Source organism: Paraburkholderia hiiakae (assembly GCF_904848665.1).
GTDB lineage: Bacteria > Pseudomonadota > Gammaproteobacteria > Burkholderiales > Burkholderiaceae > Paraburkholderia > Paraburkholderia hiiakae.
In genome coordinates, this window is sequence record NZ_CAJHCQ010000038.1 from 1 (window position 1) to 41363 (window position 41363).

Sequence of the window (41363 nt, forward strand, 5' to 3'; positions counted from 1 at the left end):
GAAGATCTGGGAGATCGTGCGCGAGATGCTCACGAGCTGGGACATGATGAAGCGGCGTCTGCGCGAAGGCGTGGAGTTCTTCCGCTTCCTGCGCGCGCACGAGGCATGATGGACCGCGCGCATGCGATGGGGCGAACGGGCGCCATCGTTGCGATGGCCGTGACGGTGCTTGCCGTTGCTTCTGCGGCAATTGAAGTCATGCGCGCTGAATTGCCCGGGTTCTCACATCTGCTCTTCGATTCGCTAGCGGTCCTAATCGGTCTTTGCGCCGTGCTCGGCATTATCTATACCTGCACGGCCAGCGCGCTGGTCGGCCGCTTCTTCGCGCGTGAGGTGGCGACGCCGCGGGACTTTCCGGCCATCACGATCGCCAAGCCGCTGCACGGCGACGAATGGCACCTCGAGGAGCACCTCGCCAGCTTTTTCGAGCAGGACTATCCTGGACAAGTCCAGTATCTCTTCGGCGTTCACGATGCGCGTGATGAATCGCTCAACGCCATCGAGCGGCTACGCGTGCGTTATCCCGATGCACACATCACGGTCGTCGCCGATTCGCGCCTGTACGGTCCCAACCGCAAGATCGGGAATCTCGTGAACATGCTTGAAAAGGCCGAGCACGACGTGCTGTGCTTTGCCGATAGCGACGTGCTCGTCGATGAAAACTATCTGCGCCAGGTGGTCGGCGCGCTGCAGCAACCAGGCGTTGGCCTCGTGACCGCGGTGTATCGCGGCCTGTGCGCGCCCGGATTCTGGCCTCGCGTTGCGTCGGCCCTGACCAACTATCATTTCCTGCCCGGCGTCGTGACGGGGCTCGCAATCGGGCGCGCGCGGCCGTGTTTCGGTCAGTCCATTGCAATGACGCGTGAAATGCTCGAGCGCATTGGCGGTCTTGCGCAATTCGCGCATCACCTCGCCGAAGATCATGCGATTGGTGAAGCCGTGCGCCGCGCCGGCGCGGTAGTTTCCATTCCGCCCATTCTCGTGCGGCACGCATGCGTGGAGAATACGTTCGCCCAGCTCTTTACGCACGAATTGCGCTGGAGCCGCACCGTGCGCGCGGCGGACCGCTCGGGGCATCTGGGCGCCGTGCTGATGCATCCGTTCGCGCTCGCCATGCTGGCCGTGGCACTGTCCGGCGGCGCAGCGCCGGCGTGGATACTGGCGGCCGTGGCGCTCTGCGTGCGCGCGTGGCTGATCTGGAGGACCGATCGCGCGACCGGCGACAAGTTCAGCGGACTGTTATGCTTACCCCTTTGGGAAATGGTCCAGTTCGCGATCTATGTCGCGAGCTTTTGTTCGTCTGGCGTCGTTTGGCGCGGCACGCGCTTTCGCGTCGACAGGAATGGCATGCTTTCGCCAGTCCACGAGACCTGAGCGTCACAGTTGATGGGGGCACAATGAGACGGGAGCAGGCACTAGAGAGCACCCGCAGATGAAGCACATGGGACGTATCGCCGCTCTGGTTGGTCTCGCGATAGCCGTGTGGCTCGTATGGCGCGAACATCCCGCGGCAGTGCTGCAACTGTTGCGCGGCGCGGGCATGGGCCTCGTGCTGGCGGCCGTCGTGCATATCCTGCCGATGTGCGCGAATGCCTGGGACTGGCGCAGCCTGATTCGTGCGGCGCAGCGTCCGTCGTTCGCGGCCATGCTCAAACTTGTATGGATTCGCGAGTCGATCAACGGCTTGCTGCCCGTTGCGCGCGTGGGCGGAGAACTCGTTTCGTTCCGCCTGCTTGGCCGTGCGGGCGTGCGGCCAGCCACGGCGGTCGCGAGCCTCATCGCCGACATGCAGCTCACGCTGATCAGCCAGGTTCTCTTTGCGCTAGTCGCTGCCGGCTATCTGCTCGAACATTCCTCCTCCGATACCGCGCGGTTCGTGGGGCGTCTCGCATGGGGTCTCGCGGGCTTCATACCGCTGCTCGTGCTCTTTGCGCTCGTGCAGCACGCGCGGCCGTTCGAGCGGGCGGCACGCACGCTCAACCGCGTCACGAGCGGCAAGGTCGTAGATCTCGTGGGCAAGTCTGCGCGCGTCGATTTATCGCTCAAGCTGATCTGGCGGCAGACCGGCGTGGTCGTGCGTTACGTGGTCATCTGGCAGACGCTTCAATGCCTCGGCTACGCGGTTGAAATCTGGATTGCGTTGCGTGTACTCGGCACGGATGCGACCTTCATGCAGGCGTTCGTGATCGAAGCCCTGATCCAGATGTTGAGCAGCATCGCGTTTCTTGTCCCCGCCGGCCTTGGCGTGCAAGAGGGCGGTTTCGTTGTGATAGGCGGACTGCTCGGGTTCGATGCGCCCACTTGCCTCGCACTCGCGGGCGCGAGGCGCGTACGCGATCTGCTGTTCTATTTGCCCGGGCTACTTGCCTGGCAGGCCGCCGAATATGGCTGGCCGTCAAAGCGCCGCACAGAGGGCGCGGCCACACGCCCCCGCACGGAATAATTAGAACGGCGAGACGTATCGTGCATGTGTCGAGAGAAGTGGCCTGTGCAATCTCGCGTGTCAAAAAGGGCCTTATACCCATTGGGATACAAACCAAACGAGCGTTCGTTCACCGTTGCGCAAACCGGAAGTTTCCAGATATTCCATGCCGGTCGACAAACTGCAAAACAAATGGAATAGTTTTCCGCACCGGGCTGTTGTGCAAAAGCGGGCCGAACTGGATCGACCGCGCGCCCTAAAGGAGCTTCTCCATGAATCACCTCTCACGCGGGAAGCAGATTGCAATTGGCGCAGGGCTGATTGGGATAATGAGCGGTGCGCCAGTAGAAGCGGACTCGCTCGATATGCCGGGTGCACAGCCGTTTCTGACCACGACCGCAGCAGGCGTGCAGACCTATGCCTGTGAGTACGGTGCGGATCACACGCTCGGCTGGGTCTTCCAGCAACCGCGCGCGACGCTCTACGACGCGCACGGCGCTGCGGTAATCGAGCATTCGGCCGGACCCTCGTGGCAAGCGCGCGACGGCAGCCGCATCGAGGGGAAAGTCGTCGCGCAAAAGCCCAGCGATACGCCGGGCAGCGTGCCGCAACTTCTGCTCGAGACGCACTCCACGGGAGCGCAGGGCGTGCTCGAATCCGTGCGCTACGTGCAGCGAGTCAGGACAGTTGGCGGCGTAAAGCCGGCTGCGCCGTGCACGGCCGAGCACGAGTCGGGTAGTTCGCCTTATATTGCGACTTACATCTTTTATAAGTAGGAAGGCGGGTCAGTGAATCGACTCACTGAAACGATGCATTCTCAATTAATATGAAGTGCGAAATAAAATATTCGGCCTGCCATGACCCGCGCAGCCGCCGATGAATTCAAAGGCTCTTTATTAATCTCGTGCGTTTCCGTCGTGCGGCGAGGCCGATAGGGTAATTCGCTTGCCGCTATTCAGTGCGTACTGAATGTTGAATGTATACCAATGTATGGGGTCGCCATCCAAAAGCGTCAATAAGTCTATGCGCGGGAAGAATACCTGGTTGCCGCACTTCTCCTTAAGCTTCAGTCATTCGAAATCAATGGGCGCAATACACAGGGACGTTCCGGCTTCGGGAGACGGGGCATGCGTGACAGTCACGCTCATCCAGAACATGGGAGTTAGCCGTGGTGAGATTGGATTCGTGGGGAGCGACATACGCGGGAACCGCACGCGAGGGTGGCGGCCCTGGCGAAAGCATGCGCCTCGCGCGGCCCCGTGGTGTCAATGACGCCAACGACGAAACACACGCGCCGCGCGATTGCGTGGACGCCGCAACGCCGGACTGCCCGCGCAATCCGTGGGCGCATGTGGTCTCGGGCCTGCTTGCCTCGCCGGCTTCGAGGACGAGCGTTTCGCGCCGCATGAGCGCGACGCGCACGCGAAGCGACCTCCGGCCCGCGGATGACAACACATACGCAAGCTGCACGGTCACGATAGAGGAGCGGCTGGCCAATTCTTCGTTCACGCTCTCGTGGAGCGACCCGACGCGCTGCAGCTACCGTGAACAGGTCTGGAAACGGGCAATCGCCAGAAAATCGGGCATCTGCGTGCTTTCTGGGACGCCCATCAAGCGAGGCGATGCCGTTTTTCGGCCATTGGCGCGGCGCTACAAGGTCCCTTTGAATTCGGGGGCGATGATACTGGCCGTGTCGCTGGAGGCGTGGGGCGCTCGCCTGGCCGCCCCCGAATAGCCTGGCATGGCGCCACAAAAACATTAAAATCTGGCGCGCAATATTCATTATTTGGGATTTCATCTTCCCTTCAGTTTCTCCCGCCAAACGATCGGGCTGCATCAACGCGGCCGGAGTCTCCAATACCAAAGTACTACAGCCTCGCCTGAACGCGCGATGTAAGCTTCGGGCTTGGCGTTGCAGGGATTGCGCTAGCTGGCGGCCGCCGGTCGTGCGGCTGGCGCTTCAACGGGCGACGCTTCAACGGGCGAGTCGGTCATTGGCGTCTCATGGGTATTGAGAGGCGTCTATGCGGGTTCAATTCGCATAACGTAACACTGCAGAACACCATCGTAGATGCTCAATACCGTGACCGACCGGCCGGCTGCCCCTTACGCCAACACCGCTGCCGGAGTCGTCTATATCGTGGACGACGACGATTCGGTGCGCGAGGCACTGGCGAGCCTGCTGCGCTCGATCGACCTGGAAGTCCATGCCTTTCATTCCGCCGAAGCGTTCCTGGCGGCGCCCAAGAGCCCGTGGCCATCGTGTCTCGTGCTTGACGTTCGCTTGCGCGGTCAAAGCGGATTGGCGCTGCAGAAGTCACTCCTGACGCAGGAACGCTCGCCCATGCCGGTCGTTTTCATGACAGGCTACGGCGATATTGCCATGACGGTCGAGGCGATGAAGGCGGGCGCGATCGACTTCCTCACCAAGCCCTTTCGCGATCAGGACATGATCGACGCCGTGGTCGCCGCGCTGCAGCGCGACGCGCAACGTCTCGAAGCGGACAACTCGCTCGTGGAAGCGCGCGAGCGCTGGGACGCGCTGACGCCGCGCGAGCGGGAGGTGCTGGTCAACGTCGCGGCGGGGCTGATGAACAAGCAGATCGCTTCGAGAATGTGCATTGCGGAGGTCACGGTCAAGATCCACCGGGGACAGGCCATGCGCAAAATGAATGTGCGCTCCGTGGCCGAGTTGGTACGCAAAACCGTTGCGCTCGGGGTCGAGCCGTCGGGGAAGTCAGTGAGTACCAGGGTTTAGCTTCCCGCAGTCTTTTGGATGCGTCCGCAACGACATTGCGCGACTTTTCAGAAACGATGTGCGATTCCGACCCCTGTTTTCGCATACAATAATCCCAAAATTCTCTGGTCAGACCGTACAACCCACGGAAAACATACTTGAACGCAGGCTTTCGCGTATGTTTGAAACTCTGACGCCTGCTCCGCTAATATCAGAAAAATGATGGGATTGGCCCTTGATCCCGGCCTCGTGCTGGATGCGCTGTCTGTTATTGCATGGACTGCGCTGCCCGACGGCCGGGTCGACTTCGTCAACCGAAAATGGTCCGAATACACGGGCCTTGGCCTTTCGGCGTCATCCGGCTTGCAGTGGCAGGACGCGGTAAGCCCCGACGACTTGCCGGATCTGCTCGAGCGGCGCTGCGCCATTCACGCTTGCGGGGAGCCTGGGGGCATCGCTGCGCGTCTGCGTCGCTTCGACGGCCAGCATCGCTGGTTCGATATTCAAATCAGTCCGATTCGCGACGCGGAAGGGCAGATCGTTCGCTGGTGCGGGACATGCAACGATATCGATGACTTGCGGCGCGCTCAGGAGGCGCTCGATCGGCAGGCGCTCGACCTGCAATTGATCGTCGAGTGCATTCCGGTGCCTGTCACGGTGACGTCGCCGACAGGCGAAGTCGAAGGTCAGAACCAACTCACGCTCGATTATTTCGGAAGGTCGCGCGAGGAGCTCAAAGCCTGGCGCAGTCACGAAATCGTTCATCCGGACGATCTCGACACGGCGATTGCGGCGCAGGAAGCCTCGCTTGCAAGCGGTAAAACGTACAACGTCGAAAGCCGTCATCGGCGCGCAGACGGCGTTTACCGGTGGGTCAACGTACGCGGATTTCCGCTGCGCGATCGCGCCGGCGCCATTCTGCGCTGGTTTCTCCTGTGCATCGATATCGAAGACAGGAAGCGAGCCGAGATGACGCTCGCGGAGAGCGAGCGTCATCTCAACGAGACGATCAACGCACTGCCCGCGCTCATCTGGTCAGCGCGCCCGGACGGGACGGGCGAATTTTATAACCAGTACTACCTCGATTATCTCGGGCGAACGCTCTCGCAGGTGAAGGACCACGAGTGGACCAAGGCGGTTCATTCCGATGACCTTCCGGGACTCATGGCCGCGTGGACCGCCATTATGGCGAGCCGCATGCCGGGCGCCGCGGAAGCGCGCATGCAGCGCTACGACGGCCAGTATCGATGGTTTCTGTTTCGCACGAGCCCATTGCGGGATCAGGATGGAAATGTCGTCAAATGGTATGGCATCAACATCGATATCGACGATCGCAAGCGCGCCGAGGAAGAACTGCGGCGCAGTGAGGCGTTCCTCGCCGAAGGTCAGGCGCTGGCCAGAATGGGCAACTTTTCGTGGGATGCCGATACGGATGAGATTGCCTGGTCGGAGCAGATTTACCACATCTTCGAGTTCGAACCGGGCACGCCCGTGACGCTCGCGCGTATTGCCGAGCGCGCTCACCCTGAGGATATGGGGTTCGTCGCGCAGTTCATCGAGCAGGGGCGGCGCGGCGAAAGCGATATCGAATGCCAGCACCGGCTATTGATGCCGGACCAGCGCATCAAGCATCTGCATCTGATCGCGCACCGTGTGACGGAGCGTCCGGGCCGCAAGGAATATGGCGGCACGACGCTCGATATCAGCCAGCGCCGCAGTTCGGAAGAGGCGCTCGACAGGGCACGCGCGGAACTTTCGCATGTCGCGAGGGTGATGAGCCTTGGCGCGTTGACGGCTTCGATCGCGCATGAAGTCAATCAGCCGCTCGCGGGTATCGTGACCAACGCCAGCACCTGCCTGCGCATGTTGGCGGCCGTGCCGCCCAATATCGAAGGCGCGCAGGAAACGGCGCGGCGCACGATCCGCGACGGCAACCGCGCCGCCGACGTCATCACGCGGCTACGCGCGCTCTTCACCAGGCGCAGCGTCACGATCGAACCGGTCGATCTCGGCCACACCGCGCGGGACATCATTGCCCTCATGCAGGGCGATCTCGACCGCGCGCGCGTCGTCATGCGCATGGAGTTCGCAGACGGCCTGCCTTTCGCGGGCTGCGACCGCGTGCAGGTGCAGCAGGTCATCATGAACTTGTTGCGCAACGCGGCGGATGCCATGCGCACGGTGGACGACCGGCCCCGGCGCGTGACGGTGAAGACCGAAGCCGAGTCGGGCGAGACGGTCCGCTTGACCGTGCGGGACTCGGGAATGGGCTTTGACCCGCAAGACGCGGAGCGGCTTTTCGATGCCTTTTATACGACGAGGCATGACGGTATGGGCATTGGTCTCGCAATTAGCCGATCGATCATCGAGAGCCAGAGCGGGCGTCTTTGGGCCGAGATCCCGACGGACGGTCCCGGCGCAATCTTTTCGTTCTCGCTTCCCATCTATGGCGCGTGAATGACGCTTGTGTGCCCTCCAGCGGCACATATACATACCTCCGTATGATGGACGTGTGCGATGGGATCGGGCATCGTGCGCTGTTGGCTCCAAGGGCATCTGGCGTCTTTACGTATATTGGCGGCGGATATTAGCGAGGTTGGTCATGCAAAGACCTGGCGAAACTCAACGGCAGATGTCCGCGAGCGTCTCGCAGGCGCTTCCTGTCGTGTTCGTGGTGGACGACGACGTGTCCGTGCGCGAATCGCTGGAATTGCTCATTCGCAGCGCGGGATGGCAACCGCAGGTGTTCGGCGCCGCGCAGCCATTTCTCGCTCACCCGCGCGTTTGCGGGCCAAGTTGCCTGCTGCTCGATGTTTCGCTTCCGGATCTGCACGGTCTGGATTTGCAGCGCCAAATCGTGGCCGACCGAGCGGACATGCCGATCATTTTCATGACCGGCTATCCCGATGTCCCCGTGACGGTGCGCGCCATGAAAGCAGGCGCCATTGAATTCTTCACCAAGCCGTTCAACGGTGAAGCGTTGCTGGACGCCATTCGGGACGGTATCGAGCGCAGCCGAGATGCGATCGATACGGAGAGCGAAAACCGCGTGCTCCATGCTCGCTATGCCGCGCTCACGCCGCGCGAACGGGAAGTGATGAAACTCGTGGTGTGCGGTTTGCTTAACAAGCAGGTGGCGGCGGAGCTTGGCATCAGCGAGATCACGGTAAAGGGGCATCGCGGCAGGCTGATGGAAAAAATGGAGGCGGGATCCTTGCCTGAACTCGTGATCATGGCGGCGAAGGTTTGCCCTCAGGCACAGGCGGCGTGGCAGCCCGGCGGTGCGCGTGCAAGAGGCCGCCGGTCGGCGTTAGTCGCTTCACAGCGGGTTTGACGCCGTGCGTGGCGGATTTTTCCGTCCTTGCGGACAGCGTTTTTTATTCGAGTGATACCAAGGTATCGTAGATTCCCTACCCGGCCTGGTGCATCCTCAGGGAGCGGGGTAGTGGTCTCAACGAGACTTGATTGCGGGCAATCATGCTGGTAACGTTGGTCGATGATGACGAAGCAGTGCGGGAATCGCTTCCAGATCTGGTGAGAGTGTTCGGATATGCCGTGAGCGTGTTCTCATCTGCCGAGGCTTTTCTCGCATCCGAAGTTGTCGATCAAACTCATTGTCTGGTCCTCGACATCAACATGCCAGGTATGGGCGGGCTGGGGCTTTTTCGTGAGTTGAAGCGTCTTGGCAAGAACGTGCCGGTCGTTTTCATTACCGCTCATAAAGACGCAGCCAATCGCGATCGCCTGATCGCGCAGGGCGCGTGCGATTGCCTGTTCAAGCCCTTTAGCGATACGGCACTTCTTGCGGCGCTCAAGGTTGCGCTGGGCGAGAACTGAGAGCGTTTCAGTGCTTCGGGGCGATAAAAAGGAATAACGTGCCTCAAGGTAACGCAGGTAGAACAGGTGGAGCAGGTCAGGGCGCCATGCCGTCGAGCGGCTCGCGAGTCGAGCCCATTGTATTTGTCATCGACGACGACATTTCCGTGCGCGAATCGCTGGAATTATTGCTGCGCAGTGCAGGTCTGCACGCGCAGATATTCGCTTGTGCCGAAGATTTTCTCGCTCACCCGCGCGCTTTCGCGCCCACCTGTGTGGTTCTGGACGTATCGCTTCCGCAAGTGACCGGTCTGGAACTGCAGCAGCGCATTGCCGTCGACCGGCCTGATATGCCGATCATCTTCATCACCGGTCACGGGGACGTGCCCATGACCGTGAAAGCGATGAAAGCCGGTGCAGTCGAATTCCTGACCAAGCCGTTCAACGACGAGACGTTGCTCCAGGCCATTCACGACGCCATCGAGCGAAGCCGTGAAGCCCTCGAAAGCCACATGGCGTTGCGCGCGCTTCACGACAGCTATGCGACGCTCACACCGCGCGAGCGGGAAGTCATGGCGCTCGTGGTTTCGGGATTGCTGAACAAGCAGATAGGGGGCGAGCTCGGCATCAGCGAAATTACCGTGAAGATGCACCGCGGCAAGGTCATGCAGAAGATGAGCGCCGATTCGCTTCCGGAGCTCGTCAATATGGCGGCGAAGCTCCGCTTGTCGCCGCCGCGCGATCGCAAGCGTTAGCCGTCAATCGCGCGGATATACCTGCGTATAGTGCGCTAATCCGATCGCCGTATGGTGCTGTCTGGCGCAGCGATGGTACGCTGTGTTGTCTATTGTCTCCGCACTTCATGCCACGCCACACCACGCTGCGTGAGTTCTCGTGTCAATTATTGTGGATAACGAAAGATTAGTAAATAAGTATTCGTAACGCACCGTTTCGATTGTCATGCTGCGCTCGATTTTAGCGGCCGCGAAGAGATCATCGAACTCGCGCGAACGAATCTCCGCTAAAACGTGGGTGAATTTTCACTTGAGTTCGATTATCAGGAGAAAAGGGATCATGTCGGACCAGATCAACGAACGCCGTCGGCGTATCCTCGGAACGGGTCTCGCAGGCGCTGCACTGGTGGGAGCGGGTTTGAGCGAACTGGCACGCGCGCAGTCGGCGGCGGGTGCGGCAACATTGGGCGAGATCAGGCAAGTTCAGGCAAACGGCTTGAGCATCGGCTACGTGGATGCCGGGCCGAAGGAAGGGCCGCCCGTCGTGCTGCTGCACGGCTGGCCCTACGATATCTACAGCTTTGCCGAGGTCACGCCGATACTCGTGGCGGCGGGGCATCGCGTGCTCGTGCCGTATTTGCGCGGCTATGGCTCGACGCGCTTTGTCTCCGCCGATACACCGCGCAACGGACAACAAGCCGTTGTTGCCGTCGATATCGTCGCATTCATGGACGCGCTGAAGGTCAAGCAGGCCGTGATCGGCGGGTTCGACTGGGGCGCGCGCACCGCTAACATCATCGCAGCGCTGTGGCCCGAACGCTGCAAGGCGCTCGTTTCCGTGAGCGGTTATCTGATCGGCAGCCAGGCGGCCAATGCGAAGCCGTTGCCGCCGCAGGCCGAACTGGCCTGGTGGTATCAGTTCTACTTCGCCACGGCGCGCGGCGTGGCCGGTTACGAGCAGAATCGCCACGATTTCAACAAGCTGATCTGGCGCCTCGCTTCGCCACAATGGCATTTCGACGATCCCACCTACGATCGCACGGCGGCCTCCTTCGAGAATCCCGATCATGTTGCGGTGGTGATTCACAACTATCGCTGGCGGCTGGGTCTCGCGCAAGGCGAGGCGAAGTATGACGACATCGAAAGGAAGCTGGCGCAGTCGCCGACGATTTCGGTACCCACGATCACGATGGAAGGGGATGCCAACGGCGCGCCGCATCCGCCGCCGGCGGCTTATGCCGGAAAGTTCACGGGCAAATACCAGCATCGTGACATCAGCGGCGGCATCGGCCACAATCTGCCGCAAGAAGCGCCCAAGGCGTTTGCGGATGCCCTGCTGCAAGTCCAGCATCTGTAGCGACGCTTGACGCGCTATAGGTCGCGATGCGCGCCCGACATCGCCCGACGTCAACTGACAAAATCGGCCCTGCCGCACGCATCTTTTCGTAGACGGGATAAGGATCGGCGAGGAAGGCGGGCGAGGCGAAGCCGGAAAATTGCATGGGTGTGTGAGAGGCGCTCAGGCGTGAGCGGCAGGTTTGCCTTACCGCACCTTGGAGCGTGCGGTTGGCAGGCGGTTTTGAATCAGCGTTGCATGGAGTCATTAGGCGCCCCGCACGTATCGCGCTTGTTTCTGGAATCGGGCGGTTTGTAGACCGTTGTTTCGTCGCGCACGTTCGATACATTGCGCTACAGAAATCGCTTGCGCCCAAGCCACGCCGAGAGGCCGCGGCCGCTAAAAACAAAGCGCTTCGCTTTCTACGCACGCACGACTACCGGGCGCGGCTTCGCGCGCGTCGTGGTGAACTGTCACTGGCGTGGAAAGAACGTAGCCCTCGTTACGCAGCGTCTTGATGTAGCGGGCCGCGCGCGCCGTGTCGTTCAATTTTTGCCTGAGCCGGCTCACCAGCAAATCGATCGAGCGGTCGAACGGTTCGGCGTTGCGCCGCTGTGTGAGGTTGAGCAACTGGTCGCGCGTCAAGACGCGTTGAGCGTGGTCGAGAAACACGCGCAACAAGCGATATTCGGCGCCGCTGAGTGTGACGACCGTGTCGTCGGATTCGAGCAGATGGCGCGCGGTGGTGTCGAGGCGCCAGTCCCCGAAGCCGAGAACCGGCGTGTCGTCCACGAGCTGCAGGTCGGGGGGCAACATGCGCGTGCGGCGCAGCACCGCCCGGATGCGGGCGAGCAGTTCGCGGGCTTGAAATGGCTTGGCCATATAGTCGTCCGCGCCCATTTCGAGCCCGACGATGCGGTCGGTGACATCGCAACGGGCCGTCAGCATGACGACGGGCAGCGCGCGATGGCGACTTTCGCGCAACCCGCGGTAGAGCGCGAGACCGTCTTCGCCGGGCAGAATCAGGTCGAGCAGGATGAGGTCGGGTGTATGCCTTCCCAGATACTCATGCATCTCCCTTCCGTTGCACGCGGTCGTGACCTGCATGCCATTTCGCTGGAGATAACCGGCAACCAGTTCGCGTATGCCGCGGTCGTCGTCGACAACCAGAATGTGATCGATTTTTTCCATGATCGTCATAAGCGGGACAGCGGCGCTGTTCTACCGCTGCCAGCAGCGTAACCGGATGCAGACGATCAGACCATTCCATTCTGGATTGAGTCGACAGATGAGTAAGGATAGGTAGTCGCATACTTTCGTATGTGGATATTCCGCCGTCATGAAGAATATAACCCGGGTGGGTGGGAAGATCACTCGAATAATTTCAACGCGGTCGACATCAGTTTGCCGGCAGCGATTACTGTGTTTCCGGGTGAGATTTATCAGGCGCCGCGCAGTTATCACACTCTCCTCTACTTCAACACGGTCGATAAGGGCGGCCATTTCGCGGCCCGGGAAGAGCCGCTGCTGTTCGCGCAGGAGGGTCGCGCCGGATTCAGGCCGATGCGCAAGCTCGCGTAAAGATGTCGCGTCCCGCACGCTGGACGCTTTTAGCGTGCGGGGCGCGAACCGCGCGATTTTACCCATCCGTAGGTTTGAACATATACGTTCATATGATGGCGCCGTGCGCGTGATGGGCCCTATTCTGGCGCTGCCGGGCAGGGCGTACCACGAAGCAGATGTTTCCGGGCAGGGCGCCGGCCGTCTGTCAAATGCGCGTTCCCCTGTGGTGCAAAGCGGCCCCGCCAGGTCAGGTCACGCCTGGCCAGTACACGAGAACGGATATGAACGCGCACGCTATCGACCCATCGAATACCCCTAACGCTTGCCTGAACGCAACCGCTGCGCGCGCTTCGGCGTCTCGCGGCGCGTGGCGGTCTTTCGAGGCGTGGTCGCGGCCCTTATGGGTGCTGCTTGCGGCGGCCTGCGCCTACGCCACATATGCAACGCATGCCGTGCCGTGGCAGGTGCTTGCGCGCATCGGCTTGCCCTTGGTGCTGCCCGCCATGCTCGTGGCGGCGCTCGTGGCGCTGAAGTTCGTCGAGTTGCACGTGTACGTTCAGCGCATGGAGGCCATGGTCGAGCGCAGCCTTGGCGAAGGTGAGGAGGCGGCCCTGCCCGAAGACGCGGGGCCCACCGCCGTTGCGCGTTTGGCTCGCGCGTTCAATGTGTGCGCGCGCCATCGCGCGCGCCGCCAGGCCGAGTTGCTTCACGTGCTCGCCGCCTATGCGCACGATTTGCGCACGCCGCTCACGCGCATGACCATGCGTTCGGAACTCGTGGAGGAAGCGTCGGTGAGAGACGCGCTCGCCCGCGATCTTGCAGAGATGACCGAACTGGTCGAAGGCAGTCTTTCCTGCGCGCGCATGCAATGCAGCGCCCACGAGCCCATGCGTTCCGTCGATGCGGACAGCTTGCTCGGCGCGCTGATTGCCGACTATCGGGACGCCGGGCGCACCGTCGAACTCGAGGGGCAGGTGGGGCGTCCCGTGGTGACGTGTCCCCATGCGCTGCGCCGCGTGCTGGTGAATCTTATCGATAATGCGCTGCGCTATGGCGTCGATGTCCGTCTCAGCGTGAGGGTCGAGGCGCAGCGTCTCGTGCTGGCCGTGCTCGATTCGGGACCGGGCATCGCTCCGGCCCGTCTGGAAACGGTTTTCGCCGCCTGGTACCGCGCGCCCGAAACGGCAGCCTCGGCGTCGGGCTCGGGTCTCGGGCTCGCGATTGCGCGACGCCTCACGCTCGCCATGCGCGGCGAGCTCGAACTCGAAAACCGGCGCACAGGTGGCCTGGAAGCGCGCCTCACGCTGCCGTTGGCGGCAGCGTGAGGCTGGCATGTCGAATCGTCGGAGCATCGGCGCTCTGGTCAGCATGACTAAAGAGACGCCAGCGTTACGGTGACGATGGTCGTTCCGCACAAGCGCTCGGCAAGAACGACATGAGCGGGACGCTCGCGCCACCACCGCGTGCGCCTTGCTCGCGTACGGTGGCCGATCACGATGAGCTCGGGATCGAACGTTTGCGCGTGACGCGCCACGACATCGGCGATTTGCCCGTATTTGACCTAGCCGTTCGCGGTACGACGCGATGTTCTCGCTGGAAAAACATCTTCCTGAATAATTCGGAATCAAGAATGAATTATGAGACCTGATATCAATCAACCCCTTCTAAAGAACACGGAATTCAGATGCGAAATCATCAAACGGATATCGAAAACAACATGAAACAGGCGCCTGCTCTGGTCCGGGCGCTAGGCGGTACGGAACATTTGTTCTGGCTGCTCGACCGCAACCGCGCGATTCATTTCTTGCTTGTCGCGGAAATCGACCGTGTATTCGAGCCCAGCGCGTGGCACGCGGCGTTGCTGGCGCTCCAGCAGCGGCATCCTTTGCTCTCTACGCGTATCGTCGCAAACCCTGAAGCGGCTCCTGCCTTCTTTCGCGATCCCAATGCGCGGATTCCTCTGCGTGTGGTGGAGAATGCGCGGGCTTCGTGGCAAGTCGAGGCGGCGAGGGAAATGAATACGCCTTTCGACTGGTCGACTGCACCGCTTGTGCGTGCCACTCTGCTGCAGGGCGAAGGCGGCTCGCCCCTCATTCTTGCCGCGCATCACGCGGTGCTCGACGGCATGGGCGGTGCCTATGTGATAGAGGACCTGCTGTGCGCGTTGGCAGGCGGCTCGCTCATGAGCCTGCCACTCGTGCAGCCGCTGGAAAGCCTGTTGAGAGCGCAAATGGCTACGGCCACCGTACCCGGCGCGATGGCGCCGGCGCCCGAGCCCAAGGTGTTCCGCGCGGCTTCGGGCGCGCGCGCCGAGGTCGCCGCGCTGGCGCTTAGCGCGCAGTTCACGCGGGCTGTTGTGGAGCGCCCGCGAGATCAAGGCATTGCTCGCACCCGCGCAAACGCACGCGTCGGTCATACAGGAAACGAAAGCGCTGGACGCATTCATGTCGTCGAACCCGTCCATTGAAGATGCAGCGGGTTTTCTTTCGCACATGCTGGCGTTCGACGTGCTGCTTTCGAACCTGGGCCGCGAGCCGGTCGCTTCGAATTTTGAGGGCTTCGCACTGAAGGCGCTTTGGGGGCCGATCGTGAGTTCGGGTTTCGCGGACGATCAGGTCGTGGGCGTCTGCACGCACGGGGGTGTGCTGCGTCTCACGCAGGCGAGCTATACCGCCATGCCGGGACTACTCGACGAAGTGCGCACCGTAATGAGCGAGGCCGTTGCCGCTTGATTTGACAACTGAGGTTGCGGCTGAGGTGAAGCACGAAATGCGCCGGCATGGCCGGCGCACTCGCTTACGGTGGAGCCGCGAGCGTCAGGGCGCTGCGGTTTAGAGAACAGCGTATCAGGGCGCTGCGTAGAGCGTCAGCTTGGACTCGACAGACTGGACGCCCGGCACTTTCGATGCCACGTCCTGAGCGACCTGGTCCTGCGATTCGTCGATAATCGTGCCCGCCAGGATGACCTTGCCCGTGCGCGTATTGGCGAACACGGCGATGTCCGTGTCGTTCAGGTCGTGGTTCTTGTAGAAGGCATCGCGAACCTTTTTCGCCAATGCGTGGTTGGCGGCGCGGTCGGCATGCATTTGCGCGCGCATCTGCTGCTTGGTGAGCGCGGGCGTGTCGCCAGTCGTCGCGGTTTGTGCGAGAGCGGCGGAAGAGAGCAGGACGGCGAGTGCGGCGGTAAGCGCCTTGGAGCGAAGCGTCATGGAGTCACCTGTTGACGTTGAGTACGAACGCGGAGTTGTCAATGCGGGTCTTGCCCGCTGGTAAGGATAGACCATTGGCCGCCCAGGCCCAATCAGACTTTAGGTGGTTCACCCTATACGAATGTCAACTGCGCACTATACCTAGGGATGCCCCGGCGATGTGCGATGATGATTCAGGCTGCGGTAGCGGCTGCCACGGCGACCGCAGCGGCGAGATCTCTGGCCCTGACCGGCTTGATGAGGAATGCGCTTGCGCCATTGTCCAGCGCCAGGCTCTGGAGTTCGGGCATGGGGTAGGCCGTGACGAAAATCGTGGGTATGCGAATGCCGGCGCCAATCAGGCGCAAAAACATGTCGACGCCGGTCATGCCCGGCATTTGGACATCCGAAATAATGCAGCGTGGGTGCCGGGCGCCTACGGCGGCCAGCAGGTCCATGCCGGATTCGAATGTCACGACGTCGTAATCGAGTGAGCGTAGCAAGCTGGAGAGGCCGGAGCGGACCGAAGGGTCGTCGTCAACCACCCAGATTGCTTGTGGCGTACACAATGAAAATCTCCCCTAGCGTGCTGGAAGGCGGTATGGCTGTGATTCGACGCGTGTACGCTGGCTAAGCTTACAGGAGACCTCCAGCCGCCGAAATCATACGGCGGTATAGATAGGGTTTGCCGCAATCCGTCTGTAAGATGCCAGGGGGATATGAGAGTTCACCCACCGCACTGCCCCTCGCTGAGCACACAACGCTTACACAATAATTGCGCAATCGCGCGCCTCGCGCGCGGCATTCCCTTTGGATCGACGGCCGAAGCAACCGGTGGAGTTTGGCAGCGAGCGCGTGCAAGCCGATATTCCGAGCTGCCTGATACTCGATGTGCGACTAAAAGGCGAGAGCGGTCTCGAGTTTCAGGAATGGGCGGCGGAAAATGAAATCGTCGTGCCGATTATTTTCATGAGCGAGCGCTGCAGGGTACGCGCGCGATTAATGATGCGTCGGCAAGACATGGATGGGGAGAGGTATGGCAGCTAGAGCGGGACGGCATTCAATCGTCGATATCCCGGGTTGGGAAGCGACGGGCGCTGCGGAAACTCACGGGCGTATCACCTGCGCGGAACGGCTCCATCGCGAAGACGACCTGGTCATGTACCGCGTGACCACCGACGCGAGCGACCAGCCGCTCATCGTGAAAGCGCCGTTCGAGGAACGCGCGTCGCGCGAACTCCTCGCTTCGTTCGAGAAAGAATACAGCCTGCGCGAATCGATCGACGCCCAATGGGGCATTCGTCCGCGCGAGCTGTTTCGTTCGGGCGGACAGTTTCTCCTCACGCTGCACAATTGCGAAGGGGCATCGCTCAGCGGCGATATTGCGCATGGCCGCTCGTTGCGGCGTTTTCTTTCGCTCGCGGTGTCACTCGCCTCGGCGCTCAAAGGCATGCATGCGCATGGGCTCGTTCATCACAACCTGAGCCCCGCCAACCTGTTCGTGGATTGGGAGCAGCGCGTGTGGATCACGGGCTTCGGAAGCGCCTGCGGCATCGAGGGCAACTATGCGGGCGGCGGCGAAATCGGCATCGTGCCGATAAGCCAACTGCCGTATCTCGCGCCCGAGCGCACCAGCGCGGTGAACCAGCGTAACGATCCGCGCAGCGACCTGTATTCGCTCGGCGTGCTGCTCTATCAACTGCTGTCCGGGCAACTGCCTTTTGATGCGCGTGAGCGCGAGGAATGGGTCTATTCGCATCTCGTGAGCACGCCCCGGCCGCTGGGGAAACTCGCTACCGAAATCCGTCCCGAGATCGAATTCGTCATCAACAAGTTGCTGGCGAAAGCCGCCGACGACCGCTATCAGAGTGCCGCGGGCGTCGAGGCCGACCTGCAGCTTTGCCTGGATGAAATGAGCCACGGCGCGGAGATTTCGCCCGCACTGCTTGGCCGGGGCGACCGTCAATCGCAGGCCGTGTTTCCCGTACGCACGTATGGGCGGCAGCGCGAACTCGAACAGCTGCACGGCGCGCTGGAACGTGTGCGCCAGACTGGCGACGCCATGGCGGTGATCGTCGAGGGCGAGCCCGGCGTTGGCAAAACGTTTTTCATCGAGGAATTCAAGCGCAATATCGGTTCGGCGGGCGTTCATTTCACGCTCGGCAAATTCGATCAGTACAACGACAATGTGCCGTACGCGGCTTTTGTCCAGGTGCTGCGCGGGCTCGTGCGTCCGCTCCTGAGAAAAACCGGCGCGGAAATCTCGCTATGGAAGGGGCGCTTCGAGGACGCCGTGGGCAAGGGCGGCCAACTGATCGTCAATCTGGTGCCGGAGATCGGCGCCATGGTGGGGCCGCAGCCTGCAATCGAAACCCTGCCGCCGCAGGAGGCGACCAACCGTTTTCTGCTGGTCGTCAAGCGCTTTCTCATGCTGTTTTCGGAAAAGCAGCGGCCGCTCGTGCTCTTTCTGGACGACGTGCAATGGCTCGATTCTGGCACGCTGGAAATCATCGACGGTCTTGCTTCGGACGTCGAACTGAAGAACCTGCTGCTCGTACTCGCGCACCGCAGCATCGATCTGGGCCGCTCGCGGGTGGCGAGCGAACGGCTCAACAGCATTCTGTTCGGCCGGAAGGTGACGGAAAAAATCGGCCTGTTGCCGCTCACGCTCGCGGACATCGTGACGCTGATCGCCGAGACACTGGTCGAGCCGCCCGAAGCCGTGGCGCCGCTCGCTTCGGTGATCTTCGAAAGGACGGGCGGCAATCCGTTCTTCACGATCGAATTCCTGCGCGAACTGATTCAGGACCGGCTCATTGTGCCGGACTCGTACAGCGTGGGCTGGACGTGGGACATCGACAAGATTCGCGACAAGGGCTACACCGACAATGTGGTCGACCTGCTCACGCTACGTCTCACGCGCCTGAACGACGAAACGAAGCACGCCCTCGCGGTCTTCGCGTGCGTGGGGGGAACGGCGCGCGTGGGCGCACTGGCACGCGTGCTCGGCACCGATAGCGGCCGCGTACTGGCGACGATGCGTGAAGCGGAGACGGCGGGCCTCGTGTCGCGCAAGGGGGAAGCCTATCGCTTCGCGCATGACCGCGTGCAGGAGGCCTCGTATGCCATGCTCGGCGAAACCGCGCGTGAACTCGCGCATGCGCAGATCGGCACCAATCTGCTGTTTGCCATGCCAACGGCCCCGAGCACGGTTGAAGTGTTCGAGGTGGTGGGCCACCTGAACCGCTCGCAGCGGATCCTTTCGCAACCCGACCGCACGCGACTTGCCGAACTCGACGTGCTGGCGGGCAACGCGGCTAAAGCGGCGGCCGCGTGGAGTTCCGCGCGCGAGTATTTCGCTCAGGCGGAAAAGCTCATCGTGCAGTACGGCGTGAGCGAGTTGCGTATCGACGTATTCCGGCTGCTGCTCGACATGGCGGAATGCGAGTACCTCACAGGCGATTTCAGCCGGGCGCTAGAAACGGCGCGCAAAGCGTGCAACCGCGCGGGCGGTCTGCTCAAACGCGCCGCCGCGTTGCGGATGGAGATCCGCATTCACCAGGCGTCGGGCGACTATCGGCTTGCGGTCGACACGACGCTCAGGGCGCTTTCGCTGCTGAACGTCGAGGTGCAGGGCGAAGGCATCGACGATGCGCTAGTCGCGCAGAAGCTCGCGGCGTTGCGTGCGCTGTGCCCGCCGCACCGGGTAGCGGCGCTGCTCACGCGCGGCTGCCTCGATGACCCCATGCACGAGGCCGTGATCGGGCTCATCATCGACGCGATTCCGAGTGCGTATATCGGCGTACAGAACCTGTTCCCGATTCTCGTGCTCAAGGCAGCCGAATTGTGCCTGGCGCACGGCAACACGCGGCTGGCAGGCTATGTCTACGCCATCTACGCGCTGTTGCTGGTCGGGACGACGCGCGACTTCGAGCTCGCGCTGCGCTTTTCCGAGCTTGCGCTTGCCGTGAACGAGCGTCACGGCGAACCGCGTTTGAGCGGCACGCTGCTGCATTTGCACGGTGATCACATTCTGATCTGGCGGCGGCCATTTCGCGCGGCGATTCCCGTACTGGGCCGCGCGATGAGCCAGTGCGTCGAAGCGGGCGACTTCATCTACGCTGGCTATATCGCGTTCGAGAGCATCTGGCAGGCTTATGAGCGCGGCGAGCACCTCAACGAGGTGACCAACCTGTGCCGCGAGAATCTGCGCTTTGCGAACGAACTGCGCAACAAGACCATTAGCGTCACGATCGAACTCGAATTGATGTTCCTGCTGCGCTTGCAAGGCGTCGATGCGGCGGACCTGGGTATTGCCTGCACGCATGAAGCACTTGTCTCGTTCGTACGGGAGAGCCAGTTTGGCTGCGGTATCGCTTATGCCGCGATCATGGAAATGAAGCTGGACTTTCTGCACAGCCGCTTCGCTGCCACCATTGCGCGCGCGAGTGAGATCGAGCCGCTGCTGGGCGCGGTGATGGCCATGCCGATCGAGGTGACGTATTACTTCCTGCGCGCGCTTGCACTTGTGCGCGTGATCGACGAAGTGCGGCAAGAAGCGGGACAGGAAGCCGCGCGCGAATTGATGGAGCGCGAACTCATCGACGCCATCGAGCGGCTCAAGTCATGGGCACAAAGCGCGCCCGAGAACTTCGGCAGCCGCTGCGCGCTTGTCACGGCCGAATATGCGCGGCTCGTGGGCGATTATGTCCAGGCGGAGCAGGAATACGAGCGCGCGATCGAACTGGCGCGTGAGAATGGGCAGCCGCATTACGAGGCCATGGCGCGTGAATGCTCGGCGCATTTCTACCTGCAACGCGGTTTGACATCGGTGTCCCACGCGTGCCTGCGCTCGGCTCGCGACGCCTATGCGCGTTGGGGCGCCGACGCCAAGGTGCGCAGTCTCGAGCAGGCCTTTCACCATCTACGTGATTCGGCACCTGCCGCGCGCAGTTCGGGAGGTCATGCGGCGCCACAGGGCACTGTCGACGTCGCCGCGATGGTCCAGTTGTCCCAGGCGGTTTCAAGCGAGATCGACCTCGACAAGCTGGTGCAGGCGTTCATGCAAATTGCCGTGCGCCACAGCGGCGCGCAGCGTGCGCTGCTCATTCTCTGGTCGGGCGAGAGCTTTCGTATCGTGGCGCAAGCCGGCTCCAGGGAGAACGGCATCACCGTGGAAGCAAGCGACATGGGCCTGTGCGAGTCCGTGGTGCCGCTTACCGTCATTCGACACGTCATGCGGGTTCACGAGAACGTCGTCATCGACGACGGCGCGGAGCCGAACGACTTTAGCGACGACCGCTACCTGAGCGCAGGCCGCTGCCGTTCGCTGCTCTGCCTGCCCTTGTTGCGGCATGCGGGGCTCGTTGGTGTGCTGTATATGGAGAACGGCGTCACGCCCTATGTGTTCGATGTCGCGCGCATCAACCTGATGAACATGCTGGCCGCTCAGGCCGCCATTTCTATCGAGAACGCGAGACTCTATTCCGCGCTCAAGCGCGAGAACGTCGAGCGCCGCCAAACCGAAGCGAGGCTCAGACGCAGCGAGGCGTTCCTCGAAGAGGGCCAGCGCATCAGCAAAACGGGCACCTGGATCTGGAACACAACCTCGGGCCAATTGCTGTGGTCGCGGCAGAACTACGAGTTATGGGGCGTGGAGTTCACATGCGAGCGGCCGACCATCGAAATGTGCCTCGAGCGTGTGCTCGAGGAGGACCGGCTGCGTTTCAAGGAAGTCTTCGTCAATGCGATTTGCGAAGACGGCATGCATAGCCACGAATTCTCGACATGGCAGAGCGACGGCTGCGTGCGCCGCCTGCAGGTAATTTTCCGCCCGTGGTCGAGCGACGAGAGCGGCGCGCGCGAGTATATCGGTGCGACGATCGATGTCACGGACCGGCGCGCCTTCGAAGATGCCTTGCGACGCGGCGAGATGTATCTCTCCGAAGCCCAGCGGCTCAGTAATATCGGCAGTATTGGCTGGAACGTCGAGTCGCGCGACATGACGTGCTCCGCGCAAACCTACCGGATCCTCGAAATGGACGAGCCCGGACGGCCGCATATGGATCTCATGCTGGAGCGCATTCACCCGGACGATGTCGATCAGGTGCGGCGCGCGCTTCGCGAGGCGGAGGAAGGCGCGTCGATCATCGAGGCCGAGTATCGCGTGCGCGTGGAAACGGGCGCGGTGAAGTACCTGCGCATGGTGGCGAGGCCGATCGCGTCCGCTAACCGGGCAGTGGAATACGTTGGCGCCCTTGCCGACATGACTGAAATTCACCAGGCGCAGAATGCGCTGCTGCGTGCGCAGGCGGAACTCACGCACGTCACGCGCGTTTCGACGCTGGGCGAATTGACGGCATCGCTCGCGCACGACCTCAAGCAGCCGCTCATGGCGATCATCACGCATGGCGAGGCGGGCATGCGCTGGCTGGACCGCGCGGTGCCTTCGGTCGCCGAAGCGCGCAACAATCTCGCGCGCATCGTGAGCGACGCGGACCGTGCGAGCGAAGTGATCAACCGCCTGCGCGCGCTCGCGCGCAAGGAGCGCCCGAATCGCGCCGCCATCGATTTGACGCAAACCGTCACCGAAGTGGTTGCGCTGGTTCGGCAGGAAATGGAAAAGAACAATATTCGCCTGCGTGTCGTGGCCGAAGACGGTTTGCCCAAAGTGGCCGCCGACAAGATCCAGATTCAGCAGGTGGTCATGAACCTGATCTTCAATGGCATGCATTCGATCCTGAAGTGCTCAGGCAGCACGCGAGTGCTGAAAATCTCGGTTGAACTCGTTGGCCCGGAGTCCGTGCGCGTATGCGTGTGCGATTCGGGCACGGGTATCGCTGCCGATATCGTCGACCGGCTATTCGAGCCGTTCTTCACGACGAAGTCGGACGGCATGGGACTTGGCCTGTCCATTTGCCGCTCGATCATCGAGGAACATCGCGGTTCGATCTGGGCGTTCAACAATCAGGACGCGGGCGCGACGTTCTGCTTCGAACTTGGCGCACCAGGAAGCTGCGCCGAAGGCGCAGTCACGGCACACGCGAACGGGATAGTCGCATGAGCGATTCTGTGCGGTTTGGTGAGTAACACGCGAACGCCGATGGGCGCGCGGCGCTCTGGGTGGCGGTCACGGACACGGCGGAAAGGGGGCGTGCTTCCGGTTTTCACTACCGCAGGACACGGGCCAGGCGCGCTGACTTGCTGCCCTGATCTCACAGGCGGAGGGTCCGTCTGCGTGCTGGAGCGGGAGACGAGTCTCGAACTCGCGACCTCAACCTTGGCAAGGTTGCGCTCTACCAACTGAGCTACTCCCGCATGTCTGGCTCCCCGACCTGGGCTCGAACCAGGGACCTACGGATTAACAGTCCGGCGCTCTACCGACTGAGCTATCGGGGAATCAAGGAGGCCGGATTGTACAGGAGATTTTTCGATGTTGCAGCTTTTTCCTGACGAATATCGAAATGGCGTATTGGGGATGATTGAGTCAGGAATTTAACGGTTTACGGTGTATTACTTATGATAAATGGGCGCTCGGCCATCTCCTGGCCCCACCACTCAACGCAAGTCTGGATCTACCCATAGGGCCACGGCTTGTCTATCGTAGGCGGCATCTCAACCCGAACCGTAGGGGAAGCAAAACGATGTCCCTCGCCGATGCCGTCAACGAACCTGCCGCCGACACCAGTGCGGCACCTTCGCAACGCACGCGCGTGCGCCGGGTCGCGCAACGCGCCCACTACGACGCGGCAACGTTGCACGCGATTCTTGACGAAGCCTACGTCTGCCACGTCGCCTTTGCCGACGAGCACGGCGTACATTGCATCCCCACCGCATGCTGGCGCGAGGGCGATCATCTCTACATTCACGGCTCGAACGGCAGCCGTATGCTGCGCCTCGCAGCCGAGGGTGCCGAGGTTTGCGTGACCGTGACGCATCTGGACGGCCTCGTGCTCGCGCGCTCGGCGTTCAATCATTCGATGAACTATCGTTCCGCGGTGATTTACGGCGTATTCGAGGTGGTGACCCAGGAGCACAAGGCTGCCGTGCTCGATGCCTTCATGGAGCACATTGCGCCGGGGCGCAGGCATGAAGTGCGCGCGGGCAATAGCAAGGAGCTAGCGGCGACCACGGTCATGCGCATTGCGCTCGCGGAGTCCGTTACGAAGATCCGCACGGGTGGCCCGAAGGACGACGAGGAGGACATGGATCGGCCCGTCTGGGCAGGTGTGCTGCCGCTCACGCTTGCACCATTGCCGCCCGTGGCCGACACAGCGGCGCCGCAGCGTGAGGCGCCCGCGTACGTGACGGCCTGGACAAACCGGCGTTACGACTGATCATCGAATGCGGCGTCCACCACGCCGACGTGAGGGCGCGCACCTTCGCGCTGTCTACGAATGACGTAGCGAAGGTGCTCCGCGGCAAGTGCAAACCCAGCGACCCTGCCGTGCGATGTCAGTATGACGCAATGAGACGCGTACCAGCGCTTATGATTTGATCAGTGCTTATTGATACGTAGTCCAAACGGAATAGATGTGAACATCGGAGACACATCCCTATCTATTTGCTAAACCAGCGCGACTCGTGTGTGAATTGACGCGCTCGGTCGCGCTCAGGAAATGGCGGACCAGAACATGCTGGCAATTGCGACGACGTAGATTGCCGCCGTGATGATTGCCGCTACGCGTAGCGGCCGGGCAGCGGTCGAATTGCTGGTGATAATGACGAGGCTTATCCCGATGCCGATCAGGGCGAGCACGAAGAGTCGCGGCAGAAGGCTCCAGCCATCCAGGCCAACCTTGAAGATCGACCAGATCAGGGCAGCGGCGAACATGGCGAAATACCACCAGAGTCCCGCGGAGCGCTTCCATAGCATGAGGATGCCGGCGCCGATCAATGCAACGCCCGCAACGAAGTAGTAAGGCGCGTGGCCCATCCAGGGTATCCATCCGCCCAGCACTGCGAAAGCTGCGCCGGCGAGGATAATCCATTCTGCGGTCTCGGCAGGAGACGTCCTGCGGCGGTAAGACATAAAAGTCCCATCAGAGCAAAGTTCCACGTTGATCCTAAGCAGACGATGTGCCCAGGTCAAGGGTGATAGGCCCTTGAAGTTGTAAGAACTTCGGAACGTATTCGCACTCATTTTTCTCGCGTGAAAGAAGTGCACGGCGGTGGCATTCGCGACAGTCGACATTACCGAATCGACGCGATTCGCCCGGCAAGAGTTGCGGCGCAAGCCACGTCTGTGAAGAAACATGCGTCAACATTACTTCCGTTGCCTGCGGAGAGTTGGGTCACTACGTCGCTATATTTCGGGGCGTATAGCGCGAGAAACTCTCGAATGCAGCAGCGAATCCGCTCTGGCCACGCCGTGCGGTTGGTCCATATCGCCAACAGCGCTTTCGATCTGAGAAATGCTTGGTTCCTTCGTGCGCGTCATACCGGTAGGCTGCGTACTTCGCCAGCGCGAATGTTCAGTGGCAGCGCAAGGGCAACATAAGAAGAAGGAAATTCGATAATGAAACGCAGCATCTGGGGCGCAGTGCCAGGCGCACTGTTGACGGCACTCATGGTCGTGGCATCGACCTCCGCGCATGCGGATCGTCTGGACGATATCAAGCGGGCAGGCGTATTGCGCGTTGCTGCATTCGACAGCAACGCGCCGTTCGGTTTCGTCGACCCGAAAGACAATCAGATCGTTGGGCTTGACGTGGACTACGCGCGCGCTGTGGCCAAGAGCCTTGGTGTGAAGCTGGAAATTCAGCCCACCAATCCCGCCAACCGCATCGCGTTTCTGAAGTCGGGCAAGGTCGATCTGGTATTCGCCAACTTTACGATTACCGACGATCGCAAGAAGGAAGTGGATTTCAGCACGCCGTATTTCGCGTCCGGCACTCAGTTCATTGCGAAGAAAGGCGTGCTGAAGTCTTCGGAACAGCTCAATGGCCTGCGTATTGGTGCGGACAAAGGCACGACCAACGAGCAACAGGTGCGCGCGAAATTCCCGAACGCAACCATCGTCGCCTACGATGACACGCCTTTCGCTTTCGCTGCGCTGCGCACGGGGAACGTGCAGGCCATTACGCAGGACGGTCCGAAGCTCGTCGCGCTACTTGCACGCGCGCCGGACAAGGAGAACTACGAGATTCCCCCGTTCACGATCTCGAACGATTACGAAGGCGTTGGCGTACCCAAAGGCGAGACGCGTTTGCTCGATGCGGTGAACAGCACGCTGACGCACCTGGAAACCGACGGCGAAGCCGCGCAGATTTATGACAAGTGGTTCGGCCCGAAGAGTGCGGCGCCGCTGCCCCGTCTCTTCAAGATCGGCGATCCGCAAAAGAACAGTTGAGCGCTGCGGCTGATTCATGCATAACTGGCTTGAACCGAAGTATCTCGCGTGGCTCGAACAAGGTTTCTTCGTTACGTTGATGCTCTCCGCCTGCGCGGCGTCGTGCGCGACGCCGCTGGGCTTTCTGCTGGCGGTCGCGCGCACGGCACGTACCCGTGCGATTGCACGCGTGGCGGCGCTCTACGTGTTCGTCTTCCGCAATTCGCCGCTGCTCGTTCAACTGCTGTTCTGGTATTTCGGCGCCGCGACTGTGTTGCCGTCCGGCTGGATGAACTGGCTCAACACGCCGCACCTGGCAACGTTCGGGCCGCTCACGCTGCGCTGGCCGAGTTTCGAACTGTTCGCTGGCTGGGTCGGACTGACCTGCTACACCACAGCGTTCATCGGCGAAGAGTTTCTGGCCGGTATGCGAGGCGTGAACCATGCGCAGTGGCACGCAGCCGCAGCGCTTGGCATGAGCCGTTACGCGACCCTGCGCTATGTGATCCTGCCACAGGCGTTGCGCATTGCGACGCCGCCGCTCGCTGGCCAATACATGAACGTGATAAAAAACTCGTCGCTGACGATGGCGATCGGCGTTGGGGAACTGTCGTACATGTCGCGCCAGGTCGATACGGAGAGCTTCAGGACGTTCCAGGCATTCGGCACGGCCACCTTCTTCTATGTGCTGGCGATCGCGGTGATCGAGGTCGCGCTGGTGCTCTGGCAACGCGGCGGTCCGCGCGGGTTGCAGCGAGGCCGTGCGTGAACGAGTTCGAGTGGTTTCCTGCTTTGCGTTATCTGATGCTCGGCGCGTTTCCGGCGGGACCGCTGGGTGGCGTTGCGCTGACGATCGCGCTCTCCGTGGTGTCGGCGCTGCTCGCGGCGTTGATCGGACTCGTGCTTGGCGTCGCGCTCGCGATGACGCGCGGAGTCACGCGTCTCGCACTGACCGCCGGAGTCGCGTTCTTTCGCGCGATACCGGTGCTCATGCTGATTTTCTGGACCTTCTTCTTGATGCCGATCCTGCTGCACGTCGACGTTCCGGGCCTTGCGACCGTCGTGTGTGCACTGGCGCTGATCGGCGGCGCGTATCTGTCGCATTCGGTCTATGCGGGCATCACGTCGATCAGCGATGGACAGCGGCAGGCTGCGCTCTCGCTTGGCTTGACGCGCTGGCAGGCATTACGCGAAGTCATCCTGCCGCAAGCGGTGCGGGTGATGATGCCGTCGTTCGTGAATCAGTGGGTGGCGTTGATCAAGGACACGTCGCTCGCCTATATCGTCGGTGTGCCGGAGTTCACGTTTCTCGCCAATCAACTCAATAATCGCCTGCTGGTGTATCCGGCGCAGATCTTCCTGTTCGTCGGGCTCGTTTATCTGCTGCTGTGCGGTGCGCTGCAGTGGAGTGCCAATGCGCTGCTCGCGCGCCGCAAGCTGCCGAGGCTGCATGGAGGCGAAGCCGCCCGGTGACACTGCGCTGCTCGTGCTCGGAACGCAGGCAGGGGGCGTGGGTGAGCGTCGAGACGAAGCGCGGGCGACTACCGCACTGCGCACCATAACCAGGTTGCGTGCGTGAAATTGTCGTGATATTTTTTCATGAAATTTAACGTGAAAAATTTCACTTGCGCGCCCCATGTTCGCCGAATCGACTCGTCATATAGAAAGCTATTACGCAAGTCACTACGCCGAAAGCGGCGCGCTGCCCGAGCGCCCCGCGCTGGCGGGCGATCACCACGCGGACGTTCTGGTTGTCGGCGCAGGCTTCAGCGGCCTGCACACGGCGTTGCGGCTCGCGCTGGCCGGGCGGCGCGTGGCGCTCGTCGAGGCGAGCCGCGTGGCGTGGGCCGCCTCGGGACGCAACGGCGGTCAGGCGCTGCTCGGCTGGTCGTGCGACATGCCGCCGTTCGAGCAAGCGCTGGGTTTGGCGGGCGCGCGCGAGCTGTGGGACAGCATGCGCTGGGCCGCCGCCGAAGTGCGCGCGTTGCCTGCGCGGCACGGCTTTGACATCGACTACCGGCCAGGCAGCCTGTGGGCGGCAGTCCGGCGTTCGCGTGTCGCCATGCTCGAAGCCGCCCGCGACGAGGCCGCGCAAAAGTGGGGCTACGAGCGCCTGCGGTTCATTCCCGAGTCGGAGATGCCGGAGTGGATCGGCAGCCGCCGTTATCGCGCGGCGCTCTACGATCCTGAGGCGGGGCATCTCGATCCGCTCAAGCTCGCGCTCGGCCTCGCCGACGCCATCGAGCGCGCGGGCGGCGCCATCTTCGAGCAAAGCCGTGTGCTCGCGTATCGCGAAACGCCGAGTGGCTACGTGGCGAGCACGCGGGAAGGCACGGTGCGCGCCGGCGCGCTGGTGCTCGCCTGCAACGCCTACATCGACCGGCTCGATAGCGATCTCGCAGGCCGAGTGCTGCCCGTGGGCACCTGGCAGGTCGCCACGCGCAGGCTCGACCCTGCGCTTGCTCGCTCGCTGCTGCCGCGCAACAGTTGCGTGATCGACAATCAGTTCGTGCCGGACTACTTCCGCCTGAGCCCGGACGATCGCTTGCTTTTTGGCGGTGCGTGCACCTATCTTGGCGGCATCCCGAAGGACATTGGCGCGGCGATCCGCCCGAATCTCGAGCGCGCATTCCCGCCGCTGCGCGGCGTCGAATTCGACTACGCGTGGGGCGGTCATATCGACATCAGTATTCGCCGCACGCCCGACGTCGGTCATGAACGCGATCGCTACTGGCTGCAGGGCTTTTCCGGGCACGGCGTCCTGCCGACGCTCGCGGCGGCGCGCGCCGTTGCCGATGCCATCCTCGGCGAGCCGCGTTTGCTCTCGCTCTATGAGCGCATGCATAATCCGCGCTTTCCGGGCGGCGAGCGCTTCGCAGCGCCCCTCGAGGCGCTCGGCAAGTTGTGGTATCGCCTGCGCGACGTCGTGTGACAGAGAGATACGTATGGACCAGCAGGACGAAATAGAAGGCCTCGCGATTCTCATTCGCGATCTGCGCAAACACAAGAAGGTGACGCTCGCCGATCTCGCGCAAAAAATTGGCCGCTCGGTGGGCTTTCTTTCGCAGGTCGAACGTGGTCTTTCGCGGCCCACGGTGGCGGATCTCACGGCCATCGGCGAGGCGCTGCAGACGCCCACCACTTACTTCTACAGCGTGAGCATGCCGCGCGAGCTGCCGTGGGTCACGAGACCAGGCGAGCGGCGCACGCTTTACTATGGCGGCGGCATTACGGACGTGCTCGTTTCGCCCAGCATGTCCTCGGGTTTCTCGATGCTGGAGAGCCAGCTCGACCCTGGCGCGACGAGCGGCGAGCGCCCCGTCGACGACAGCGACGAGCAGGGCGGCTTCGTGCTCGAAGGCGAGCTCACGATCTGGCTGGAGGGCAACGAAGAACCCGTGACGCTGCGGGCCAACGACAGCTTCCAGTTGCCGGCGCGCTGCCGTTTCCGTTATGCCAATCTCGCAGATGCGCCGGCGCGCGTGCTATGGGTTTTCACCTGAGACTGGCCGTCGAGGCCGAACGCGGCGAGTCGACAAATAATCAGTATGACTGAGCAATACATCGACTGAACACGCTAAATCCTTTTGCGCTGACGCTAGCAAAGGCGAAAGGCGTTCATGCGTGTCTTACGTTGCGCAACTGAAAGGCAGGATGCGATTCGGCAGCCCGCCATTCCGGCTTTGGATCGCGGTTCCGAAGTTGCATAACGGCCCGCTCGGGCCGCCCGGGCGGCTCGCCGGATGTCTTGCTGGCCGGCATCCCCGCAGGGAACACAGACCGGCGGTTGCCCCGGTGAGGCATTTTTTTCTGGCTTGGTCAAAATCGGAAACATCGCTGATTTTTCTTATCCGTTAGCGGTCATCTGCACGAATCGTTCCTGTATCGACCTGCTTGAAACCGCCGTAATGTCGTTTTTGTGCCTTTTTGCCAATTTTTAACGTGGTTTTGTCTACACAGTAACTCCGCGTTGTGCTATTGATTCGGCTTTCGCCCCTTGCGCGCCCAGCGCAAAACGCGTGCCGGGCGGGCGATCGACGCGTTTCCATATGCAACGCGATTTGCCTGTTTTGCCCGCGTGAGGTAGGGTATGCAGGTTTTCTCAACTCAACACAGGTAGCAGATGAACAAACAGGAACTCATTGACGCAGTCGCCGCTAGCACGGGCGAGACCAAGGCAGCCACGGGCGCAGCCATCGACGCGATTCTCGACGTCGTTACGCGTGCGGTCACCTCGGGTGACTCCGTGCAACTCGTCGGCTTCGGCTCGTTCTCGACTGGCCAGCGTGCCGCCCGCGTGGGCCGCAACCCGGCCACGGGTGCGGAGATCCAGATTGCCGCCGCCAAGACGGTGAAGTTCACCGCTGGCAAGGCATTCAAGGACGCCGTCAACGCGTCGTGATGCCAGGTCCGCCGTCATGGCGGGATACGCGCGCTGCTGGCTTGCTGGCGCGCGGCGCAGTATCACGCCAGTACGGTGGCACGCACTCAGGCAAGTGGCATCACGCCGCTCGTCTGAGTGTGTAAAACGAGGGCGCAAGGCCTTCGGCAAGCCGGCGTGCTCACATGCCGGCCGCTTTTTCTTCCCTGATTCTCTTACGGTATCCGAAGCGTTTCTCACGCCTCGCGTGTTGAAACTCAGGCATCGCGCGCTGCGTCGGCTTCCATCGCCGTGCCGCTCATTTCGTTGCGGCGGCGCTTGGCCTCGTACATCGCCGCATCGGCTTCACGCAGCATCGCTTCCACGCTTTCGCCTTCCTCGCAGCTCGCAAAACCCATTGAAAAGCTCAGTTTCGGTCCGCCGTAAAACTGGTTGTTCAACTCCACGAGTTTGGTGATGCTGTCCACCACGGTTTGCGCATCGCGCGCGTCGGCGCCGGGCATCAGCACGGCAAATTCGTCGCCGCCGATGCGCGCGGCCTGATACGGCTTCTGGATTGCTTTCGCGAGCACTTCGCCTGCGCGGCGCAGCAACGCGTCGCCGGCCGCGTGGCCAAGCTGGTCGTTCACTGTCTTCAAGTTGTCCATATCGACGACGATCGCGCTCACCGGGAATGGCCCCTTGCGATGCAGACGATTGAGTTCGTCCACATAGAACGAGCGGTTCTTGAGCTTCGTGAGCACGTCATGCTTGCCGAGGAATTCGAGGTAGGCCTCGGCTTTCTTGCGCGCCGTGATGTCGGTGAGCGCGAGCAGCACGAGGTCCCATTGCGTCTCGTGGCCCGGAAACACCGAAAACTGCAGGTGCACGTTGACTTCGCTGCCGTCGAGCGCGTAGTTCACCACCTCGCGCTGCTGGAACAGGCGGCCTTCCCATAGCTCGAGCAATTGCTCGCGGAAATGCGGGCGCATTTCGTCGCGGAACACTTCGGGCAGGCGCGCGAGCAGCGTGGCTTTGTCCGGCGCGCGAAACATGCCCAGCGTATAGTGATTCACGTCGAGCACCTGGATCTCGCTCATGCAGCGCTCGACGAATTCAGGGTGTACGTCGGTGAAGGTGCGAAAGTCGATGATGCCCTGCTCGCGGACTTCGTTGAGCAACTCGCGAATGGCAGAGAAGTTTTCGACCCACAGCGAAACCGGCGCGTGCTCGAAAATGCCGAGCGCGTATTGCTCGCTCGCGGCCGCACGATGGCGCGCTTCTTCGAGCGCCGAGACGTCTTCGATGGCCACGAGCACGCGGCTCCAGTCGGCTTCGTGGCCTGGCAGGATCACGCCACGCAACAAGATGTCCATGCGCCGGCCGCGCAGCGTGTAGTTCACGCTCTTGCTCTCGAACGTGCTATGGCCGTCCCACATCTGCTCGAGTTCGCCCACGTGCGCCTGAAACATGTCATCGCGCAGCACCTGGGCGAGATGCGCGGCGAGTTCTTCATAGTCGCGCGCACCGTAAAGATCGAGCGTATGGCGGTTGACCTTGAGCACGCGGATGCAGGCGGAACATTCGGCCACGCGACGCGGATCGTCTTCGAGGAAACGGCGCAGGTTGGTCACGCCTTGTGCGCGCCAGCGATCGAAGAGCGCGCGCAGCTGGCTATAGTCTTCGAGCCACAAGGAGGTGGGCGTCACGTCGAAGAAGTCGAGCAGATCGACGCCCATGTTGGCAAAACTGGCAGCAGTGGCCGGGGTGCCTTGTTGCATGTCGGTTGGATGTAAGGGAGCGGGGCGCGGCGGGCTGTGCCGCACGAATAACCGAATCCTGGCACACCTTGGGGGCCGAGTGGGCGTCAACGATGCAGATGCAGCGTCGCCGCGGCGTCGGTGGTGGCCGATTCGTCGTCCAGTAAGCCAACATGTTTAACGGCCGATTCGGGGAAAAACCTGAGCAGATAACGTCGCCTTTCGACGCGTTACGCATCGAAAGGCGGCGCGGCGCGTTCAATCGGACGTTTCGATCGCATCGACACGATCAGGGTAGAACGCAAGATGGTCCTTGATTGCCGACACCGCTTCATGCGGCGTTTCGTAGCTCCATATCGCGTTCACGGCTTGCGCGCCGCCTGGCGTGATCGAGTAGTACGAAGCCTCGCCCTTGTAGGGGCACCAGCTCTTGTGTTCCGTACGCGAGAGCAGCGACATGTCGGCGTCCTCTCGCGGTATGTAAAACACCGCCGGATAGCTCGCCTCGCGCAGTGTGAGCGCGCGGCGCGTATCGGCAACTACGCGGCCGCCTGCTTTCACCACCACGCGCGTGCGCGCCGGTTCGACCGTGATCGGGTGATCGGGGCCTGGGATCTTGACGGTCCGTGTGTCCATGACTGGGTTCCTCGCGAAGGTGGAAAGGCAGGCGTTTAGCCGAATACATGATATGCAATTGCAGATTAACTGGTAGGGGAAAGCGCTGCGGACTGTTTCAATGGGGGCGCGACTGAGTTCGACGCACGGGCGGCGATAGTCACGCGATTGCGCCGCAAGCCTGCGTGCTTCGAGTCATCGCCCGCGCCTTCATTTACCCGCAGCAGGATCACTGATGAGCCTCGATATTTTCTGGTTCTTGCCGACCTCCGGCGACACACGCTACCTCGGCAAATCCGATTTCGGCCGCGCGCCGACCAACGCCTATATGCGCCAGATTGCCGTTACCGCCGAAGAACTCGGCTACGACGGCCTCCTCATTCCCACCGGCAGCAGTTGCCTCGACCCGTGGGTGACGGCAGCGAGCCTTGCGAGCGTCACCCAGCGCATCAAGCTGCTCGTCGCGCTGCGCACGTCGCTCGGCGGCCCCACCGCTTCGGCGCGCCAGGCAGCCACGCTCGACCAGGCGCTGAACGGCCGTTTGCTGCTCAACGTCGTGCCGGGCGGCGACGCCACCGAACTCGCGGCAGACGGCGTGTTCCTCGGGCACGACGAGCGCTACGAAGCCGCCGACGAATTCCTCACGATCTGGCGCGATCTGCTGCGCGGCGAGACGGTGAACTTCGAGGGCAAGCATTTGCGCGTGCAAGGCGCGCAGAACTTTCACGCGCCGGTCCAGACGCCGCATCCGCCGCTGTATTTCGGCGGCTCGTCGCCGGCGGCGCACGAGTTGGCGGCGAAGCACGTGGATGCCTATCTCACGTGGGGCGAGCCACCCGAGGCCGTCGCGCAGAAGTTCGCCGATATCCGCGCGCGGGCGGCGCGCCACGGGCGCACGCTCAGGCTGGGCGTGCGCCTGCACGTGATCGTGCGCGAGACCAACGACGAAGCGTGGGCCGCCGCCGAGCGCCTCATCAGCAAGCTCGACGACGACGATATCCGCCGCGCCCAGGAAAATTACGCGCGCATGGATTCGGTGGGCCAGCGCCGCATGGCCGAGCTGCACGGCGGCAGCCGCGACAAGCTCGAGATCAGCCCGAATCTGTGGGCCGGCGTGGGCCTCGTGCGCGGCGGCGCGGGTACGGCGCTGGTGGGCGACCCGCAAACCGTGGCGGCGCGCCTGAAGGAATACGTGGACGCCGGCGCGGACAGCTTCGTGCTCTCCGGCTATCCGCACCTCGAAGAGGCGATCCGCTTCGCCGAACTGGTGTTCCCGCTGCTGCCGGGCAAGAAACCGGTGACGTTGCGCGATCAGGCCTTGACGGGCGGCGCGTTCGACGTGCGCGCGCGCTAGCGAGCGCAGGAGGACGCGCGCGTGAGCGCCGCCGTGCGAGGCGACTGAACCGGATGCAGGAGGATTGCCATACGATTATTCGTGTAGGTGATATTTTTGATTTATTTGTGTGAGTGATATTGGCGAAATATTCCCCACAGGCATATAATGCGTTTATGCCTCACAGGAATATGCCATGAAGATCATCGTCCAGACGCCAGGCGGGCTTGGCGAGATTCTGCAATCGGCCCGCAAGGCGCGCGGCATGACGCAGGCGCAGGCCGCGGCGACTCTCGGCATCGGCCAGCCGCGCCTTTCCGCGCTCGAAACCACGGGCGCCGCCAGCCTCTCGCTCGAGCAGATGCTCGCGCTTTTCGCGCTCTACGGGCTGGAACTCTGTGTGCAGTCGCGCGAGGCGGCGGCCGGCACGCCGGAGTGGTGACTATGGGCCGCAAATCGCATTCGCGCGCGCTTTCGATCTGGGCCAACGGCGAGCGTGTGGGCACGTGGCTCATGACGCCCTCCGGCGACACCGAACTGCGTTATGACGACGCCTGGAAACGCTCGGCGCTGGGTCGGCCGCTTTCGCTCTCGCTGCCGTTCGGCATTGGCGATGTGCCGTTGCGCGGCGAGCGCGTGCAGCACTATTTCGACAATCTCCTGCCCGACAGCGAGCCTATCCGTCGCCGCATCGCCGCGCGTTTTCGCACGGATACGCTCGACGCCTTCGACCTCCTCAAGGCCATCGGGCGCGATTGCGTGGGCGCGGTGCAACTGCTAGGTGAGGACGAAACGCCGGGCCGCGTCGACCGCATCGAAGGTACGGTATTGAGCGATGGCGTCATCGAACGCCTGCTGCTCGAAACGGCCGGCGCGCTGCCCGGTGGCATGCCGGAGGCCGACGATCTGCGCATTTCGCTGGCGGGCGCGCAGGAGAAGACCGCGCTCTTGCGCCACCGCGGCAAGTGGCTGCTGCCGCGCGGCGCCACGCCCACCACCCACATTTTCAAGCTGCCGCTGGGGCTGATCGGCCATCGCAAGGTGGACTTCAATACCTCGGTCGAAAACGAATGGCTTTGCCTGGCACTGCTGAGGGCCTACGGATTGCCCGCTTCGCAGGCGCAGATCATCAAGTTCGGCGCGCAGAAGGTGCTCTGCGTCGAGCGCTTCGACCGTACGCGTTCGCGCGCGGGTGGTTTGTTGCGCCTGCCACAGGAGGACTTCTGCCAGGCGCTCGGCGTGCCGCCGCATCGCAAGTACGAAGCGCATGGCGGTCCAGGCGTGCGTGAGATTGCGGGTCTCTTGCGCCAGTCGCAGCAGGCGCGGGAGGACATCGAAACGTTTCTCGCTGCGCAAATCGTCTTCTGGATGCTCGCGGCGCCGGACGGCCACGCGAAGAATTTCAGCATCCGCCTGTTGCCTGCAGGGCGCTTTCAGCTCGCGCCGCTCTATGACGTCATGTCGATCTGGCCCGTGGAAGGCGACGGCGGCAATCAATGGTCGTGGCACAAGGCGTCGCTCGCCATGGCGGTGTGGGGTAAGGCGCGCCACTATCGCATGCGCGACGTGAAGCGCACGCATTTCGACGCTACCGCGCGACTGTGCCACTACGGGCCGGACGCGGGGCCGTTGATCGAGCGCGTGCTGGCGCGTACGCCCGGTGCGATAGAAGACGTCGCGGCCGCGCTGCCTGAAGGCTTTCCCGAGCGGGTGGCCGCGCGTCTCTTCGACGGCTTGCGTTTTTCTGCGGAGCGCCTCGCGGCGCGATAACGGCGCAGTTGGCGCCGATTGCGCCTTAGCGCACGCAGGCGGCAAGCCGCGCAATAGCCGCGTCGATACGCTGCGCCTCGATCATGCCAAAGCCAAACGCGAGTCCTTCGAGCGCCGTCCGAGGCTCAAAGGCGAAACTGGCCAGCGCCTGCACACGGATTCCCGCTCGCGCGGCGGCGCTGACGAGCGCATCGGCACGCACGCTCGTATCGATCCCGGCGGCGAGATGCAGCCCCGCGGCGGGCGCGACGGGCAGCATGAACGTGCCGCAATGGTGTGCGAGCGCCTCGAGCAGCGCGTCACGGCGCGCGCGGTACTGCGTGCGCATCTTGCGGATATGCCGCACCAGATGTCCCTCGCGCATGAATGCCGCGAGCGTGTCCTGCGCCAGCAGATTGCCGTGCCAGTCCGCACACTGGCGCGCAGCGACCAGCGCATCGCGTACCCAGGCGGGCGCGACGACATAACCCATGCGCAACCCCGGAAAGAGGCATTTGGAAAACGTGCCGACATAGCAAACGCTCGCGTGGCGGTCGAGCGTTTGCAGCGCGTCGAGCGGGCGGTCGTCGTGACGGAATTCGCCATCGTAGTCGTCCTCGATCACGACCGCGCCGTGCCGTTGCGCGAATGCTAGCAGCGCGCGCCGCCTGGCTGCCGACATTGGGACGCCTAACGGAAACTGATGCGAAGGCGTGACGCAGATCACGCGCGCATCGGGCGGCAGGGCGTCCACGACGATTCCCTCGGCGTCGACGCTCGCGCCCGCGATACACGCGCCCGCCAGCGCGAACGCGCGGCGCAGCGGCGGGTAGCCGGGGTCCTCCAGCGCTACGACGCTCTTGCCCGGCGTGACGAGCACGCGCGCGAGCAGATCGAACGCCTGTTGCGCGCCGGCCGTGACGACGACGTCGCCAGCCTCGCAGGCAACGGCGCGCGCATAGGAAACGTGGTGCGCAATGGCCCCGCGCAGCGCGGCGCGGCCTTCCGGTTCGGCGTACACGGCAGGCGCCCTGGAAAGCCCACGCAGCGCACGCGCCGAAAGACGCCGCCAGACGTCGAAGGCAAACGTGCGCTTGTCGGGCAAGCCGAGGATGAAGTCGTAGTCGTAGTTCGCGCTGGGATCGAGTCGCACGAGCGCCGGTGGCATGCGCCAGCGCGTATTCAGGCGTGGGTCGCCTTCTGCGGCGATTCCGGACGCGCTGGCCGGATCGGACGGCAACGCGCCGCCACGCGCCGCGACTTCGCCCACGAACGTCCCCCCGCCCGGACGCGTGACGATGTAGCCCTCTGCAAGGAGCAGATCGTAGGCCGCAAGCACCGTATTGCGCGCGACGCCGCAACTGCGCGCGAGCGAGCGGCTCGACGGCAGACGCAGCCCGGCCGCGAGCCGGCCTTCGACGATGGCCCCGCGCAACTGGCGATGCAGCGCATGCAAGATCTCGCGCGATCCGTGCTCGGGCAGGGTGATTTCGAGCTGCAAGACTGGTTCCATAATCTTTGCCGAATCTGGTCCTGTTTCTGGGCCGGTTTCGATTCTAGCATCGGCTCATCCTCTCACCGCAAAGGAGCCGCGCCGTGAACACCGTCACCACTCCAGCCGCCGCAATCAGCGCTAGCGATCCGCATCCGCGCGAGCGCGTGGCCATCCCGGGCGGCGCGATCGTCTACGTCGATACGGGCGTGGGCGACCCCGTTGTCCTGCTGCATGGCAATCCCACGTCTTCGCGGCTATGGCGCAACGTCATTCCGCATCTGAGCGACGCTTACCATTGCCTCGCGCCAGACCTCGCCGGCATGGGCGATTCGCCTGCCGCGCCCGATGGCGCATGCCGCTTTGCCGATCACGCGCGGTATCTCGACGCGTGGTTCGACGCCGTGCTGCCGCACGCTCGCGTGACGCTGGTGCTGCACGACTGGGGCTCGGCACTGGGCTTCGACTGGGCACGCCGCCACCCGCATCGCGTGAATGCGATCGCTTATATGGAGGCCATCGTGCAGCCGCGCCAGTGGCGTGATTTCCCGCCCGAACGCGCACCCCTTTTTCGCACGCTGCGCGGGGAGGACGGCGAGCGTCTCGTGCTCGACGAAAATTTTTTCGTCGAAACGGTGTTGCCGCATAGCGTGCTGCGCGCGCTGACACCAGAAGAAATGGAGGCGTGGCGCAGGCCGTTCGCCACGCGCGAATCGCGCAGAACGACGCTCGTGTGGGCGCGCGAATTGCCGATCGAAGGCGAGCCTGCCGACGTGACGCAAGCGGTTGAAGCATACGGAGCGTGGCTCGCGGCGAGCGATATCCCCAAGCTGCTGATCCGCGCCGAGCCCGGCGCGCTGCTCACGGGCCGCGCGCTGAACGCTTGCCGTAGCTGGCCCAACCAGCGCGAAGTGGCGGTGGCGGGTATCCATTACATTCAGGAGGATTCGCCTCACGAGATCGGCGTTGCTATCCGCGAATTCCTGGACGCGTTGGCGACGGGGCGTGTTCCCTGAAGCGTCATTAGATTAGGACTTCATATGAAATCGCCACCCAGACTGTTTTGCATGAATGCGCCGTTGCCGCCCATAGCGTCTCGACAACTATGCTTTGAAAGTATGGAATTGATACCTATTCGGTGTTGGACAGCGTCCCTTTACGGCCTCTATGCTTGGCCGAGCTTCGATCGGTGTCAAAACAACAAACGCCACGCATTCATCCGATGCGTGCAGTCTGGAGACTTTCGTCATGACTCTCGCTTCCGCGCGTTCCATTCCGGTGCTCATCGACAGAGAACGGCTCGGCGCGTTCCAGTGGCGCGTACTCGCGCTCTGCGTGCTGATTGCGCTGCTCGATGGCTTTGATACGCAGGCCATCGCCTTCACCGGGCCCGCCATTCTTGCTGCGTTCAAGCTGCCCGCCAACGCGCTCGCGCCCATTCTGACCGCCGGGATAGTCGGCATGACGGTGGGCGCGATGACGCTGGGTCTGGTCGGCGACCGGATAGGCCGCCGGCCCGCGATCATGATCGGCCTCGCGCTCTTTGGCTGCGCGACGTTGGCGACCTCCTGGGCGACCACGCCCCAACTCATTCTGGTGCTTCGCTTCATCGCCGGCTTGGGTATGGGCGGTTGCACGCCCGTGTTGCTCGCGCTTGCCGCCGAATATGGTCCCGCACGGCTGCGCGGCGCCATCATGACCGGCGTGCTGCTTGGTTTGCCCGCTGGCGCGATGCTCGGCGGCCTGCTTGCGGCACGCATGTTGCCTGTGATTGGCTGGCAGGGCATCTTTGTCGTGGGCGGCGGCGTGCCGCTTGCCGTGCTCGTTCTCGCCGCGCTTTTGCTGCCCGAGTCGCTTTACTACCAGGCCTCGCGAGGGGGCGCCCGCGGGCAGCGCTACGTGCACAACACGCTCGCGAAAATCGTGACTCAGCCGCTGCCGCCCGATGTCCGCTTCACCGTGCCCGAAGAGGCGGTGGCAAAGGCGAGCGTCGGCGCGCTGTTCAGGGATGGGTACGCTGCGAAAACGCTTGCAATCTGGGCCGTTTATCTTCTCAACTGGGTTGCGTGGTTCATGCTCCTCTCGTGGTTGCCTACAGTCCTCAAATCCGCGGGGCTGCCTGCAGCGCAGGCGCCGCTCGGCACCGTGATCGTCAACGCCGTGTTCATCGTTTGCGCCATTCCGCTTTCGTTTGCTTTGCCGCGCGTGAACACGCGGAATCTGCTGGGCGCGATGTTCGCGTTCGGCATCGCCATTGCGTGCGGGTTGAGCTACGCCGGCACCCATTGGGCGCTCGTCTTCGCTCTCGTAGGTGCGGCGGGTTTCGGCATTGGCGGGCAGCAGATCGCCTTGAACTATCTGGTCGTGGGTGCGTACCCGACGGCCCTGCGTGCCACGGCCACGGGCTGGGCCATTGGCATGGGCCGTGCCGGTGCGATTGCCGGATCGGCCATTGGTGGCACATTTCTGTCGTGGGGCGGCCCAGCGGGTTTCTTCCTCGCGCTGGCCGTACCGCTTGCGGGCGCTGCGCTTGCCGTGTTTAGCCTGCGCCTCGATCCGGTCAGGGCAGAGGTCGCCCTCTCGTCCAACCACTGATGTTGTGAAGCCTGCCTGCGCTTTGTCGTGACGATGTTGCGAGACATCGTCACGACCTGGCCTGCCCATTTTCACGAGTTCTTTTTCTTCGCCGGCAGCCACGTTTGCGGCTCGGCATACATTTCCTTGACCAGTTGCTTCACGAGATCGACGTAGACCGAGTTGTCGTTCACACGGTGATTCAGGATGATGGGCGAAGTCGCGTGGTCGCTGTCTATCAGACGGTAGTGCACGTCCTGGCGCAATTGCCGCGCTGAAGCCGGGATCACGCATACGCCGAACTCGGCCGCGACGAGGCCGAGCGCGGTCTGGATTTCCCGCACCTCCAGCACTTCACCCGGTTGCACGCCGTCGCCGTGCAACACGTTCAATACCTGATCGGCGAAACTGGGGCGGGGCTCCTTGGGATAAACGATCAGCTTTTGCCCGGCCAGTTGCTCGATGGGAATCGGCGTCGATTCCTGTGCCATCTCGCTGCCGATCGGCACCACCACGGCGAGCGGCTCTTCGCGCAGGACGATACCGGCCACGTTGGGGTCGCTGTGGCGCACGCGTCCGAAGCCGATGTCGATGCGGCCTTCCTTCAATGCCTCAATCTGCTGCACCGACATGAGCTCGACCATCTGGATGTCGAGTTCCGGCGCATTCTGCCGCAGCTTGCGCATCAACGGTGGCAGTCCTGAATACAGAACGGAGGCGACGAAGCCGATCGACAACACGGTGCGGTGATGCAGTCCCACGTGTTTGGCGGTCGCTTGCAGTTGCTCGACGCGCCCAAGGATCTGCATGGCCTGCTCGTAGACGAGACGCCCCGCATCGGTCGTGCGCACGGGCCGCGTATTGCGAATCAGAAGCGGCACGCCGATCTCCTGTTCGAGCAACTGAATCTGCCGGCTCAACGGCGGTTGAGCGATGCAAAGCTGTTCCGCCGCGCGCGTGAAATTGCGCTCGCGGACAACGGCAACGAAGTAACGAAGCTGGCGAAGATCCATGGTCTGTTCCCAATGAAGCATCAAATTTTCGATACTCGGAGAATATGATGCGTCGCAATATCGGCCCGTTCATGGGCGATTGAGCGGTCTCCATATTATAAAGGTATGGAATTGGACGCAAATAGTATTGGATCTTGCGGATGCTCGGCGTGTATAAAACCACCATACCTTCTTCACTTACGCAGCATCCGACATGACTTCCGCGACGATCGAACGTATTGAAACCCGCTTGGTAGATCTGCCGACGATTCGCCCTCACAAGCTATCGGTCGCCACGATGTACGGGCAAACCCTGATGCTGGTAAAGGTGTACTGCAGCGATGGCGTGACCGGCATCGGCG

General features: G+C 62.5%; 34 protein-coding genes, 2 tRNA genes and 3 pseudogenes. 29 read left to right on the plus strand and 10 right to left on the minus strand.

The window, feature by feature from the left end; translation table 11 throughout:
* The first annotated feature begins 198 nt into the window (after nt 1-198).
* The 10 genes from hpnI (at nt 199) to JMY28_RS37635 (ending at nt 11066) form a co-directional block, all read left to right on the plus strand.
* A complete protein-coding gene (hpnI, locus tag JMY28_RS37590; RefSeq protein WP_201700974.1) occupies nt 199-1374 on the plus strand; it encodes a bacteriohopanetetrol glucosamine biosynthesis glycosyltransferase HpnI in 1176 nt (391 codons plus the stop codon).
* Nucleotides 1375-1432: 58 nt separating this feature from the next.
* Nucleotides 1433-2443 (plus strand): lysylphosphatidylglycerol synthase domain-containing protein, encoded by a 1011-nt coding sequence (locus JMY28_RS37595; protein ID WP_201700948.1) that lies wholly within the window; start codon nt 1433-1435, stop codon nt 2441-2443.
* 251 nt (nt 2444-2694) lie between these two features.
* Complete coding sequence (locus JMY28_RS37600; RefSeq protein WP_201700949.1) at nt 2695-3198, plus strand: DUF3455 domain-containing protein; 504 nt, start codon at nt 2695-2697, stop codon at nt 3196-3198.
* A gap of 629 nt (nt 3199-3827) precedes the next feature.
* Entirely contained in the window at nt 3828-4157 is a 330-nt protein-coding gene (locus JMY28_RS37605; RefSeq protein ID WP_201700950.1) for a DUF3331 domain-containing protein, read from the plus strand.
* A gap of 336 nt (nt 4158-4493) precedes the next feature.
* Complete coding sequence (locus JMY28_RS37610) at nt 4494-5180, plus strand: response regulator transcription factor (RefSeq protein WP_201700951.1); 687 nt, start codon at nt 4494-4496, stop codon at nt 5178-5180.
* Between the two features lie 201 nt (nt 5181-5381).
* Nucleotides 5382-7616, plus strand: coding sequence for a PAS domain-containing protein (locus JMY28_RS37615; RefSeq protein ID WP_236597224.1), 2235 nt, complete (start codon nt 5382-5384; stop codon nt 7614-7616).
* A gap of 145 nt (nt 7617-7761) precedes the next feature.
* Nucleotides 7762-8493: a response regulator transcription factor gene (locus tag JMY28_RS37620; protein ID WP_201700975.1), complete on the plus strand. Its 732-nt coding sequence runs from the start codon at nt 7762-7764 to the stop codon at nt 8491-8493.
* Between the two features lie 143 nt (nt 8494-8636).
* A complete protein-coding gene (locus JMY28_RS37625; RefSeq protein WP_201700976.1) occupies nt 8637-8996 on the plus strand; it encodes a response regulator in 360 nt (119 codons plus the stop codon).
* A gap of 86 nt (nt 8997-9082) precedes the next feature.
* A complete protein-coding gene (locus JMY28_RS37630) occupies nt 9083-9730 on the plus strand; it encodes a response regulator transcription factor (protein ID WP_201700977.1) in 648 nt (215 codons plus the stop codon).
* A 319-nt stretch (nt 9731-10049) separates the two neighbouring features.
* Nucleotides 10050-11066, plus strand: coding sequence for an alpha/beta fold hydrolase (locus tag JMY28_RS37635; RefSeq protein WP_201700953.1), 1017 nt, complete (start codon nt 10050-10052; stop codon nt 11064-11066).
* Nucleotides 11067-11444: 378 nt separating this feature from the next.
* On the opposite strand, the gene JMY28_RS37640 is transcribed toward JMY28_RS37635, so the two are convergent.
* Nucleotides 11445-12236, minus strand: coding sequence for a response regulator (locus tag JMY28_RS37640; RefSeq protein WP_201700954.1), 792 nt, complete (start codon nt 12234-12236; stop codon nt 11445-11447).
* Between the two features lie 171 nt (nt 12237-12407).
* Between JMY28_RS37640 and JMY28_RS37645 the strand changes: the two are divergent.
* From JMY28_RS37645 to JMY28_RS39250, 4 genes and pseudogenes are all read left to right on the plus strand, one after another.
* Nucleotides 12408-12626, plus strand: a pseudogene (locus JMY28_RS37645) (epoxide hydrolase); the annotation flags it as partial.
* Between the two features lie 263 nt (nt 12627-12889).
* Nucleotides 12890-13933 (plus strand): sensor histidine kinase, encoded by a 1044-nt coding sequence (locus JMY28_RS37650; protein ID WP_201700955.1) that lies wholly within the window; start codon nt 12890-12892, stop codon nt 13931-13933.
* 359 nt (nt 13934-14292) lie between these two features.
* A complete protein-coding gene (locus JMY28_RS37655) occupies nt 14293-15075 on the plus strand; it encodes a condensation domain-containing protein (RefSeq protein WP_236597226.1) in 783 nt (260 codons plus the stop codon).
* Nucleotides 15053-15340, plus strand: a complete 288-nt coding sequence (locus tag JMY28_RS39250) for a hypothetical protein (RefSeq protein ID WP_236597227.1) — start codon at nt 15053-15055, stop codon at nt 15338-15340. The genes JMY28_RS37655 and JMY28_RS39250 overlap by 23 nt, the downstream gene beginning before the upstream one ends.
* Nucleotides 15341-15454: 114 nt before the next feature.
* On the opposite strand, the gene JMY28_RS37660 is transcribed toward JMY28_RS39250, so the two are convergent.
* Nucleotides 15455-15817: a BON domain-containing protein gene (locus JMY28_RS37660; protein ID WP_201700956.1), complete on the minus strand. Its 363-nt coding sequence runs from the start codon at nt 15815-15817 to the stop codon at nt 15455-15457.
* Between the two features lie 173 nt (nt 15818-15990).
* Complete coding sequence (locus JMY28_RS37665; RefSeq protein WP_236597228.1) at nt 15991-16341, minus strand: response regulator; 351 nt, start codon at nt 16339-16341, stop codon at nt 15991-15993.
* 319 nt (nt 16342-16660) lie between these two features.
* Between JMY28_RS37665 and JMY28_RS39610 the strand changes: the two are divergent.
* Together JMY28_RS39610 and JMY28_RS37675 are read left to right on the plus strand one after the other, a co-directional pair.
* Nucleotides 16661-16771: pseudogene (locus JMY28_RS39610) on the plus strand (DNA-binding response regulator); the annotation flags it as partial.
* 61 nt (nt 16772-16832) lie between these two features.
* On the plus strand, nt 16833-22859 hold the full coding sequence (locus JMY28_RS37675; protein WP_201700959.1) for an ATP-binding sensor histidine kinase: 6027 nt from the start codon (nt 16833-16835) through the stop codon (nt 22857-22859).
* 178 nt (nt 22860-23037) lie between these two features.
* Here the strand turns inward: JMY28_RS37675 and JMY28_RS37680 are convergent.
* A tRNA-Gly gene (locus tag JMY28_RS37680) sits at nt 23038-23113 on the minus strand.
* 5 nt (nt 23114-23118) lie between these two features.
* Nucleotides 23119-23194, minus strand: a tRNA-Asn gene (locus JMY28_RS37685).
* Nucleotides 23195-23376: 182 nt separating this feature from the next.
* Between JMY28_RS37685 and JMY28_RS37690 the strand changes: the two genes are divergently transcribed.
* Nucleotides 23377-24132 carry a pyridoxamine 5'-phosphate oxidase family protein gene (locus JMY28_RS37690; protein WP_407945584.1) on the plus strand — a complete coding sequence of 252 codons (756 nt, stop codon included), beginning with the start codon at nt 23377-23379 and terminating at the stop codon, nt 24130-24132.
* Nucleotides 24133-24407: 275 nt separating this feature from the next.
* On the opposite strand, the gene JMY28_RS37695 is transcribed toward JMY28_RS37690, so the two are convergent.
* Nucleotides 24408-24827, minus strand: a complete 420-nt coding sequence (locus JMY28_RS37695; RefSeq protein WP_201700961.1) for a hypothetical protein — start codon at nt 24825-24827, stop codon at nt 24408-24410.
* Between the two features lie 537 nt (nt 24828-25364).
* On the opposite strand from JMY28_RS37695, the gene JMY28_RS37700 reads away from it, so the two are divergent.
* The 6 genes from JMY28_RS37700 to JMY28_RS37725 all read left to right on the plus strand — a co-directional run bounded on the left by JMY28_RS37700 (nt 25365) and on the right by JMY28_RS37725 (nt 30528).
* Nucleotides 25365-26147 carry an ABC transporter substrate-binding protein gene (locus tag JMY28_RS37700; protein WP_201700978.1) on the plus strand — a complete coding sequence of 261 codons (783 nt, stop codon included), beginning with the start codon at nt 25365-25367 and terminating at the stop codon, nt 26145-26147.
* Between the two features lie 16 nt (nt 26148-26163).
* Nucleotides 26164-26895 carry an amino acid ABC transporter permease gene (locus JMY28_RS37705; RefSeq protein ID WP_201700962.1) on the plus strand — a complete coding sequence of 244 codons (732 nt, stop codon included), beginning with the start codon at nt 26164-26166 and terminating at the stop codon, nt 26893-26895.
* Nucleotides 26892-27599 carry an amino acid ABC transporter permease gene (locus JMY28_RS37710; RefSeq protein ID WP_201700963.1) on the plus strand — a complete coding sequence of 236 codons (708 nt, stop codon included), beginning with the start codon at nt 26892-26894 and terminating at the stop codon, nt 27597-27599. Before JMY28_RS37705 ends, JMY28_RS37710 begins: the two co-directional genes overlap by 4 nt.
* 163 nt (nt 27600-27762) lie before the next feature.
* On the plus strand, nt 27763-29058 hold the full coding sequence (locus tag JMY28_RS37715; protein WP_201700964.1) for an NAD(P)/FAD-dependent oxidoreductase: 1296 nt from the start codon (nt 27763-27765) through the stop codon (nt 29056-29058).
* A 13-nt stretch (nt 29059-29071) separates the two neighbouring features.
* Entirely contained in the window at nt 29072-29629 is a 558-nt protein-coding gene (locus tag JMY28_RS37720; RefSeq protein WP_201700965.1) for a helix-turn-helix domain-containing protein, read from the plus strand.
* 620 nt (nt 29630-30249) lie between these two features.
* A complete protein-coding gene (locus tag JMY28_RS37725; RefSeq protein ID WP_028207645.1) occupies nt 30250-30528 on the plus strand; it encodes an HU family DNA-binding protein in 279 nt (92 codons plus the stop codon).
* A gap of 236 nt (nt 30529-30764) precedes the next feature.
* Here JMY28_RS37725 and JMY28_RS37730 read toward each other — a convergent pair whose 3' ends face one another.
* Both JMY28_RS37730 and JMY28_RS37735 read right to left on the minus strand, forming a co-directional pair.
* A complete protein-coding gene (locus JMY28_RS37730; RefSeq protein ID WP_236597229.1) occupies nt 30765-32267 on the minus strand; it encodes a sensor domain-containing diguanylate cyclase in 1503 nt (500 codons plus the stop codon).
* Between the two features lie 237 nt (nt 32268-32504).
* Nucleotides 32505-32882, minus strand: coding sequence for a DUF427 domain-containing protein (locus JMY28_RS37735; protein WP_201700966.1), 378 nt, complete (start codon nt 32880-32882; stop codon nt 32505-32507).
* A gap of 214 nt (nt 32883-33096) precedes the next feature.
* On the opposite strand from JMY28_RS37735, the gene ssuD reads away from it, so the two are divergent.
* The 3 genes from ssuD (at nt 33097) to JMY28_RS37750 (ending at nt 35964) form a co-directional block, all read left to right on the plus strand.
* Entirely contained in the window at nt 33097-34215 is a 1119-nt protein-coding gene (gene ssuD, locus JMY28_RS37740) for an FMNH2-dependent alkanesulfonate monooxygenase (protein WP_201700967.1), read from the plus strand.
* A 175-nt stretch (nt 34216-34390) separates the two neighbouring features.
* Entirely contained in the window at nt 34391-34636 is a 246-nt protein-coding gene (locus JMY28_RS37745) for a helix-turn-helix domain-containing protein (protein WP_201700968.1), read from the plus strand.
* A 2-nt stretch (nt 34637-34638) separates the two neighbouring features.
* On the plus strand, nt 34639-35964 hold the full coding sequence (locus JMY28_RS37750; protein WP_201700969.1) for a type II toxin-antitoxin system HipA family toxin: 1326 nt from the start codon (nt 34639-34641) through the stop codon (nt 35962-35964).
* Between the two features lie 25 nt (nt 35965-35989).
* On the opposite strand, the gene pdxR is transcribed toward JMY28_RS37750, so the two are convergent.
* The gene (gene pdxR / locus JMY28_RS37755) at nt 35990-37444 is read right to left on the minus strand and encodes a MocR-like pyridoxine biosynthesis transcription factor PdxR (RefSeq protein WP_236597230.1); all 1455 of its coding nucleotides are present in this window, start codon (nt 37442-37444) and stop codon (nt 35990-35992) included.
* 95 nt (nt 37445-37539) lie between these two features.
* Between pdxR and JMY28_RS37760 the strand changes: the two genes are divergently transcribed.
* Both JMY28_RS37760 and JMY28_RS37765 read left to right on the plus strand, forming a co-directional pair.
* Nucleotides 37540-38451, plus strand: a complete 912-nt coding sequence (locus JMY28_RS37760) for a haloalkane dehalogenase (protein WP_201700971.1) — start codon at nt 37540-37542, stop codon at nt 38449-38451.
* 232 nt (nt 38452-38683) lie between these two features.
* Complete coding sequence (locus JMY28_RS37765; RefSeq protein ID WP_201700972.1) at nt 38684-40030, plus strand: MFS transporter; 1347 nt, start codon at nt 38684-38686, stop codon at nt 40028-40030.
* 71 nt (nt 40031-40101) lie between these two features.
* Here JMY28_RS37765 and JMY28_RS37770 read toward each other — a convergent pair whose 3' ends face one another.
* Nucleotides 40102-41022 carry a LysR family transcriptional regulator gene (locus JMY28_RS37770; protein WP_201700973.1) on the minus strand — a complete coding sequence of 307 codons (921 nt, stop codon included), beginning with the start codon at nt 41020-41022 and terminating at the stop codon, nt 40102-40104.
* Nucleotides 41023-41215: 193 nt separating this feature from the next.
* On the opposite strand from JMY28_RS37770, the pseudogene JMY28_RS37775 reads away from it, so the two are divergent.
* Nucleotides 41216-41363 (plus strand): annotated as a pseudogene (locus JMY28_RS37775) (muconate cycloisomerase); the annotation flags it as partial.

Coding starts and splice junctions, on each gene's coding strand:
- hpnI (WP_201700974.1), top strand. CDS start 199: ATGCGCGCTGAATTGCCCGGGTTCTCACATCTGCTCTTCGATTCGCTA.
- JMY28_RS37595 (WP_201700948.1), top strand. CDS start 1,433: ATGAAGCACATGGGACGTATCGCCGCTCTGGTTGGTCTCGCGATAGCC.
- JMY28_RS37600 (WP_201700949.1), top strand. CDS start 2,695: ATGAATCACCTCTCACGCGGGAAGCAGATTGCAATTGGCGCAGGGCTG.
- JMY28_RS37605 (WP_201700950.1), top strand. CDS start 3,828: ATGAGCGCGACGCGCACGCGAAGCGACCTCCGGCCCGCGGATGACAAC.
- JMY28_RS37610 (WP_201700951.1), top strand. CDS start 4,494: ATGCTCAATACCGTGACCGACCGGCCGGCTGCCCCTTACGCCAACACC.
- JMY28_RS37615 (WP_236597224.1), top strand. CDS start 5,382: ATGGGATTGGCCCTTGATCCCGGCCTCGTGCTGGATGCGCTGTCTGTT.
- JMY28_RS37620 (WP_201700975.1), top strand. CDS start 7,762: ATGCAAAGACCTGGCGAAACTCAACGGCAGATGTCCGCGAGCGTCTCG.
- JMY28_RS37625 (WP_201700976.1), top strand. CDS start 8,637: ATGCTGGTAACGTTGGTCGATGATGACGAAGCAGTGCGGGAATCGCTT.
- JMY28_RS37630 (WP_201700977.1), top strand. CDS start 9,083: ATGCCGTCGAGCGGCTCGCGAGTCGAGCCCATTGTATTTGTCATCGAC.
- JMY28_RS37635 (WP_201700953.1), top strand. CDS start 10,050: ATGTCGGACCAGATCAACGAACGCCGTCGGCGTATCCTCGGAACGGGT.
- JMY28_RS37640 (WP_201700954.1), bottom strand. CDS start 12,236: ATGGAAAAAATCGATCACATTCTGGTTGTCGACGACGACCGCGGCATA.
- JMY28_RS37650 (WP_201700955.1), top strand. CDS start 12,890: ATGAACGCGCACGCTATCGACCCATCGAATACCCCTAACGCTTGCCTG.
- JMY28_RS37655 (WP_236597226.1), top strand. CDS start 14,293: ATGCGAAATCATCAAACGGATATCGAAAACAACATGAAACAGGCGCCT.
- JMY28_RS39250 (WP_236597227.1), top strand. CDS start 15,053: ATGTCGTCGAACCCGTCCATTGAAGATGCAGCGGGTTTTCTTTCGCAC.
- JMY28_RS37660 (WP_201700956.1), bottom strand. CDS start 15,817: ATGACGCTTCGCTCCAAGGCGCTTACCGCCGCACTCGCCGTCCTGCTC.
- JMY28_RS37675 (WP_201700959.1), top strand. CDS start 16,833: ATGGCAGCTAGAGCGGGACGGCATTCAATCGTCGATATCCCGGGTTGG.
- JMY28_RS37695 (WP_201700961.1), bottom strand. CDS start 24,827: ATGTCTTACCGCCGCAGGACGTCTCCTGCCGAGACCGCAGAATGGATT.
- JMY28_RS37700 (WP_201700978.1), top strand. CDS start 25,365: ATGGTCGTGGCATCGACCTCCGCGCATGCGGATCGTCTGGACGATATC.
- JMY28_RS37705 (WP_201700962.1), top strand. CDS start 26,164: ATGCATAACTGGCTTGAACCGAAGTATCTCGCGTGGCTCGAACAAGGT.
- JMY28_RS37715 (WP_201700964.1), top strand. CDS start 27,763: ATGTTCGCCGAATCGACTCGTCATATAGAAAGCTATTACGCAAGTCAC.
- JMY28_RS37720 (WP_201700965.1), top strand. CDS start 29,072: ATGGACCAGCAGGACGAAATAGAAGGCCTCGCGATTCTCATTCGCGAT.
- JMY28_RS37725 (WP_028207645.1), top strand. CDS start 30,250: ATGAACAAACAGGAACTCATTGACGCAGTCGCCGCTAGCACGGGCGAG.
- JMY28_RS37730 (WP_236597229.1), bottom strand. CDS start 32,267: ATGCAACAAGGCACCCCGGCCACTGCTGCCAGTTTTGCCAACATGGGC.
- JMY28_RS37735 (WP_201700966.1), bottom strand. CDS start 32,882: ATGGACACACGGACCGTCAAGATCCCAGGCCCCGATCACCCGATCACG.
- ssuD (WP_201700967.1), top strand. CDS start 33,097: ATGAGCCTCGATATTTTCTGGTTCTTGCCGACCTCCGGCGACACACGC.
- JMY28_RS37745 (WP_201700968.1), top strand. CDS start 34,391: ATGAAGATCATCGTCCAGACGCCAGGCGGGCTTGGCGAGATTCTGCAA.
- JMY28_RS37750 (WP_201700969.1), top strand. CDS start 34,639: ATGGGCCGCAAATCGCATTCGCGCGCGCTTTCGATCTGGGCCAACGGC.
- JMY28_RS37765 (WP_201700972.1), top strand. CDS start 38,684: ATGACTCTCGCTTCCGCGCGTTCCATTCCGGTGCTCATCGACAGAGAA.
- JMY28_RS37770 (WP_201700973.1), bottom strand. CDS start 41,022: ATGGATCTTCGCCAGCTTCGTTACTTCGTTGCCGTTGTCCGCGAGCGC.